Source organism: Pseudomonas sp. NFPP12 (assembly GCF_900103205.1).
GTDB classification, from domain to species: Bacteria; Pseudomonadota; Gammaproteobacteria; order Pseudomonadales; family Pseudomonadaceae; genus Aquipseudomonas; species Aquipseudomonas protegens.
Map to the genome: position 1 here is coordinate 563,975 of NZ_FMWW01000002.1, position 56,954 is coordinate 620,928.

Annotated in this window: 52 protein-coding genes, 1 tRNA gene and 1 pseudogene (2 of these 54 running past the window's edge); 17 read left to right on the plus strand and 37 right to left on the minus strand. The window is 62.1% G+C overall.

Annotated elements, in window-relative coordinates:
- Together BLS75_RS10255 and arcD (BLS75_RS10260) are read right to left on the minus strand one after the other, a co-directional pair.
- A protein-coding gene (locus tag BLS75_RS10255) for a DNA-3-methyladenine glycosylase family protein (protein ID WP_072450797.1) crosses the window boundary here: on the minus strand, positions 1-809 show its 5' portion. The gene continues 67 nt to the left of window position 1, outside the view; only the first 809 of its 876 coding nucleotides appear in the window; the start codon lies at positions 807-809; the stop codon falls past the left edge of the window.
- A complete protein-coding gene (gene arcD / locus BLS75_RS10260) occupies positions 806-2,233 on the minus strand; it encodes an arginine-ornithine antiporter (protein WP_072450798.1) in 1,428 nt (475 codons plus the stop codon). Before arcD (BLS75_RS10260) ends, BLS75_RS10255 begins: the two co-directional genes overlap by 4 nt.
- Before the next feature lie 453 nt (positions 2,234-2,686).
- Here arcD (BLS75_RS10260) and arcD (BLS75_RS10265) point away from each other — a divergent pair, with 453 nt between their 5' ends.
- From arcD (BLS75_RS10265) to BLS75_RS10320, 12 genes are all read left to right on the plus strand, one after another.
- Positions 2,687-4,114, plus strand: a complete 1,428-nt coding sequence (gene arcD, locus BLS75_RS10265) for an arginine-ornithine antiporter (protein WP_011062888.1) — start codon at positions 2,687-2,689, stop codon at positions 4,112-4,114.
- Between the two features lie 45 nt (positions 4,115-4,159).
- Entirely contained in the window at positions 4,160-5,416 is a 1,257-nt protein-coding gene (gene arcA / locus BLS75_RS10270) for an arginine deiminase (protein ID WP_011062889.1), read from the plus strand.
- Between the two features lie 83 nt (positions 5,417-5,499).
- On the plus strand, positions 5,500-6,510 hold the full coding sequence (locus tag BLS75_RS10275) for an ornithine carbamoyltransferase (protein ID WP_015636749.1): 1,011 nt from the start codon (positions 5,500-5,502) through the stop codon (positions 6,508-6,510).
- A 62-nt stretch (positions 6,511-6,572) separates the two neighbouring features.
- Entirely contained in the window at positions 6,573-7,502 is a 930-nt protein-coding gene (arcC, locus tag BLS75_RS10280) for a carbamate kinase (RefSeq protein ID WP_072450799.1), read from the plus strand.
- A gap of 72 nt (positions 7,503-7,574) precedes the next feature.
- Positions 7,575-7,934, plus strand: a complete 360-nt coding sequence (locus BLS75_RS10285) for a DUF5064 family protein (RefSeq protein WP_011062892.1) — start codon at positions 7,575-7,577, stop codon at positions 7,932-7,934.
- A 174-nt stretch (positions 7,935-8,108) separates the two neighbouring features.
- Positions 8,109-9,617 (plus strand): sigma-54-dependent transcriptional regulator, encoded by a 1,509-nt coding sequence (locus BLS75_RS10290; protein WP_011062893.1) that lies wholly within the window; start codon positions 8,109-8,111, stop codon positions 9,615-9,617.
- Between the two features lie 312 nt (positions 9,618-9,929).
- Complete coding sequence (gene gcvH, locus BLS75_RS10295; RefSeq protein WP_011062894.1) at positions 9,930-10,313, plus strand: glycine cleavage system protein GcvH; 384 nt, start codon at positions 9,930-9,932, stop codon at positions 10,311-10,313.
- 9 nt (positions 10,314-10,322) lie between these two features.
- On the plus strand, positions 10,323-13,178 hold the full coding sequence (gcvP, locus tag BLS75_RS10300) for an aminomethyl-transferring glycine dehydrogenase (protein ID WP_072450800.1): 2,856 nt from the start codon (positions 10,323-10,325) through the stop codon (positions 13,176-13,178).
- 178 nt (positions 13,179-13,356) lie between these two features.
- Entirely contained in the window at positions 13,357-14,733 is a 1,377-nt protein-coding gene (locus BLS75_RS10305) for an L-serine ammonia-lyase (RefSeq protein ID WP_065365373.1), read from the plus strand.
- A gap of 40 nt (positions 14,734-14,773) precedes the next feature.
- A complete protein-coding gene (gcvT, locus tag BLS75_RS10310) occupies positions 14,774-15,898 on the plus strand; it encodes a glycine cleavage system aminomethyltransferase GcvT (protein ID WP_072450801.1) in 1,125 nt (374 codons plus the stop codon).
- A 392-nt stretch (positions 15,899-16,290) separates the two neighbouring features.
- Complete coding sequence (locus BLS75_RS10315; RefSeq protein WP_007977299.1) at positions 16,291-16,503, plus strand: cold-shock protein; 213 nt, start codon at positions 16,291-16,293, stop codon at positions 16,501-16,503.
- 96 nt (positions 16,504-16,599) lie between these two features.
- Positions 16,600-17,088 carry an RDD family protein gene (locus BLS75_RS10320; protein ID WP_011062898.1) on the plus strand — a complete coding sequence of 163 codons (489 nt, stop codon included), beginning with the start codon at positions 16,600-16,602 and terminating at the stop codon, positions 17,086-17,088.
- Between the two features lie 64 nt (positions 17,089-17,152).
- Here BLS75_RS10320 and nadA read toward each other — a convergent pair whose 3' ends face one another.
- The 29 genes and pseudogenes from nadA to BLS75_RS10465 all read right to left on the minus strand — a co-directional run bounded on the left by nadA (position 17,153) and on the right by BLS75_RS10465 (position 46,121).
- A complete protein-coding gene (gene nadA, locus BLS75_RS10325) occupies positions 17,153-18,211 on the minus strand; it encodes a quinolinate synthase NadA (RefSeq protein ID WP_015636755.1) in 1,059 nt (352 codons plus the stop codon).
- Between the two features lie 173 nt (positions 18,212-18,384).
- Complete coding sequence (locus tag BLS75_RS32785) at positions 18,385-18,534, minus strand: ATP-binding protein (RefSeq protein ID WP_345769796.1); 150 nt, start codon at positions 18,532-18,534, stop codon at positions 18,385-18,387.
- Between the two features lie 334 nt (positions 18,535-18,868).
- Positions 18,869-19,407 (minus strand): annotated as a pseudogene (locus BLS75_RS10335) (hypothetical protein).
- A gap of 99 nt (positions 19,408-19,506) precedes the next feature.
- Entirely contained in the window at positions 19,507-20,142 is a 636-nt protein-coding gene (locus BLS75_RS10340) for a thioesterase domain-containing protein (RefSeq protein WP_072450802.1), read from the minus strand.
- On the minus strand, positions 20,139-23,204 hold the full coding sequence (locus BLS75_RS10345; protein WP_072450803.1) for a non-ribosomal peptide synthetase: 3,066 nt from the start codon (positions 23,202-23,204) through the stop codon (positions 20,139-20,141). The genes BLS75_RS10340 and BLS75_RS10345 overlap by 4 nt, the downstream gene beginning before the upstream one ends.
- 4 nt (positions 23,205-23,208) lie before the next feature.
- A complete protein-coding gene (locus tag BLS75_RS10350) occupies positions 23,209-24,219 on the minus strand; it encodes a zinc-dependent alcohol dehydrogenase (protein ID WP_072450804.1) in 1,011 nt (336 codons plus the stop codon).
- On the minus strand, positions 24,219-25,562 hold the full coding sequence (locus BLS75_RS10355; RefSeq protein WP_015636761.1) for a 3-phosphoshikimate 1-carboxyvinyltransferase: 1,344 nt from the start codon (positions 25,560-25,562) through the stop codon (positions 24,219-24,221). Before BLS75_RS10355 ends, BLS75_RS10350 begins: the two co-directional genes overlap by 1 nt.
- On the minus strand, positions 25,559-26,767 hold the full coding sequence (locus BLS75_RS10360; RefSeq protein ID WP_239690658.1) for a Coenzyme F420 hydrogenase/dehydrogenase, beta subunit C-terminal domain: 1,209 nt from the start codon (positions 26,765-26,767) through the stop codon (positions 25,559-25,561). Before BLS75_RS10360 ends, BLS75_RS10355 begins: the two co-directional genes overlap by 4 nt.
- Positions 26,768-26,880: 113 nt before the next feature.
- Complete coding sequence (locus BLS75_RS10365) at positions 26,881-27,348, minus strand: GNAT family N-acetyltransferase (RefSeq protein WP_019094547.1); 468 nt, start codon at positions 27,346-27,348, stop codon at positions 26,881-26,883.
- Positions 27,349-28,284, minus strand: coding sequence for a DMT family transporter (locus BLS75_RS10370; RefSeq protein WP_072450805.1), 936 nt, complete (start codon positions 28,282-28,284; stop codon positions 27,349-27,351).
- 10 nt (positions 28,285-28,294) lie between these two features.
- Entirely contained in the window at positions 28,295-31,168 is a 2,874-nt protein-coding gene (locus BLS75_RS10375; RefSeq protein WP_072450806.1) for an AMP-binding protein, read from the minus strand.
- A 21-nt stretch (positions 31,169-31,189) separates the two neighbouring features.
- The gene (locus BLS75_RS10380) at positions 31,190-32,428 is read right to left on the minus strand and encodes an aspartate aminotransferase family protein (protein WP_011062908.1); all 1,239 of its coding nucleotides are present in this window, start codon (positions 32,426-32,428) and stop codon (positions 31,190-31,192) included.
- 449 nt (positions 32,429-32,877) lie between these two features.
- Positions 32,878-32,953 (minus strand) — tRNA-Lys (locus tag BLS75_RS10385).
- Positions 32,954-33,016: 63 nt separating this feature from the next.
- Complete coding sequence (gene queC / locus BLS75_RS10390) at positions 33,017-33,706, minus strand: 7-cyano-7-deazaguanine synthase QueC (RefSeq protein ID WP_072450807.1); 690 nt, start codon at positions 33,704-33,706, stop codon at positions 33,017-33,019.
- Between the two features lies 1 nt (position 33,707).
- Positions 33,708-34,355: a 7-carboxy-7-deazaguanine synthase QueE gene (gene queE / locus BLS75_RS10395; RefSeq protein WP_011063011.1), complete on the minus strand. Its 648-nt coding sequence runs from the start codon at positions 34,353-34,355 to the stop codon at positions 33,708-33,710.
- Between the two features lie 166 nt (positions 34,356-34,521).
- Positions 34,522-35,334: a tol-pal system protein YbgF gene (gene ybgF, locus BLS75_RS10400; protein ID WP_011063012.1), complete on the minus strand. Its 813-nt coding sequence runs from the start codon at positions 35,332-35,334 to the stop codon at positions 34,522-34,524.
- 6 nt (positions 35,335-35,340) lie between these two features.
- A complete protein-coding gene (gene pal, locus BLS75_RS10405) occupies positions 35,341-35,838 on the minus strand; it encodes a peptidoglycan-associated lipoprotein Pal (protein WP_003227510.1) in 498 nt (165 codons plus the stop codon).
- A gap of 53 nt (positions 35,839-35,891) precedes the next feature.
- Entirely contained in the window at positions 35,892-37,172 is a 1,281-nt protein-coding gene (gene tolB / locus BLS75_RS10410) for a Tol-Pal system beta propeller repeat protein TolB (protein ID WP_015636767.1), read from the minus strand.
- Between the two features lie 17 nt (positions 37,173-37,189).
- Positions 37,190-38,251, minus strand: a complete 1,062-nt coding sequence (tolA, locus tag BLS75_RS10415) for a cell envelope integrity protein TolA (RefSeq protein ID WP_011063014.1) — start codon at positions 38,249-38,251, stop codon at positions 37,190-37,192.
- Positions 38,251-38,703, minus strand: a complete 453-nt coding sequence (tolR, locus tag BLS75_RS10420) for a protein TolR (RefSeq protein ID WP_011063015.1) — start codon at positions 38,701-38,703, stop codon at positions 38,251-38,253. The genes tolA and tolR overlap by 1 nt, the downstream gene beginning before the upstream one ends.
- Positions 38,704-38,716: 13 nt before the next feature.
- Complete coding sequence (gene tolQ, locus BLS75_RS10425; protein ID WP_011063016.1) at positions 38,717-39,412, minus strand: protein TolQ; 696 nt, start codon at positions 39,410-39,412, stop codon at positions 38,717-38,719.
- Complete coding sequence (ybgC, locus tag BLS75_RS10430) at positions 39,402-39,869, minus strand: tol-pal system-associated acyl-CoA thioesterase (RefSeq protein ID WP_011063017.1); 468 nt, start codon at positions 39,867-39,869, stop codon at positions 39,402-39,404. The genes tolQ and ybgC overlap by 11 nt, the downstream gene beginning before the upstream one ends.
- A gap of 138 nt (positions 39,870-40,007) precedes the next feature.
- Positions 40,008-41,066: a Holliday junction branch migration DNA helicase RuvB gene (gene ruvB / locus BLS75_RS10435; protein WP_011063018.1), complete on the minus strand. Its 1,059-nt coding sequence runs from the start codon at positions 41,064-41,066 to the stop codon at positions 40,008-40,010.
- A complete protein-coding gene (ruvA, locus tag BLS75_RS10440) occupies positions 41,067-41,675 on the minus strand; it encodes a Holliday junction branch migration protein RuvA (RefSeq protein WP_011063019.1) in 609 nt (202 codons plus the stop codon).
- A 114-nt stretch (positions 41,676-41,789) separates the two neighbouring features.
- A complete protein-coding gene (gene ruvC / locus BLS75_RS10445) occupies positions 41,790-42,314 on the minus strand; it encodes a crossover junction endodeoxyribonuclease RuvC (RefSeq protein ID WP_011063020.1) in 525 nt (174 codons plus the stop codon).
- Positions 42,315-42,443: 129 nt separating this feature from the next.
- Positions 42,444-43,190 (minus strand): YebC/PmpR family DNA-binding transcriptional regulator, encoded by a 747-nt coding sequence (locus tag BLS75_RS10450; protein ID WP_011063021.1) that lies wholly within the window; start codon positions 43,188-43,190, stop codon positions 42,444-42,446.
- Between the two features lie 112 nt (positions 43,191-43,302).
- Positions 43,303-45,078, minus strand: coding sequence for an aspartate--tRNA ligase (aspS, locus tag BLS75_RS10455; RefSeq protein ID WP_011063022.1), 1,776 nt, complete (start codon positions 45,076-45,078; stop codon positions 43,303-43,305).
- Between the two features lie 95 nt (positions 45,079-45,173).
- A complete protein-coding gene (locus tag BLS75_RS10460; RefSeq protein WP_010457489.1) occupies positions 45,174-45,395 on the minus strand; it encodes an FmdB family zinc ribbon protein in 222 nt (73 codons plus the stop codon).
- 252 nt (positions 45,396-45,647) lie between these two features.
- On the minus strand, positions 45,648-46,121 hold the full coding sequence (locus tag BLS75_RS10465; RefSeq protein ID WP_011063023.1) for a Dps family protein: 474 nt from the start codon (positions 46,119-46,121) through the stop codon (positions 45,648-45,650).
- Positions 46,122-46,585: 464 nt separating this feature from the next.
- Here BLS75_RS10465 and BLS75_RS32730 point away from each other — a divergent pair, with 464 nt between their 5' ends.
- A complete protein-coding gene (locus tag BLS75_RS32730; protein WP_072450808.1) occupies positions 46,586-47,191 on the plus strand; it encodes a cold-shock protein in 606 nt (201 codons plus the stop codon).
- A gap of 59 nt (positions 47,192-47,250) precedes the next feature.
- On the opposite strand, the gene BLS75_RS10475 is transcribed toward BLS75_RS32730, so the two are convergent.
- Both BLS75_RS10475 and BLS75_RS10480 read right to left on the minus strand, forming a co-directional pair.
- Positions 47,251-47,457 carry a SlyX family protein gene (locus BLS75_RS10475; RefSeq protein ID WP_011063025.1) on the minus strand — a complete coding sequence of 69 codons (207 nt, stop codon included), beginning with the start codon at positions 47,455-47,457 and terminating at the stop codon, positions 47,251-47,253.
- 3 nt (positions 47,458-47,460) lie between these two features.
- Complete coding sequence (locus tag BLS75_RS10480; RefSeq protein WP_011063026.1) at positions 47,461-47,886, minus strand: HIT domain-containing protein; 426 nt, start codon at positions 47,884-47,886, stop codon at positions 47,461-47,463.
- A gap of 930 nt (positions 47,887-48,816) precedes the next feature.
- Between BLS75_RS10480 and BLS75_RS10485 the strand changes: the two genes are divergently transcribed.
- Positions 48,817-50,157: an OprD family porin gene (locus tag BLS75_RS10485; protein WP_015636771.1), complete on the plus strand. Its 1,341-nt coding sequence runs from the start codon at positions 48,817-48,819 to the stop codon at positions 50,155-50,157.
- A gap of 275 nt (positions 50,158-50,432) precedes the next feature.
- Here BLS75_RS10485 and BLS75_RS10490 read toward each other — a convergent pair whose 3' ends face one another.
- A complete protein-coding gene (locus BLS75_RS10490) occupies positions 50,433-51,275 on the minus strand; it encodes a mechanosensitive ion channel family protein (protein WP_011063028.1) in 843 nt (280 codons plus the stop codon).
- A gap of 136 nt (positions 51,276-51,411) precedes the next feature.
- On the minus strand, positions 51,412-51,897 hold the full coding sequence (locus tag BLS75_RS10495; RefSeq protein ID WP_011063029.1) for a YajQ family cyclic di-GMP-binding protein: 486 nt from the start codon (positions 51,895-51,897) through the stop codon (positions 51,412-51,414).
- A 143-nt stretch (positions 51,898-52,040) separates the two neighbouring features.
- Between BLS75_RS10495 and BLS75_RS10500 the strand changes: the two genes are divergently transcribed.
- Genes BLS75_RS10500 through BLS75_RS10510 form a run of 3 tightly spaced genes read left to right on the plus strand, consistent with a single transcriptional unit; the run spans position 52,041 to position 55,618 of the window.
- On the plus strand, positions 52,041-52,958 hold the full coding sequence (locus BLS75_RS10500) for a putative 2-dehydropantoate 2-reductase (protein ID WP_072450809.1): 918 nt from the start codon (positions 52,041-52,043) through the stop codon (positions 52,956-52,958).
- A 45-nt stretch (positions 52,959-53,003) separates the two neighbouring features.
- Positions 53,004-55,040, plus strand: a complete 2,037-nt coding sequence (locus tag BLS75_RS10505) for a sensor histidine kinase (RefSeq protein WP_011063031.1) — start codon at positions 53,004-53,006, stop codon at positions 55,038-55,040.
- Between the two features lie 2 nt (positions 55,041-55,042).
- A complete protein-coding gene (locus tag BLS75_RS10510) occupies positions 55,043-55,618 on the plus strand; it encodes a cob(I)yrinic acid a,c-diamide adenosyltransferase (protein WP_072450810.1) in 576 nt (191 codons plus the stop codon).
- 101 nt (positions 55,619-55,719) lie between these two features.
- On the opposite strand, the gene BLS75_RS10515 is transcribed toward BLS75_RS10510, so the two are convergent.
- Both BLS75_RS10515 and argJ read right to left on the minus strand, forming a co-directional pair.
- Positions 55,720-56,664 (minus strand): Nudix family hydrolase, encoded by a 945-nt coding sequence (locus BLS75_RS10515; RefSeq protein WP_072450811.1) that lies wholly within the window; start codon positions 56,662-56,664, stop codon positions 55,720-55,722.
- A 115-nt stretch (positions 56,665-56,779) separates the two neighbouring features.
- Positions 56,780-56,954, minus strand: the end of a protein-coding gene (gene argJ, locus BLS75_RS10520) for a bifunctional glutamate N-acetyltransferase/amino-acid acetyltransferase ArgJ (RefSeq protein ID WP_015636776.1). The gene runs 1,043 nt beyond the window's last position; the window shows 175 of its 1,218 coding nt (coding positions 1,044-1,218); its start codon lies beyond the right edge, outside the window; its stop codon occupies positions 56,780-56,782.

The following is a 56,954-nucleotide window of genomic DNA, read 5'->3' on the forward strand; positions in this document are numbered from 1 at the left end:
GCCAGCAGTTGGCGGGCATTGGGCCGCAGCCCCTGCAGACGTGCCACAGCGTTGAACAGGCCTACGTCCGCCGCCGGAAAGGCATCGCTCTCGCGCAACTGGCGCAGGGCGATGTATTGCGCGGTCCAATCGCCGACTCCCGGCAATTGCAACAGGCGCTCCACCCCCTGTTGCAGGCTGGCCCTGGGTTCGAACAGGAGTGGATCGTCGAGCAAGGCCTGGGCCACGGCAGACAGCGTGCGTGCCCGGCTGCGGGGCATTCCCAGGTCGGCCAGGTTGGCAGTGGACAGCACCTGGGGAGTGGGAAACAGGTGGGTCAAACCAGGCCACTGCGGGTCGGGACTGGCCAGCAACCGGCCATGCACCGCCACCAGCTTGCCCGCCAGGCGGATCGCGCCCTGCACGGTGATCTGCTGGCCCAGCACGGCGCGAATGGCCAGCTCGAAACCGTCCCAGGCCCCAGGTACTCGCAGGCCCGGGCGTGCCGCCAGCAACGGTGCGAGCAGCGGATCACGGGCCAGATGGCGGTTGATCAGGAGCAGGTCCGCGTCCAGATCGAATTGCCGGCGCAAGCGCGCCAGCACCTGGGGCAGCAGGGCCTGCTCGGCCCTCTGCAACTGCACCTGCACCTGCAAATGGCCTGCAGGCCCCGGGCAGACACTCAAGATGCCTTGCCCACCCGCCAGCGCGAAGGTGCGGGCATAAGTATCGCCCTGCACCACCTCCAGGCCTTCGATGGCGCGAGCCCTGAGAAAGCCCAGCATCGCCGGCCAGTCGTAGGCGCCCTGGTAGGGCAGGTGATGAATCACAGCGCCAGCAGACCGCTGTACAAGCCATAGGCCGCCAATGAGGCGCCGATGACCACGGCCGCGAAGATCAGTTTTTCCAGCGGGGTGAACAACGGCCCGCCCTGCTCATGCTTGGCCTTGGCGAACAGGATCACCCCCGGCGCATACAACAAGGCCGACAGCAGCAGGTACTTCAAGCCGCCGGCGTACAGTAGCCAGATGGCGTAGCTCAGGGCCACGGTGGCGATGAACAGGTCCTTCTTGCGTTCCCGGGAGGCCTGCTCGTAGGTTTCCCCGCGACCGCTGAGCAGCACCGCATAGGCCGCCGACCACAGGTAGGGCACCAGGATCATCGACGACGCCAGGTAGATCAGGCTGGTGTAGGTGCCGGCGGAGAACAGGGTGATCAGCAGAAAGATCTGGATCATCACGTTGGTCAGCCACAAGGCATTGACCGGCACATGGTTGGCGTTTTCCTTCTTCAGGAAAGCCGGCATGGTCCGGTCCCGGGCGGTGGCGTAGAGGATCTCGGCGCACAGCAAGGCCCAGGACAGCAAGGCCCCCAGCAGGGAAACCGCCAGGCCGATGCTGATCAGCAAGGCGCCCCAGGGGCCGACGATATGCTCCAGCACTGCCGCCAGGGAAGGGTTCTGCAATTGCGCCAGCTCCGGCTGGCTCATGATCCCCAACGACAGCACGTTGACCAGTACCAGCAGCGCCAGCACCCCGAGAAAACCGATCACCGTGGCCCGCCCGACATCGGCGCGCTTCTGCGCCCGGGCCGAATACACGCTGGCGCCCTCGATACCGATGAACACGAACACCGTGACCAGCATCATGTTGCGCACCTGGTCCATCACCCCGCCGAAGTTCGGGTTGCTGCGGCCCCAGATATCCCGGGTGAAGATATCCGCCTTGAATGCCACGGCAGCGATGACGATGAACATCACCAGCGGCACGATCTTCGCCACCGTGGTCAGTTGGTTGATGAACGCCGCCTCCTTGATCCCCCGCAGCACCAGGAAATGCACAGCCCACAGCAGGACCGAGGCACAGCCGATGGCCACCGGGGTATTGCCCTGGCCGAACACCGGAAAGAAATAGCCCAGGGTGCTGAACAGCAGGACGAAGTAGCCGACGTTGCCCAGCCAGGCGCTGATCCAGTAACCCCAGGCGGAAGAGAAGCCCATGTAGTCGCCGAACCCGGCCTTGGCATAGGCGTAGACCCCGGAATCGAGCTCCGGCTTGCGGTTGGCCAGAGTCTGGAAGACGAAGGCCAGGGTCAGCATCCCCACCGCGGTGATGGCCCAGCCGATCAGCACCGCTCCGGCATCGGCCCGGGCCGCCATATTCTGCGGCAGCGAGAAGATCCCGCCGCCAATCATGGAACCCACCACCAGGGCGATCAATGCACCGAGTTGCAGCTTCTGCGCCGGTTGTGACATCCCTACCTCTGCTTCAGTGAGTCGATCTGGCGATTAAAGCTACACGCTATTAAATAACTTCTACAAATTTGCGTCTAACAGTAACAGTCAATTATTTATCCTTTAAGCAACGGGCCTCTGTACACCCCGTAGAAGGCCCTGAATAACCGACTGTTTTGTTATGTATATGCACTAAGTGCCATCACTACCAAGTGATTAATCAATGCCGCTGAAAGATTTGCACATTCCCCAAAAGGGTCTAGTTTCAAACGTCGTCGGCAATGAGAACCGCTACTGATAAGGAGATCGAAACCTGTCTGGAATGGCCCTCTCCGGGCAGCATTCTACCCCCCGCAACAAATCTTAAGTCATTCATTCACAACGGAATGCAGTAATGAACTGATCTGAGTCAGCTGTTCGGATTGCAAGCAGATTTACTCTGACGTCTCTCTTCTCCTGCATTGGAGTCATGCAATGTCTGAATCCCCCGGTAAACTAAGACTGGGCGCCTTAGTCGCCCTGGTAGTGGGTTCCATGATTGGTGGCGGGATCTTCTCCTTACCGCAAAACATGGCCGCCAGCGCCGATGTTGGTGCTGTTCTTATTGGTTGGGCAATTACCGCTGTCGGCATGTTGACCCTGGCCTTCGTCTTCCAAACTCTAGCCAATCGCAAACCTGACCTGGATGGCGGCGTCTACGCCTACGCCAAGGCCGGGTTCGGTGACTACATGGGCTTTTCATCGGCCTGGGGTTACTGGATCAGCGCCTGGCTGGGCAACGTCGGCTACTTCGTCCTGCTGTTCAGCACCCTGGGCTATTTCTTCCCGATCTTCGGCGAGGGCAACACCCCCGCGGCCGTGATCGGCGCCTCTGTTTTGCTCTGGGCCGTGCACTTCCTGGTGCTGCGCGGCATCAAGGAAGCGGCCTTCATCAACCTGGTGACCACGGTTGCCAAGGTGGTGCCGCTGCTGCTGTTCGTGCTGATCGCCCTGTTCGCCTTCAAGCTGGATATCTTCACCGCCGACATCTGGGGCGTGAAGAATCCGGACCTGGGCAGCGTGATGAACCAGGTGCGCAACATGATGCTGGTCACCGTGTGGGTGTTCATCGGCATCGAGGGCGCGAGCATCTTCTCGTCCCGGGCGGAGAAACGCTCGGATGTGGGCAAGGCCACCGTCATCGGCTTCATCACCGTGCTGCTGTTCCTGGTGCTGGTGAACGTGCTGTCCCTGGGGATCATGACCCAGCCGGAACTGGCCAAGCTGCAGAACCCGTCCATGGCGGCAGTGCTGGAGCATGTGGTGGGCCACTGGGGCGCGGTACTGATCAGCGTCGGCCTGATCATCTCGCTGCTGGGGGCGCTGCTGTCCTGGGTGCTGCTGTGCGCGGAAATCATGTTCGCCGCCGCCAAGGACCACACCATGCCGGAGTTCCTGCGCCGCGAGAACGCCAACCACGTACCGGCCAACGCCCTGTGGCTGACCAATGCCATGGTGCAGATCTTCCTGGTCATCACCCTGTTCTCGGCCAGTACCTACCTGTCGCTGATCTACCTCGCCACCTCGATGATCCTGGTGCCCTACCTGTGGTCGGCGGCCTACGCAGTACTGCTGGCGGTGCGCGGCGAAAGCTATGAACAGGCCCTGGCCGAACGCAAGAAGGACCTGATCATCGGCAGCATCGCCCTGCTCTACGCGATCTGGCTGCTGTATGCCGGCGGGGTCAAGTACCTGCTGCTCTCGGCCCTGCTCTACGCCCCCGGCGTGGTGCTGTTCGCCAAGGCCAAGATGGAACTGCACAAACCGATTTTCACCAACGTCGAGAAGCTGATTTTTGCCGCAGTGGTCATAGGCGCCCTGGTGGCGGCCTACGGACTCTACGACGGCTTCCTGACCCTATAGCTCTAGCAACACCCCCGATTGTTTTGTCTCTGGAGGATCACAGTAATGACCACGGAAAAAGTTAAGTACGGCGTACATTCCGAAGCCGGCAAACTGCGCAAAGTCATGGTTTGTTCCCCAGGCCTGGCCCATCAGCGGCTGACCCCGAACAACTGCGATGAACTGCTATTCGATGATGTGCTGTGGGTGGCCCAGGCCAAACGCGACCACTTCGACTTCGTCACCAAGATGCGTGAGCGGGATATCGATGTGCTGGAAATGCACAACCTGCTGACCGACATTGTCGCCATGCCCGAAGCCCTGGACTGGATTCTGGAGCGCAAGATCACCGCCAACCAGGTCGGCCTGGGCCTGGTCAACGAAGTCGGTTCGTGGCTGCGCAGCCTGGAGCCGCGCAAGGTCGCCGAGTACCTGATCGGCGGTGTATCGGCCGATGACCTGCCCACCAGCTTCGGTGGCAAGACCATCGAGATGTTCCGCGACTTCCTCGGCCACTCCAGCTTCATCCTGCCGCCGCTGCCCAACACCCAGTTCACCCGCGACACCACCTGCTGGATCTACGGCGGCGTGACCCTGAACCCGATGTACTGGCCGGCGCGACGTCAGGAAACCCTGCTGACCACCGCCATCTACAAGTTCCACCCCGAGTTCACCAACGCCGACTTCCAGATCTGGTACGGCGACCCGGACCAGGAACACGGCAACGCCACCCTGGAAGGCGGCGACGTGATGCCGATCGGCAACGGCGTGGTCCTGATCGGCATGGGCGAGCGCTCCTCGCGTCAGGCCATCGGCCAACTGGCGCTGAACCTGTTCAAGCACAAGGCCGTGGAGCGCGTGATCGTCGCCGGCCTGCCGAAATCCCGCGCGGCGATGCACCTGGACACCGTGTTCAGCTTCTGCGACCGCGACCTGGTCACGGTCTTCCCGGAAGTGGTGAGCCAGATCGTCGCCTTCAGTCTGCGCCCTGACGAAAGCAAGCCCGGCGGCATCGATGTGCGCCGCGAGGAGACCAGCTTCCTCGACACCGTGGCCAAGGCCCTCAACCTCAAGGCCCTGCGCGTGGTGGAAACCGGTGGCAACGCCTTCGCCGCCGAGCGCGAGCAATGGGACGACGGCAACAACGTGGTGGCCGTGGAGCCCGGCGTGGTCATCGGCTACGACCGCAACACCTACACCAACACCCTGCTGCGCAAGGCCGGGGTCGAAGTCATCACCATCAGCGCCGGCGAACTGGGCCGGGGCCGTGGCGGCGGCCACTGCATGACCTGCCCGATCATCCGCGACCCGATCGACTACTAAGCGCCCTATCCGACATAGCAGCTTGCCGTTGCCCCTACAAAGGGCCTCGGCAAGTGGACGACCGAAATCAAAGGAGATCCATCATGGCTTTCAACATCCACAACCGTAACCTGCTGAGCCTGGAACACCACACCCCACGTGAGCTGCGCTACCTGCTGGACCTGTCCCGCGACCTCAAGCGCGCCAAGTACACCGGCACCGAGCAGCAGCACCTCAAGGGCAACAACATCGCCCTGATCTTCGAAAAGACCTCGACCCGTACCCGTTGCGCCTTCGAAGTGGCGGCCTATGACCAGGGCGCCAACGTCACCTACATCGACCCCAACTCCTCGCAGATTGGCCACAAGGAAAGCATGAAGGACACCGCCCGAGTGCTGGGGCGCATGTACGACGCCATCGAGTACCGCGGCTTCAAGCAGGAAATCGTCGAAGAACTGGCGAAATTCGCCGGGGTTCCGGTGTTCAACGGCCTGACCGATGAATACCACCCGACCCAGATGATCGCCGACGTGCTGACCATGCGTGAGCACGCCGACAAGCCGATCCACGAGATCAGCTACGCCTACCTGGGCGATGCGCGCAACAACATGGGCAACTCTCTGCTGCTGGTGGGCGCCAAGCTCGGCATGGACGTGCGCATCTGCGCGCCCAAGGCCCTGTGGCCCCATGACGACCTGGTGCAGCGCTGCAAGCAATACGCAGAGGAAAGCGGTGCCCGCATCACCCTCACCGAGGATCCGAAAGCCGCGGTCAAGGGCGTGGACTTCATTCACACCGACGTCTGGGTCTCCATGGGCGAACCGGTGGAAGCCTGGGCCGAGCGTATCGAGCAACTGCTGCCCTACCAGGTCAACGCCCAGCTGATGAAAGCCACCGGCAACCCACGGACCAAGTTCATGCACTGCCTGCCGGCTTTCCACAACAGCGATACCAAGGTCGGCAAGCAGATCGCCGAGCAGTATCCGCACCTGGCCAACGGCATTGAAGTGACCGACGACGTGTTCGAGTCGCCCGCCTGCATCGCCTTCGAGCAAGCGGAAAACCGCATGCACACCATCAAGGCGATCCTGGTTTCGACCCTGGCCGACCTGTAATCCCCCTCCAGCACCGGCGCCGCCCAGGCGGCGCCGGCACCGGACTCTAGAAGGACTGCATTATGCGTATCGTCGTTGCACTGGGCGGTAACGCCCTGCTCCGCCGTGGTGAACCCATGACCGCGGACAACCAACGCGCCAACATCCGCATCGCCACCGAACAGATCGCCAAGATCCACCCCGGCAACCAACTGGTGATTGCCCACGGCAATGGCCCGCAGGTCGGCCTACTGTCGTTGCAAGCGGCGGCCTACACCCAGGTTTCGCCCTACCCGCTGGACGTGCTCGGCGCCGAGACCGAAGGCATGATCGGCTACATCATCGAACAGGAACTGGGCAACCTGCTGGACTTCGAGGTGCCGTTCGCCACCTTGCTGACCCAGGTGGAAGTGGACGCCAAGGACCCGGCATTCAAGAACCCGACCAAGCCCATCGGCCCGGTCTACAGCAAGGAAGAAGCCGAGAAGCTGGCCAAGGAAAAAGGCTGGGCCATCGCCCCGGATGGCGACAAGTACCGCCGGGTAGTGGCCAGCCCGAAACCCAAGCGCATCTTCGAGATCCGTCCGATCAAGTGGCTGCTGGAAAAAAGCAGCATCGTGATCTGCGCCGGCGGTGGCGGCATCCCCACCATGTACGGCGAGGATGGCAAGCTCAAGGGCATCGAGGCCGTGATCGACAAGGACCTGTGCTCGGCGCTGCTGGCCGAGCAACTGGAAGCCGACCTGCTGGTGATCGCCACCGACGTCAACGCGGCGTTCATCGACTTCGGCAAACCGACCCAGAAGGCCATCGGCCGGGCCCACCCGGACGAAATCGAGAAGCTGGGCTTTGCCGCCGGCTCCATGGGGCCGAAGGTCCAGGCCGCCTGCGAATTTGCCCGGCACACTGGCAAAACCGCAGTGATCGGTTCACTCTCGGACATCGAAGCGATCGTCCAGGGCAAGGCCGGCACCCGCATCAGCACCGCGCAACCTGGCATCAGTTACCTGTAAGACGCTTGCAGTGAAAACTCGGGGCAGGCCCGGCGCCTGCCCTCATTTCAAAGCCCTGGAGGAGAGAAGCCTATGGCCATGTTTGAGCCCGGTCACCTGCATATCGAGCGCCATGCGCTGAACAAGGACGACTTCAGCTACAACCTGTGCATTGACTACGAAGTGGCCCACGACCCCAAGGAGGGCAAGGGCATGCTGTTCACCCTGCACGGCACCATCGAAGACAAGTCCCTGAAGGAGCAGTTCTTCCTGGCCAAGGACCTGGCTTTCGACTTCGCCCGCCACGCCACCCGCCTCGCCCAGCAGCACGGCCTGCCCAAGAGCGCCAGCATTGCCTCGATGCACAAGTACTACGACGAAATGTTCGAGGACGTACGCAAGCAACTGGACGTCAAGCCCGGCGACCCGGTGAAACCCGAGCACCTTGCATAACCCCCGCCCCCCTGCTGGGGTCGACGTGCCGGCGAACTGACCAAGGCCCTGCATCGCTGCCCGGCCCGCCTTCGCCGGCTAGCCGGCTCTTGTGGCATGCGTGACGATTTCGACTAAGCCCCTGCCCCAAGGCATACTGGCCACCCTCCGCTTTGCAGAACCGTCAGTCACCCCATGCGTATCCACGTCAGCTTCATCGACCGCGTCGGCATCACCCAGGAAGTCCTGGCCCTGTTGGGCGGGCGCAACCTCAACCTGGATGCGGTGGAAATGGTGCCGCCCAACGTCTATATCGATGCCCCGACCTTGAGCCCCCAGGTGCTGGAAGAACTGCGCGATGCGCTGTTCAACGTACGTGGCGTGCAGGCGGTGACGGTGGTGGACATCCTTCCCGGGCAACGCCGGCACCTGCAACTGGACGCCCTGCTGGCGGCCATGACCGATCCGGTACTGGCCCTGGACAGTGCCGGCAAAGTGCTGCTGGCCAACCCGGCGCTGATCGCCCTGTATGGTCGCGAACCGGCCGGGGAAAGCGTCGCCGAGCTGTTTGCCGACCCCGCACTGCTGGAGGCCCTGCTGGAAAACGGCTTTCGCCTGCCGCTGCGGGAAATCACCGTCAATGGCCAGACCCTGCTGCTGGACGCCACTCCCATTACCGACGCCGGTGCCCTGCTGACCCTGTACCCGCCCAACCGCATCGGTGAACGGCTCTCGGCCCTGCATCACGACCACGCCGAAGGCTTCGATGCCCTGCTCGGCGAATCACCGGCGATCCGCACCCTCAAGGCCCGGGCGCAGCGGGTCGCAGCGCTGGACGCACCACTATTGATCCAGGGTGAAACCGGCACCGGCAAGGAACTGGTGGCCCGCGCCTGCCACGCCATCAGCGCCCGCCACGGCGCGCCGTTCCTGGCCCTGAACTGCGCGGCACTGCCGGAAAACCTGGCCGAGAGCGAGCTGTTCGGCTATGCCCCCGGCGCCTTCACCGGCGCCCAGCGCGGCGGCAAGCCGGGGCTGATGGAGTTGGCCAACCAGGGCACGGTGTTCCTCGATGAAATCGGCGAGATGTCGCCCTACCTGCAGGCCAAGCTCCTGCGCTTTCTCAATGACGGCAGCTTTCGCCGGGTCGGTGGCGATCGCGAGATCAAGGTCAACGTGCGCATCCTCAGCGCCACCCATCGTGACCTGGAAAAAATGGTCAACGAAGGCACCTTCCGCGAAGACCTGTTCTATCGCCTCAACGTGCTGAACGTGGAAGTGCCACCGCTGCGCGAACGCGGCCAGGACATCCTGCTGCTGGCCCGCTACTTCATGCAGCAGGCCTGCGCGCAGATCCAGCGGCCGGTGTGCCGGCTGACACCGGGGACCTACCCGGCGCTGCTGGGCAACCGCTGGCCGGGCAACGTGCGGCAATTGCAGAACGTGATCTTCCGCGCCGCGGCGATCTGCGAGAGCAACCTGGTGGACATCGGTGACCTGGACATTGCCGGCACCTCGGTAGCCCGCCAGAACGATGCCGAAGTGGCCAGCCTGGAACAGGCCGTGGAAGCCTTCGAGAAGGAGCTGCTGGAAAACCTCTACGTCAGTTACCCCTCGACCCGGCAACTGGCCAACCGCTTGCAGACCTCCCATACCGCGATTGCCCATCGCCTGCGCAAATACGGCATTCCCAGCAAGGCCTGAGCTTGCGCCTGCCGCTCTGAAAGCGACCCCCATCTGTACTGAAAGCGCTACAGTGGAACGATTTCGCTACAAAGCCTTGCAATCGCAGCCGTGCAAGGCTTTGATCCTCAAAGCCTTTTTTCCGCACCCCGTGCTGTAGCGTTTTCGCTACGGCCGTGAAATTCCATTCTCTACAAAAAACACTCAACCCCTTGATTTACAACGGCCAAATAAATATTGGCCGTGTTCTTGCTATGGACATTGCCATTCGGCTCGGCGCTGTCCGAGCATTCAATCGCGTCCACCAGACGAGTCTGGCCCTGAGGAGTTTCCATGAGCGAGTTGCGTTTTACTGAAGATCACGAATGGCTGCGTACCGAAGCGGATGGCAGTGTCACCGTCGGCATTACGGCTTTCGCCCAGAACGCCCTGGGTGATGTGGTGTTTGTGCAATTGCCGGAGCTGCAGGGCTACGACAAGGGCGCCGAAGCCGCCACCGTGGAATCGGTGAAAGCCGCCAGCGGTGTGTACATGCCCCTGGACGGTGAAGTGGTCGCCACCAACCCGGCCCTGGAAGACAGCCCGGAACTGGTCAACGAAGACCCGCTGGGCGAAGGCTGGTTCTTCCGCTTCATCCCTGCCGATGCCGCTGCCGTTGGCCAATTGCTGGACCAGGACGCCTACGACCGCCTGATCAAAGCCAGCGCCGAAGCCTGAGGAGCCGCCATGACCGTCAACCTGAGCACCGCCAACGAATTCATCGCGCGCCACATCGGCCCGCGCCAGGGCGATGAGCAAGCCATGCTCAATAGCCTCGGCTTCGACTCCCTGGAAGCCCTGAGCGCCAGCGTGATTCCCGAGAGCATCAAGGGCACCAGCGTGCTGGAGCTGGGCCAGGGCCTGAGCGAAGCCCAGGCCCTGGCCTCGATCAAGGCCATCGCCGCCAGGAACCAGCTGTTCAAGACCTATATCGGCCAGGGCTACTACAACTGCCATACACCGTCGCCGATCCTGCGCAACCTCCTGGAAAACCCGGCCTGGTACACCGCCTACACCCCGTACCAGCCGGAAATCTCCCAGGGTCGCCTGGAAGCCCTGTTGAATTTCCAGACCCTGATCAGCGACCTGAGCGGCCTGCCGATCGCCAACGCCTCGCTGCTGGACGAAGGCACCGCCGCCGCCGAAGCCATGACCTTCTGCAAGCGCCTGAGCAAGAACAAGGGCAGCCACGCCTTCTTCGCCTCGCAGCATTGCCACCCACAGACCCTCGATGTGCTGCGCACCCGTGCCGAGCCCCTGGGGATCAACGTGGTGGTGGGCGATGAGCGCAAGCTGACCGACGTCAGCCCGTTCTTCGGCGCCCTGCTGCAATACCCGGCAAGCAACGGTGACCTGTTCGACTACCGCGAGCTGACCGAGCGTTTCCACGCTGCCAACGCACTGGTAGCCGTGGCCGCCGACCTGCTGGCCCTGACCCTGCTGACCCCGCCCGGGGAATTCGGCGCCGACGTGGCCATCGGCAGTGCCCAGCGCTTCGGCGTGCCCCTGGGCTTTGGTGGCCCGCATGCGGCCTACTTCGCCACCCGCGATGCCTTCAAGCGCGACATGCCCGGCCGCCTGGTGGGCGTCTCGGTGGACCGTTTCGGCAAGCCGGCCCTGCGCCTGGCCATGCAGACCCGCGAGCAGCATATCCGCCGCGAGAAGGCCACCAGCAACATCTGCACCGCCCAGGTCCTGCTGGCCAACATCGCCAGCATGTATGCCGTGTACCACGGTCCCAAGGGCCTGACCCAGATCGCCCAGCGCATTCACCAGCTGACCGTGATCCTGGCCAAGGGCCTGGTCCAGCTGGGCTTGACCGTGGAGCAGGAAAGCTTCTTCGATACCCTGAGCCTACGCACTGGTGCCAACACCGCCGCGCTGCACGACAAGGCACGCGCCCAGGGCATCAACCTGCGGGTGATAGACCCCGAGCGCCTCGGTCTGTCCCTGGACGAAACCACCACTCAAGCCGACGTTGAAACCCTGTGGAGCCTGCTGGCCGACGGCAAGCCCGCGCCGGACTTCGCGGCACTCGCGGCGGCGGTCACCAGCGCCATCCCCGCTGCCCTGGCACGCCAGTCGGCGATCCTCAGCCACCCGGTATTCAACCGCTATCACTCGGAAACCGAGCTGATGCGCTACCTGCGCAAGCTGGCGGACAAGGACCTGGCCCTGGATCGCACCATGATCCCGCTGGGCTCCTGCACCATGAAGCTCAACGCCGCCAGCGAGATGATCCCCATCACCTGGGCCGAGTTCGGCGCGCTGCACCCTTTCGCTCCCGCCGAGCAAAGCGCCGGCTACCAGCAACTGACCACCGAACTTGAAGCCATGCTGTGCGCTGCCACCGGCTACGACGCGGTGTCGCTGCAGCCTAACGCCGGCTCCCAGGGCGAATACGCCGGCCTGCTGGCCATTCGTGCCTATCACCAGAGCCGTGGCGACGAGCGCCGCGATATCTGCCTGATTCCCTCCTCGGCCCACGGCACCAACCCGGCCACCGCCAACATGGCCGGCATGCGCGTGGTGGTCACCGCCTGCGACGCCCGCGGCAACGTCGACATCGAGGACCTGCGGGCCAAGGCCATCGAGCACCGCGAGCACCTCGCCGCGCTGATGATCACCTACCCGTCCACCCACGGCGTGTTCGAAGAAGGCATCCGCGAAATCTGCGGCATCATTCACGACAACGGCGGCCAGGTGTACATCGACGGCGCCAACATGAACGCCATGGTCGGCCTCTGCGCGCCAGGCAAGTTCGGTGGCGACGTGTCGCACCTGAACCTGCACAAGACCTTCTGCATTCCCCACGGCGGTGGCGGCCCGGGCGTCGGCCCGATCGGCGTCAAGTCGCACCTGGCGCCCTTCCTCCCCGGCCATGCCGCGCTGGAAAACAAGAAAGGCGCGGTCTGTGCCGCTCCGTTCGGCAGCGCCAGCATCCTGCCGATCACCTGGATGTATATCAGCATGATGGGCGGCGCCGGCCTCAAGCGCGCCTCGCAGTTGGCGATCCTCAATGCCAACTACATCTCGCGCCGCCTGGAAGAGCACTACCCGGTGCTCTACACCGGCAGCAACGGCCTGGTGGCCCACGAATGCATCCTCGACCTGCGTCCTTTGAAAGACAGCAGCGGCATCAGCGTCGATGACGTGGCCAAGCGCCTGATCGATTTTGGCTTCCACGCGCCGACCATGTCGTTCCCGGTGGCCGGGACCCTGATGATCGAGCCCACCGAAAGCGAATCCAAGGAAGAACTGGACCGCTTCTGCGACGCCATGATCCGCATCCGCGAAGAAATCCGCGCAGTGGAAAACGGCGCCCTGGACAAGGACGACAACCCGCTGAAGAACGCTCCGCACACCGCGGCCGAACTGGTGGGCGAGTGGTCCCATCCATACAGCCGTGAACAGGCGGTGTACCCAGTGGCATCCCTGGTGGAAGGCAAGTACTGGCCGCCGGTTGGCCGGGTCGACAACGTGTTCGGCGACCGCAATCTGGTGTGCGCCTGCCCGTCGATCGAGAGCTACCAGGACGCGTAAGCCGTCCATCACTGGAGAGCCGTGCCCCTGCAGATACCGCGTATACCTGTAGGAGCCGGCTCGCCGGCGATGAGCGAGCCCCATCAATCGGGTCGAACAGCGCGCCTGGATCGCGGGCAAGCCCGCGCCTACAAGTGCCTGCGTGCCGAGCATCACAATAAGAAACCGGAGAACCAACATGTCCCTGAGCGTGTTCGACCTGTTCAAGATTGGCATCGGCCCCTCCAGCTCCCACACCGTCGGCCCGATGCGCGCCGCCGCGCGCTTTGTCGAAGGCCTGCGCCGTGAAGATCTGCTGAAGGCCACCACCTGCGTCAAGGTCGAGCTGTACGGCTCGCTGGGCGCTACCGGTAAAGGCCACGGCAGCGACAAAGCGGTGCTGCTGGGCCTGGAAGGCGAGCACCCGGATACCGTGAATACCGAAAACATCGCCGCGCGCCTGCAGGAAATACGCAGCAGCGCGCGCCTCAACCTGCTCGGCGAACACAGCATTGCGTTCAACGAGAAAGAACACCTGGCCATGATCCGCAAGCCCCTGGCCTATCACCCCAATGGCATGATCTTTCGTGCCTTCGACAGCGCCGGTTTGCAGATCCGCAGCCGCGAGTACTACTCCGTTGGCGGTGGTTTCGTCGTGGATGAAGATGCCGCCGGGGCCGATCGCATCGTTGAAGACACCACCCGCCTGACCTTCCCTTTCCGCAATGCCAAGGAACTGCTGCAACATTGCGCTACCTATGGCCTGTCCATCAGCCAGGTGATGCTGACCAATGAAAGTGCCTGGCGCCCGGAAGCTGAAACCCGCGCCGGCCTGCTGAAGATCTGGCAGGTGATGCAGGACTGCGTGGATGCCGGCTGCCGCAACGAAGGCATCCTGCCCGGCGGGCTCAAGGTCAAGCGCCGTGCCGCGGCCCTGCACCGCCAGTTGTGCAAGCACCCGGAAGCGGCACTGCGCGATGCCCTGTCGGTGCTGGACTGGGTCAACCTCTATGCCCTGGCGGTGAATGAAGAAAACGCCAACGGCGGACGGGTGGTCACCGCCCCCACCAATGGTGCGGCCGGAATCATTCCGGCGGTACTGCACTACTACATGCGCTTCATTCCCGGGGCCAACGAAGACGGGGTGGTGCGTTTTCTCCTCACCGCCGCAGCCATCGGCATCCTCTACAAGGAAAACGCCTCGATCTCCGGCGCCGAAGTCGGCTGCCAGGGTGAAGTGGGCGTGGCCTGCTCGATGGCGGCCGGGGCCTTGTGCGAGGTCCTCGGCGGCAGCGTGCAGCAAGTGGAGAACGCCGCGGAAATCGGCATGGAACACAACCTCGGGCTGACCTGTGACCCCATTGGCGGGTTGGTGCAGGTGCCCTGCATCGAGCGCAACGCCATGGGCTCGGTCAAGGCCATCAATGCGGTGCGCATGGCCCTGCGTGGCGACGGGCAGCACTTCGTCTCCCTCGACAAGGTCATCCGCACCATGCGCCAGACCGGCGCCGACATGAAAAGCAAATACAAGGAAACCGCCCGTGGCGGTCTGGCCGTGAACATTATCGAGTGCTGATACGCAGCCTGTATCCGCACGTTTTTTTCAGGAGTTGCCCATGTCCACCGAAACACTGTTGAAAACCCCGCTGCACAGCCTGCACCTGGAACTCGGCGCCCGCATGGTGCCGTTCGCCGGCTACGACATGCCGGTGCAGTACCCGCTGGGAGTGATGAAGGAGCACCAGCACACCCGTGAACAGGCCGGGCTGTTCGATGTGTCCCACATGGGGCAGATCCTGCTGCGCGGCGCCAATGCCGCCCAGGCCCTGGAGACCCTGGTGCCGGTGGATATCATCGACTTGCCGGTGGGCATGCAGCGCTACGCCATGTTCACCAACGAACAGGGCGGCATCCTCGATGACCTGATGGTGGCCAACCTGGGGGACGAACAGCTGTTCCTGGTGGTCAACGCCGCCTGCAAGGACCAGGACCTGGCCCACCTGCGCCGCCACCTGGGCGAGCAATGCGACATTCAACCGCTGTTCGAGGAACGGGCCCTGCTGGCCCTGCAAGGCCCGGCTGCGGTCACGGTGCTGGCGCGCCTGGCGCCGGAGGTGGCGCAGATGACCTTCATGCAGTTCAAGCCGGTGACCCTGCTGGGCGCGGACTGCTTTGTCAGCCGTTCGGGCTACACCGGTGAAGACGGTTTCGAAATCTCGGTGCCCGCGGCCCAGGCGGAAAAACTCGCCCGCGCCCTGCTGGCCGAGCCGGAAGTAGCGGCCATCGGCCTCGGCGCCCGCGATTCCCTGCGCCTGGAAGCCGGCCTGTGCCTCTATGGCCATGACATGAACAGCGACACCACGCCGATCCAGGCCAGCCTGCTGTGGGCCATCTCCAAGGCACGTCGTGCCGATGGCACCCGCGCCGGCGGCTTCCCCGGTGCCGAGGTGATCTTTGCCCAACAGCAAGGCGGTGTCAGCCGCAAACGCGTCGGCCTGCTGCCCCAGGAACGCACACCGGTACGTGAAGGTGCAGAGATCGTCGACGCCGAAGGCAAGGTTATCGGCAGCGTGTGCAGCGGCGGTTTTGGCCCGACCCTGGGCGGCCCCTTGGCCATGGGCTACCTCGACATAGAGCACTGCGCACTCGATACACCAGTTGCAGCAATAGTTCGTGGGAAAAAGGTGCCAATGCTTGTAAGCAAAATGCCATTCGTGCCACAACGCTACTACCGCGGCTGAGGGACTGTTTCTATAAGTAACGCGGTTGCGTTAAAAGTGCACTAATCTGTAACGCAACCGCCATAAAACAGTGCATATTTTCGATACTGAACTTCACTTATAACGCCCGAAAACAATTGAACAACTCTATCGAATAAGCCCCGCACGCTAGTTCCGCCAAACCTCGGCAAGCTGAGTAAAACCGGGGCTTCGCGGGGCTTGTTTTTTCTCCCATAGTTGGCGTAGAGTTTCCCCACTGTGTTTGCATGGGTCGCTTGGAATCGTGACCTGGGCAGTAGCTAACAAGTTTGCTACAACCCGTTCGACGTCTCTTACTTTCCTGCAACCCAGCCCAGTACTCTTTCATGAGAAAGAGACTGTCATTAATTTTTTAGCGTCAAAGGAAATAAGAAATGTCCCAACGTCAGAGCGGTACCGTCAAGTGGTTTAACGACGAGAAAGGTTTTGGTTTTATCACTCCAGAAAGCGGTCCGGATCTGTTCGTACACTTCCGCGCCATTCAGGGCAACGGCTTCAAGAGCCTGAAAGAAGGCCAAAAAGTGACCTTCATCGCTGTGCAAGGCCAGAAAGGCATGCAGGCTGACGAAGTACAAGCAGAAGCTTAATCGTCTGTAACGAAAAAGCCCCTGATGCTGACATCAGGGGCTTTTTTGTGCGCGCAATTCCGTAAAATGGCTTCTTTTTTCAGTCGAGAGCCTGTCATGTCGAAACATCTGCTAAGCCCCCAAGGCGAGTTCCCCGCCGCCGGCCTGGGTCGTCGCCTGGCAGCGATGTTCTATGATTTCCTGCTGTGCGTTGCCCTGCTGATTGTCACGGGCGGCGTCTACAAGCTGATCCAGATGCAGATCATCGGCGAGGCGCGGATGCGTACCCTGACCGAATCCGGCGCCCTGGACGGTGACCCGTTGTACTCCACGGTTCTGCTGTTCGTACTGTTCGGTTTCTTCGCCAAGTTCTGGACCCACTCCGGCCAGACCCTGGGCATGCAGGTCTGGGGTATCCGGGTGCAGAACGCCGACGGCAGCCGTATCAGCCTGTGGCAGGCGCTGTTGCGCTTCATGGTGTCGATCGCGTCCTGGCTGTGTGCCGGCCTGGGCTTCTTCTGGGTGCTGGTGGACAAGCAGAAACGCAGTTGGCACGACATCTACTCCAACAGCCAGCTGGTGCGCATTCCCAAGCAGAAGAAGTAAGCCCGCCGCCTACAAAAACGCCCCGACAGATCGGGGCGTTTTTTTAAGCGAGCAGAAGAACCGATCAGGCGTTGCCCGCCAGTTTCATCCGCGCGGCCTGGGTGAAATCCAGCATGCGCTTCAGAGGGCGGAGCGCATTGGGGATCAGCGCCGGGTCGACGCTGATCTCGTTGCTGCCATCCTTCAGGCACTGCAGGGTACGCTCCAGGGTATTCATGGCCATCCACGGGCAATGGGCACAACTGCGGCACGCCGCACCATTGCCGGCCGTCGGCGCCTCGATGAACACCTTGTCCGGGCACAGCTGCTGCATCTTGTAGAAGATGCCGCGGTCGGTGGCGACGATGAAGGTCTTGTTCGGCAGGCGCTGCGCGGCAGCAATCAGCTGACTGGTGGAGCCCACCGCGTCGGCCAGTTCGATCACCGAGCTGGGGGACTCCGGGTGCACCAGAATGGCCGCATCCGGATACAGCGCCTTCATGTCTTCCAGCTGCTTGGACTTGAACTCCTCGTGAACGATGCAGGCACCGTCCCAGAGCAGCATATCGGCACCGGTCTGGCGCTGGATGTAGGTGCCCAGGTGCTTGTCGGGGCCCCAGATGATCTTCTCGCCGTTATCCATCAGGCTTTCGACGATTTCCAGGGCACAACTGGACGTCACCACCCAGTCGGCACGGGCTTTGACCGCCGCCGACGTGTTGGCATAAACCACCACGGTGCGCTCGGGATGCTGGTCGCAGAAGGCCGAGAACTCCTCCACCGGGCAGCCAAGGTCAAGGGAGCAGGTGGCTTCCAGGGTCGGCATCAACACCCGTTTTTCAGGGTTGAGAATCTTCGCCGTCTCACCCATGAAGCGGACCCCGGCAACCAGCACGGTCTTGGCCGGATGGGCATTGCCGAAGCGGGCCATTTCCAGGGAGTCGGACACGCAGCCACCGGTTTCTTCGGCCAGGGCCTGAATCACCGGATCACAGTAGAAGTGTGCAACCAGCACCGCATCCTGAGCCTTGAGCTCGGCAGCGATGGCGGCACGCAGATGGGCCTCTTGCGCAGCGCTCAAGGGTTTGGGCTGCTTGGCGTCGAGGTGGGCTTGAACCAGAAGGCGTTCAGAAATTTGCGTCATGTTCGCAAGACCTGCAGGCGCTTGAGGCGCGAAAGTCGAGTATACCACCGGCTCCGGACCGCTTAAGGCCCCGCCGGGAGAGTGAGTTCATCAGGTACGGACAACATTGGAGCCGCGCAAGGCTACAGAATATCCAGGGTATTCAAAAGCCTATTCTGCCCAACAGCCACGCCCTACCCTGCCAGCGGCGCCTGCGCTCGGGCAAAAGCCACCGTCACGCACAACCCGCGTTTGGCCCGTTGGTCGGAGTAATCCAGCCAGACCCGGCCGGCATGCCGATCGGCAATGGCCTTGACGATGGCGAGCCCCAGCCCGGAGCCCACTTCATCGCTAGCCCGCGATGGAAAGGGTCGAACACGCGCTCGCGCTCAGCCACAGCAATACCCGGCCTCGAGTCGCTGACCTGCAGCATGTCCTGCTTGTCCACCAAGCCGGCCACATCACGGGCAATGGCCTGGAACTCGGCCAGGTCGCCCAGCCTGGAGGCCGTGGCCCCGGTAGCCTGGGCTGAAGCGGCAGTGCCGGGCTTGGGCGCATCGGCAGGCTTGGAACACCCCGCGGCCAGCCCCAGCAGGGCAATCATGGAAAGGGTCGTGGTGTAGCGAATGGCCAGAGCGAATAAAGGCCATGATGAGTCCTTGAGTGAGGGTCGGATAATCAGTGGGAAAGGCGCTGACGGTTGTTGAGGTTGAGCTGCGCGACGGTCACCTCACGCAGAGGAAGATCGCGCTGGTCCAGGTGGCGCCCAGGCCACCGCAGGTCTTGGCTTGTGCCAGCACGTCGCCGAGGGCGGCGCCAAACGGTCGGGTGAGGATGTAGGCGATCCAGAAGGTCAGCACCGCATTGCCCCCCAGGCGCCAGGCCACCAAGGTCACGGTAATCAGTGCGGCAAAGATCAGCGCTCCCAGGGTAAAGCCGAGCCCCAGCGCCTCGGTGGCCAGGTCCCCGGCGGCGGTTCCCAGGGCGAAGGTGCAGAGCACGGTGGCCCAGTAGAACAGCTCGCGTCGCGGGGTAACGATCTGGCGGATCGACAGGGCCATGCCGATGCTGGTCACGCCCTGCCCCAGGCCGGCGTCGACGGCCAGGTAGTCGGCGCAGGTTTCGCCCACGGTGGTGGACATGATCTTGATGATCCAGAAGGACAGCGTCACCTCCGGAACCTTGTTCAGCCAATCGGTCTTGCTCAGCGGCCTCATCGGGTGCCTCTCCATGACGACGCGTGTATTGGCGCGAGGCAGAGGCTACGAGGGAAAACTTAGCTGGAACTGAGGGCACCCCGAACGGGCCGGCTTCGATCACCAAGCAATGCGCTGCAAGGCCCCAGGGTCCAGCAGCCAGGTGAGCACATCGGGGCTATTGATCACCGAGCCATGGTGGCGCTGCTCGTCCCGCCAGTAGCGATTGTCCTGGGCCGGATCGAGCCCCAGGCCCGGGGCCAGCCCCTCGGCACTGCGCCCGGCGGACAACAGCACATCCACCGCGCGCCCCTTCAGCGGTACCGCCTGCCATTGGGACAGCAGCAGGATATTGCCGTGCACGCACTCGCGATTGACCAACTGCGCGTCCACCAGGTCATCGACGTAGGCATACTGCGGATCGGCCGCCAAACGCCGGGCAATGGCGTCAGGGGCCAACCCTCGAAGCTCGGCCAGCAGCGGCGGGTCCACCAACAGCAGCGGCCTGGCGGGCGCCGGGCTGCGGGCCACGCAACAGGCCGCCACATAAGCGCCGAAGGAGTAACCGAGCACCGCGTCCAGGGTCGTCAGCTCATGCTCTTGGGCAATCTGCCGGGCCAGGTCTTCGACACTGGAATAGGGCCAGTAGTCGCTGTAGTTGACCTGCAGCAGCGACACCTGCCCCTTGAGTGCCCGGCCCAGGGCGGAAAAGCAGATCGGATGGCCGACGAAGTCGGGAAAGCAGATCAGTTTCATTGACGTTGCCCCGCCGCGACAAAGGATTCGAGAAATGCCCTGGCCTGCGGCTCGGGCAGATAGCTGTTGAGCAGCACTTCGCAGCCCAGCGCCGACTTGACCACCGTCAGGTCGAGCAGGGTCTTGGGCCACTCGCTAACCGGGTTGGCAATCCGCGTTTGCAACCACCGGGCGTCACTGGCCGGCAGCTCGACGAAATTGCACAGGAACGCCGGAGCAAAGCCGTACAGGCCCAGCGCCGCGAGTATTTCCTCGTAGCCCAAGGCCGCCCGGGCCAGCTTGGCATTCAGGTAATCCATGCAGGCCTGTGGCTCGCAGCCTTCGGCGAAGCGCCCGGGAGCCAAGGGCACGGGCACCGTGTAACTGGAGAATCCGCTGATCACCGAACGCTCAGCCCAGGCGAACAATAGATTGACGATCGGCGCCTCTATCCCCAAACCCTCGGCACAGCCCTGGCGAAACGCCTGCAACAGGTGAAACAGACGCTGCGGCGAGGTCAGCTTCATCGGGTCCATGGCCAGTGCCGCCCGCAACTGCAGCGCCTGGGCTGTGGCCGCCGGCGCCGGGACATCGGCCAGCGGCGCGTACTCCTCGGCCTCTTGCTCCCAGGCCTCGGTGCCGGCATCTGCCAGACGCTCATATTCCTCGGCCTGCATCAGGTTATTGCCGACAAAGGAAAAATCCGCCACCGGCGGCGACTGCACGCCCAGCGCCAACTGTTCCACGCTGCGCAGCAGGCTCAACTGGCCGACATGGTTGCCAAGGATGTGGTGCAGCCACAGCCCCAGGTGCAAGGTGCCGTCGATGCGCACCTTGAACAGGCTGCACAGGTCCTGCTCGAACAGTGACAGCGGCCGCTCAAGGAAATGCTCCACGCAGGCCTGCTGGCTGGGAAACTCCGCCACAGGCTCCAGCCACAGGCGCGCCGGCGGCTCGGGGGCCAGATCAAGACAGTACTCGCCCTCGACCCGCGCCACCCGACAGCCCGCCAGTGGATAGCGCTGCTTCAAGCCCTGGGCCAACGCCTGCAGGTCCAGCCCGGCGGCCGGCAACTGCTCGGGCCGGAACAGGTAGAGCACGTTGTTGGCCCGTAGATCCTTGTTGAACAGTTCGGCATACACCATCGACAACTGGCTCTTGTTCAAGCCGATCCAGCGGCTGTCGCCGGCAGCCGGCAACCGCCCGGAACCGCTGCGCAGCGCCTCCCGGGCGTGGCTGGCCGAGGTGGCGCGGACCACGGCAAAACGCCCCAGGTGAGTATTGATCGAAAACCCTGCATGGGCGGCGGGCAAGGACTCCTGCTCCGACTCGATCACGTAGTACTCCTGCGCACCGTTTTCCAGCAGGGACGCCAGGCCGGGTTGGGCCTGTAGCCAGTCCAGCAACTGGCCCAGGGTGGCCATGCGGTAGAACTGCTCCAGGCCCAGGCCTTCCCAGCCCAGGTGACGGTTCACCGTGCCCACCAGCTTGATCGCCGCCAGCGAGTTGCCGCCGCTGTCGAAGAAGCTGCGCTGCAGGTCATGAGCCGACACGCCGAAACGCGCGAGAAAACGCCCTTCCGGCGAGTCGTCCGCTTCAGTGGCCGGCTGCCCGAGACACAGGCGCTGCTTGAGCTCAGCAATATCCAGCTTGCCGGAAGAGCGCAGGGCAAAGCGCTCAATCTCGACAAATCGCGACGGCACCATGAACGGCGGCAGGCTTTGCCGGCCATATTCGGCCAGCACCCGGGGCTCGACCCCAGGCGCCTTGAGGTACACCAGCAGCAACTGCGCTTCGGTTCCCTGGTCATCCAGCAACACCACACAATCGAGCATTCCCGGGTAACGCTTGAAGGCGGCGGCGACCTCGGTCAGCGACAGGCGCTGGCCACGCAGCTTGATCTGGTCATCGCTGCGGCCATGGAAGTGATAGAGCCCCTGGCCATCCCGGGAAACCAGGTCGCCACTGCGGTAGCAACGCAGCGTCCGGCCCTGCCATGGCAGGTCGATGAAGCGCTCCCGGGTCAGCCCGGCATCCCCCAGATACCCCGGGGACAAGCCGCCCCCGGCGATCAGCAGCTCGCCGGGTTCATCCTCCTCGCACGGCTGCCCGTCAGGGCGCAGCAGCAACAGGGTGGCATCGTCCACGGCCTGGCCGATGGGAATGTCCCGGGTGCTGTCGAAGCTGCGGGGAATGGCATAGACACAGGTACCCATGGTGTTTTCCGTGGGGCCATAACCGTTGTAGAGAACCAGACCATCGGCGGCAGCATAGGCCTGGCGGACATGCCCTGCGGACAGGACCTCGCCGCCGACCATCAGCCGCTTGACGCCCCGCAGCCAGCCGCGGTCGATATCGACGAAGGTGTTGAACAGGGTCGAGGTCAGCCACAGGCTGTCGACCCCGGCCTCGTGGATGTAACGATGCAGGTGTTCCAGGGTCAGGGCGCCGGGAACATGGATATGCAATTCGCCGCCATTGAGCAGCGCGGTCCAGATCTCGAACTGCGAGGCGTCGAAGGTCAGGTTCGAGGCGTACAGCATGCGAAAGCCCGGCTGCAGCGGAAAATGTCGCGGCCGGTAGCAGAACCCCAACACCCCGCGATGGGTACAGGGAATGATCTTCGGCGCGCCGGTGGTGCCGCTGGAAAAGTTCACGTACACCGGCTCGGCGCCGCATAGCGGCGGCCAGCACGCAGCCTCGTCGGTGGGCGCGAGCAACTCATCCAGCGCCAGATACCCCGGGCCACCGGCAACCTCCGGCGTGACCCGCCAGCGCACGCCACTGCGTGCACACACCGACTGGTTCCACTGGGGCGGGTTGTTGCGGTCCAGATAGCAGTACGACAGGCCGGCCCGCACCATGCCCACCAGCAGCACCAGTTGTTCAATCGAGCGCTCCACCTCCAGGCCCAGGGTGCTGCCAGGCGTCAGGCCCAAGCCCAGCAAGCGGGCCGCCACCTGTGCCGAACGCTGTTCCAGCTCCCGGTAGCTGAGCCGTGCGCCGTTGCAGCTCAGCGCGGTATCCGTGGCATGCCGGGCGAAGACGTCGTCCAGGCACGAAGCAATAGATAGATGAGCCATGCCGTCACGCTTCCCTGTGTTTGATCAGGTTGATTCCAGGGGCGAAGAACGCCGCGCCGTTGTAGTGCGCCAACGCCTGCCCCAGGTCCATCTCGACCCGCTGCAAGTGCTCCAGCCAATCCCTGCCGGCCACCAGGTAGTCGAGGCAACGAGCGATGTTGCGCTCCACCGTGGCCTCCCCTGCCGGGCACTGCACGCTCTTGCGCCCGTGATGGTAGGCATCGTCGCGGTAACCGTTACCGCAGCGGGACACGTTGATGATGTCGATGTTGCCCATTTGCGGCGAGAGCTCCAGGGTCAGGCTGACCCGCCCGACATTCACCAGCCGCGAGCGGCCAGCCCCGTTGCCCTGCGGATTGAGCAGGGCCAGCAACCGCGGGAACAAGGCGCTGATATCAGCATCGATGCACAGGAAGATCCGGGTGAACTGCCCGGCCATCGTCCCCGGCTCGGCCAGCAGGTCGAGCACCTGCACCGGCAGGCCCGGGTCGATGGCGGCGGGGTTGAGGTCCGCGACCCAGATCCGCGCACCATGACAGGCCGCTACCAGGCTCAGCATCTTGCCCACCAGGCCCATGCCCACCACCAGGATCTGCTCCCCCGCCTGCAATTGCGCACGGTCCACCGCATGTACCGCAGTGGCACCCAGGGTGGCAAGAATCGCCTGGTCCTGGGTCAGTGGCGGCGGTACCTTGCACACCAGCCGCTGGGGCACCTGGATCCAGTTGGAATGGGTGGCAATCTTCCAGCCCATGGCCACCACCCGGTCCCCCGGCTGCACGCCTTCCACCTCGGGCCCCACGGCGCTAACCACCCCGGCCGCGCAATAGCCCAGCGGCAGTTGCTCGCCCGTCTCGCGTACCTGCTGCAGGTAATGACGTTCGGTGCCCGGGCTGACCATGGAGTAGTCCACCGCCACCTGCACTTCAGTGGCCGCCAGAGCGGCCAGAGGTTCATGCACGGCGATCACGCCGTCGGCGCCACAGGCGGTGAGTGTGTATCGGCTGCTGCTCATCAGGCCTCCCGTCCGGTCAGGCGATCCAGGCACTGGGCAAACCCTGGAAATGAAGTCTGGTAGCAATGCCCTTCGAGGATGGTGGCCTGTAGCCCGTGAGCCAGCAGCAGGACGTGGGCGGTCATCGACAGGCGATGGTCGCCGAAAGTCGGGATCGCTCCCTGCACACTGGGCACCTGCCCGCCTTCCACCCGCACGTCGTAGCCGTCGACCTGGTAGTCCAGGCCCAGGGCATTGAGCATGCTGCGGGTGGCGGCGATCCGGTCCGATTCCTTGAAGGTCAGCTCATAGAGGTCACTGAAGGTCGCGCTGCCGGGCAGCACGCAGCTGATGGCCAGGGCCAGCGGCACTTCGTCGATCATTGCGTGGAACTGGTGCTTGTCGCGCAAGTCGTGAGCCCTGGGCTGGCCACCCCCGCGCAGCAGCAGGCGGCCCACCGGCTCGCCATGACGAATGCTGTCCACCTCCAGGGTCAGGTTGAAACCACAGGCCAGCAGCCAGTTGAAAAAGCCCAGGCGCGTAGGGTTCAGGCACACATTGTCGAAGCTCAGGCGCTGCTGCTCCTGGTGGCGGTTGCACAGCAGGAACAACGCCGCCGGATAGGCAATGGCCGAGGGGTCGCGAGGGATGCTGATCTCCTCGGGAATCGCGCAGTCCCGTGGCTGGTAGTGAATCTGCAACTGCTCGTCCTGCAGTCGGTCGCCAAAACTGTTGATGATGCGCTGGGTGTGATCCCGGGCCACCACCGGGTACCGGATCGACATCGGCTTGCGTGCCGCCACCCCGGCAAACAGCAAGGTGCTGATGGCCTGGGCGCTGCCGATGTGGATCTGCGCCGCGCCGCCGCGAAATGCAGCCTGGTGGATACGGATCGGCAGCGCGCCCGGACGCCCCAGGTACTCCAGGTGGGCGCCCATCTGGTTCAGGGGCTCGACGATCCAGTCGAAGGGGCGGTTGCGCAGGGTTTCGTCGCCATCGACGATGCACGGCACATTGAGCCCCACCAGCATCCCGATCAGTAACCGCGCGGCCGCGCTGGAGGGCCCCAGGTCGACCCGCCGCTCGTGGGTCGCCTGGGCGAACTCACCGCTGATCTCCAGGGTCTGGGGCGTCTGCCCTGGCGTCACCTCAAGGCCCAGTTGCTGCAGGGCATCGAGCAACAGGGTCACCGCCTTGCCGCGGTTCAGGTCCCGCAGGCGCACCGGATGCCGGGCCAGGGCGGCAAACAGGATCATCCGATGGCTGATGGACTTGTCCGATGGCAGGTAGCCGTCGATGTTGGCCCAGACCTGCTGTTGGCGGCCGAGGGTGAAATCGATGGGCCGGTCCGGGTAATCGATCATGGGCTACTCCTGTATTTGGCGGGGTTGATCAGTTCGGCGTCGTCCACCAGCGCTTCGTCCTCGAAGTGGTCGCCCACCCCGGGGCCCGCGGGCAACACCAGCGGCTGGGTTTCATAGAAGCGCCGACGGTTCTTCTTGCGTTCAAGGCCGAGGTTGAAGCCCCCAAGGTCCACTCCCCAGCTTTCCAGCCGGCCATGGGTGATGGCGCTGTCCACCAGGGCCTGGCCCATCTCGGTGCGGATCAGCGCGCGGCCGTGTTTCTGTTCTTCGGAACCGTTGAGGCTGGCTTCGAAGATGTTGGGGTCGCCGTCACACACGCTGACGTCGGCCAGCCCGCTCATCCAGTCACCGCAACTGAGGCAGCGAAAGGTCTTGTTGTCCTTGAGCTTGCCGAGGATCTCCCAGAAATCGATGCCAAAGGTCTGGCTGTCCAGCAAGGTGACTTGCAGCCGGCCGGGGTAATCGCCTTCGCGGTACTTGATATCGCGCACTTGCTGCGGGTCTTGCCCCAGCACCTCGCTGATGATGCTGTGGGTGCCGGCCGGCAGGGTGTTGGAGGAGCAGGCGGTCTCGATCACGCAAATGATCCGGCTGCGGGCCCAGTGGCCGATGGCCGTGTCCCGGCGCTGCAGCTTGCGGATCGCCTGGACGTGGCAGGCCAGCCCCACCACGGCGATGCGCGCGTCCGGCTGCTGTTCGTAGCATTCGCGCAGGGCATTGAGGTAAGGCGCCAGCTGGTAGGTGGACTGGGCATTGTTGATGATCGCCTGTGTGGCGCTGCCCAGTTGCGGCGCGCTGCGCCAGCCCTGCCCCGGATGACGGCCCATGGTCAGGGTCAGGTCCACGTCAAAGTGCTCCCGGGCGGTCAGCAGCAAGGTGGTGGCGGTGCCGCCACTGGCCGAGCGCCGGACTATCTGCGGGTCGGTGGAACGCGCACCGATGGCCTGGCGGCTGATCCCCAGCCAGCGCTCTTCGGCGCGGCGGGTACGGCCGAACAGTTCCAGTTCGGAGCGATCGGTGTCCGGCTGCAGCCCCGGGCACACCGCCAGGCACTCGGTGCAGCTTTCACAACTGTCGCCGATGCCCTCCAGCAGCGGCACCACCCGGTCCGGGTCGAAAACGATCACCTGCTGTGGGCACACCAGGGCGCAGGCGCCGCACCCGGCGCACAGATTCTGATCGAGCACCGTCAATTTCAATAACATCCCTGTCATCTTGGATAAGCCTCGTGTGCCGTTTTCCGGGTGCAGCCGGCCGCGCCCCCGCGAACCGGGGACGGGCAAGACCTGCTGTGCTGAAGTGGCCGCTGACGGTCAGATCAAAGCGGGCGTTCCATCTTGATGATCTCGATGGACACCGGGCTGTTGCCGCGGCTGAAGGTGCCCTCGCCGATCTTCTGGAAGCCGTGGTAGGCATAGAAGCCTTCGGCCGTCAGGGTCGCCTCCAGGTAGGCCGAGCTGGCACCGCTGGCCCGCAGCCGAGCCAGCGCCACCTCCAGCAGACGGCTGCCCAGGCCACGCCTGGCCACATCGCCACGGATGAACAGCTTGCTGACCTCATTGCCGTCGAGTTCGACGAACCCTTCGATCTGCTCGCCCTCGGCCAGCCACAGCGATCCCTTTTCCACGGCTTCGCGGTAGGTTTCCGGGGAGCGCCCATCGAGCCACATGCGGATCTGCTGATCGCTGTATTCAGAGGTGCACAGGCGCTCTACCGAGTTGCGGTGGGCCTCGAAAATACCGATCAGATCGTCCGTGGTGGCCTGGCGTATCCGTACATTGCTCATTCAGCTGAACTCCACTTTCTTGGAGGCGGGGTGGTAGCGAAACTTGAAATTGATCAGGCTGCCCAGCATCACCAGGGCACTGCCGAGCATCAGGTGCAGGCTCAGGGGCGTTTCCCCCAGCCACACCGACAGGTAGCTGGCGCCGATGGGGTACAGCACGCCGACATAGCCGGCGTTCTCGGCGCCCATGCGCTTGATCAGGTCGATGAACAGCACGAACACCAGCGCCGAGCACACCACCCCCAGGTACAGCAGGATGCCCAGATCGGCCAGGGTGCCCGGCAGTTGCAAGCCATGGCCGCCCAGCAACAGGCTGACGGCGTATAGAGCGCAGGCCCAGCCGGCCGCCACCTTGTTGATGTGCAAGGTGCCGAGCTGGCAAGTCTTCTGGATGTGCTCCGAAAGCACCGATCCGATGGCCACCGCCAGGAAGGAAGTCAGCCCCAGGGCCACTCCCGCCAGCGACAGCGGCCGCCCCGGATCGCCAAGCATGAACAGCCCCAGCCCGGCGATGCTCACCAGTGCGCCGAGCAGGTTGTGCAGGGCGACCGGCACATGCAGGAACAGGCGCTTGATGCCGATGATGTAGAAAATCACAAAGGCGCTGAGGCAGGCCATCTGCGCACTGCCCAGGTAAGCGGTGGCCAGGTAGGCCAGGCCGATGCCGGCATAGAAGTACACCGCCCCCACCCCGGCCATCAGCAAGTAGGCCTTGCGGGTTACCGGCTGCTGCGGGCCGGCGAACAGCCGTTGCCACAGCCACAGCACCCCGTAGGCAATGAGGAAACGCAGCATCAGCGAAGAGCCGACGTCGCTGTGTTCCACCTGCAGCGAAATGGCGATCCAGTTGGTGGACCAGATCAGCAGGCAGCCGAGGAAAATCAGCACGGCGACCAGTGAACGGGGTTTCTTGTTGTTATCGGATAAGGCGTTCATGGAGGTTTCTCTAGCTCAAGGCAGCGGTGATCCCGGTCAGCAGCGACTCCAGGCGTTCTTCGCCGAAGACCTGCGGGTCATAGTCGATTTTCAGCAGCAACTGGCCCGCGGCCAGGTAGCCGGTGAACTCCAGGTGATGGCTGGGGCTGCCCTGCATCAGTTGCAGGCTCAAGGGATGCACGCCGACCCGGGCCCCGGGCGGGTTCTCCACGGCGCCCAGGAAGTTGTAGCTGTAGCCGCAATCGAACAGGCCCTTGAGGCGCTCGGCCTCGGGCGTGGCGAAATAACGGTTGCCGAAGCTGTGGGCAATGCCCTGGCTGGCTTGCTGGCCGACCTTGATTTCCCTGGCGATCTGCTCCAGCTCCAGGCTGGCAACTTGCAGCACCAGGGGGTAGATCACCGTCAGCCAGCCGAACACGCTGTTGAGCTCGGCGCCGCTCTTGTCCAGGGCCCGCCCATGGTCGAGCAAATGGACTTTCTGGAACGGGTTGTCATCGCTCTGGCTCATGGCGCGCAGGATGGCCGCCAGCAGCAACTGGCTGGTCTCGGCCACACCCTGGGCCCACTGCGGCAGGTCGCGGACCAGCCCCAGGCACAGTTCGGCTCGCCGAAAGGCCTCGCGCCGGGGAAACTCGGGGCGCTGCCCGGTCAACTGCGCGCAGCGGCCCCAGGGCAGGGCTTCCCAGAACGCTTCATGGGTCGCCGCGGCATGCTCGCGCTGGTAGCTCTGCTGCCACTCCTCGAAGGCCGTCGGCCGCGGCCAGCTTTGCATGCACTCCAGGCCCTGCCCCAGGCATTCGTCCAGCTCGGAAACCAGCAGCATCCAGGAGTAGCGATCGACCTGGAACTGGTGCCCGGCAATGATCAGGTGATGGCCAGCGGCATCCTGTTGCTGGCTGAAGCAGAAGAGTTGCCCCTGGCTCAGAGAGATGGCTGCGCAGGTCCGCTGCACCGCTTGCTGCAGATCCGTCCCGGCGGGCTGCAGCCCCTGATCCTGAACGCCCGCCTCGATAAAGTGATGGCGGAAAATTGCCCGCAGCGCCTGGCTGACTCGCTGTGGCTCCTGGCCGGCGGCTATGTCCAGCACCAGGGCCTGATTCCAGTGATCCAGGTCGCTGATGCCGCGGCTCAGCAGGAAGCGGCGATTGGGCAGGCCCTCGACCTGCGGCCGGGAAACCCCGGGCCGGGCCTTGGCCGCCGCCGCGTGTACCGGCAATTGCCCCAGGGCCTGATCCGACAGCAACTCTTCCAGGTCCAGCACCAGGCCCTTTCTCTTCAGCGTGGCAACCACTTGCAAGGCCCGCAGCGAATCGCCGCCATTGTCGATAAAGCTCTTGGCCCGGTCCGGGCTCTGCCCGCCAAGTACCTGGCCGATGGCTTGCCAGAAAGGCTCCGGTGCGGCCTGTGCCGGCTCCGGCGCCGCCATGGCACGGGCAGCCAGTTGCGCCAACGCCTGCCGGTCGATCTTGTTGTTGCGGTTCAAGGCAAAACGCTCCACCAGCAGGAAGCGCGCCGGCACCCGGTGCGCCGGCAGTGCGGCCCTGGCGGCCTGACGCAGGAGGTCTTCGCCAAGGCTGGCGTCACGGGCAATGACAAAGGCCACCAGGGCCAGGTTGTCCCCGGCCTGATGGGCGATCACACAGGCTTCCCGTACCTGGGCCAGAGCCTTGAGCTCCGATTCCACCTGGACCAGGCTGACCTTCTGCCCGTTGATCTTGACGATGGAATCCTTGCGCCCCAGCAGGCGTATGGCGCCATCGGGCTGGCGGCACGCCAGATCACCGGTGGCGTAGCACTGGCGCTGCGAGTCCAGGAGGCTGGGCTGGGTCAGCTCGACGATCAGCCCGCTGGCCGGGTCCAGGCGCCGGGCCACCAGGGAAGAATAGAGCAGCAGTTCACCCACCCCATCGCCGTAGGGCTGCCCCGGTTCCTTGGCAATGTCCAGGGTGACACCTTCCACCGGCCGGTCCAGGGCCCAGGTCGGGTCCTGCAGCGTCTGCCCCTGGTCGATGCAGGCGTAGAGCGCGGTGGTGCACTCGGTCGGCCCGTAGGCGTTGAACAGTTGCGAACCTGGGGCAAAGGCGTGGTTGAAGCGCTGGATGTCCGAGGGGTGGATGATCTCGCCGCCGATCACCAGTTGCTTGGGCCGGGCATAGATGGCACTCGCATCGCTGTAGAAGGCACGCAGATAGGGCACCGTCATATGCAACACATCGATGTCATGTTCGGCGATCAGCGCCTCGACTGCGGCGAAGTCATGCTCCCGCGGGTTGAGGCTGCACAGGGTGGCGCCAGTCTTCAGGCTGGCGAAGATGTCCATCAGGCCGGCGTCCCACCCCGCGGAAGCCAGTTGCAGCACACGCTGCCCGGGGCCGATTCCAACATAGCCGATGTAGTTGTCGATGTGCCGGCCCAGGGCCTCGATGCGCTGCACTATGGCCTTGGGCTCGCCAGTGGAGCCGCTGGTGAAGATCACGTAGTCCTGGCAACGCAACGGGTATTCCCGGCCAGGGGGCACGGGCCGGGGTTGCAGGTGCTGCAGGTCGAGCACCGGCAAGGAACGGGTCAGTTGTGAACCAGGCCGTGTCGTGCCATTGAGGACCAGGTTCACGCCTAGGTGCTGGAGCACCGGCATCAACTCGTCGAGGTTGCTCGCCGGGTCGATGAACACCACTCGCCGGGCGGCGGACAAGGCCGCGATCAACGCCGCATACATGGCCCGGCCATGGCTGGCATACAGCGCCAGCGCCGGCTCCGGCAGCCCTTGCAGCTCGGCGCTGACCCCCTCGCGCAACTGGTCGAGCGCGGCAACGCCAAGGCTGCCCTGGACATCGATGACACCCGCAACATCGGTACCCGCCATGCGGGTAAAAGCCTGCAACATGATATCCCTGCCTTGTTGTTATTAGAGGGAGCGACAAACGCCCTGCAGCGTCTGCATGAATGCCTGGATTTCCTGCTGGGAGATGCTCAGTGGCGGGGTCAGCTTGACCGTCGCCGGATTGCGCCCGCCGGTGCGCACGATCACCCCGTGCTCCAGCAGCCGGTTGCGCAGCGCCAGTACATCAGCGCCCTGGCCCTGGCCCTCGAAATCGAAGGCGAGCATCATGCCGCGGCCGCGCACATTGACCACTCGCGCGTCCTGGGCCCCCAGGCCTTCCAGGGCCTGGCGCAGGTACGCGCCGTTACTCGCCGCCCACTGCCAGGGCTGTTCCTGGTGGTAGATATCCAGCACCTTGGAAGCCACGGCACAGGCCAGCGGCATCAGGGTGAAGGTGGAGGAATGCTCGGCATAGCCCAGGCAGTCCACCAGTTCCGGGCGTCCCACCACCGCGGAAATCGGCAAGCCATTGCCCAGGGCCTTGCCCAGCACCAACAGGTCCGGCAGCAGTTGCGGGTTGCTGAAAAATGGCGTCCCGGTGCGGCCAAAACCGGTGTAGATCTCATCGAATATGGTGATCACGCCGAAGGTCCTGCCCAGTTCGACAATCGCTTCGAGCAACGCCAGAGGCACCGGATACATGCCCTCCGCTGCCTGGATCGGCTCGATGATCAGCGCCGCGGGCAAGCAATTGGCCTGCTGCGCCTGGCGCAGATCCTCGGCCAGTTGCTCGCGCCACAAGGCGGCCAGGGCCGGGTCCTGGTCGGCGTCATAGTCCAGGGCCAGGGCGGTCAGTTGCAGGCTGTCGCCACCGGCCAGGTGCTTGCGAAAACCGCGGTTGGAGGTCACCGACAAGGCGCCCTGGGTCTTGCCATGGAAGGAATTGTGGAAATACACCACGCCCTGGCGTCCGGTAGCGGCGCGGGCGATTTTCAGCGCCACCTCGATTGCCTCGGCACCGGTGACCGCGCCAAACACCGAAGCCTGCGCATAGGGCACCAGCCCCTCCAGCTTGGCGACCACTTCATGGCGCTGCGGGTTGTCGATGTTCCAACCGGTATGGATCAGCAGTTCGGATTGACGCTTGAGGACTTCGACCAGGTCATCGCGCTGATAACCCAGGTTGGCGGCACCGCTGCCACCGGACATGTCGAGAAAGGATTTGCCCTGCTCATCGTAGAGAAAGCACCCCTTGCCACGAATGACGGAAGGGCTGGAGGGGGCACTGCGCCTAACGGATATTGCAACTGCTTCTGTGAACATCCTGTCACCTTGAGTAAGCCGGGCTTGTGACTCACGCACAGACTCAGGGACAGATTCGTACAGGCAGGGCAAAGCCCTGCTGACTGCGAAGTTACCGACCCTGGTATGTGTTCTCCTTGCCAGGGACGCAACCCCTGTCGGCAATGGCGGCAAGATTTACGCGGGAGGCATTTGCGCTGTCAACGAGCCCCGCACTTATTCTGAATTTAAAGCGATAACCCCTGAAAAAAAGGGGGAATTCAGATAAAGCCCCTGAATTTATCAAGGTTTTTAGAGATGAGCCCGGCTACCGGCAAAAGGCCAGCCTCTGCAGAAGAGTTGATACTCAAGCAGTGAGAAGAAGGCAAGCTGAGCAGTTGAGTGGCGGGATCAAGGTTTTTTCAAGGCAAAAAAAAAACCCGGAAATCCTCACTTTCGTGGGCCTTCCGGATTTTCTAAACCGCCAAATATGGTGGGTCGTGTGGGATTCGAACCTACGACCAATTGGTTAAAAGCCAACTGCTCTACCAACTGAGCTAACGACCCGCTGTGTGGTGGCGCGTATAATACTGATTTCTAACGGGAATTCAACACCCTATATGAAAAAAATCAAAAATAAGGTGTTGGATCACTGATTCCGGCCGCCCTGAAGCCTTCAGCACGCAAACGGCAGCTGTCACATTTGCCGCACGCTTGGCCGCTATCGTCTGCCTGATAGCAGGAAACCGTCAGCCCGTAATCAACCCCCAGGCGCACCCCGGCCTGGATGATCTCGGCCTTGCTGAGGTTCTGCAGCGGCGCCTGGATACGAAAGCCCTGCCCTTCGACACCGGCCTTGGTCGCCAGGTTGGCCATGCGCTCGAAGGCTTCGACGAACTCGGGACGGCAATCCGGGTAACCGGAATAATCCACCGCATTGACACCGATGAAGATATCCCGCGCGTGCAGGACTTCCGCCCAGCCCAGGGCCAGGGACAGGAAGACGGTGTTGCGCGCCGGCACGTAGGTGACAGGAATGCCCTCCCCCGGCGCCTCTGGCACCTCGATGGTGCTATCAGTCAGTGCCGAGCCGCCAATACCGTTGAGGTTCAGGCCGATCACCTTGTGCTCCACCACACCGAGGTCCCGGGCCACGCGCTCGGCGGCGTGCAACTCGGCCCGATGGCGCTGGCCGTAATCGAAGCTCATGGTGTAGCAGCGGTAGCCTTCGGCGCGAGCCATGGCCACCACGGTGGCAGAGTCCAGGCCACCGGACAGCAGGATCACGGCACGCTTTTCACTCGATGCTTGTTCAGTCATGTCAGCGCCCCGGCTCGTCATTCCACAGGTATTTATGCAGCTGCAGTTGCAGACGTACTGGCAGGTTGTCGGCGACGATCCAGTCCGCCAGGTCTCGTGCATTCAAGTCATGGTGGCTGGGCGAAAACAGCACTTCGCCGGCGCGTCGCTCAAGACCGTACTGGATCAGCTTGGACACCGCCCAGTCATAGTCCTCGCGGGAGCAGATGACAAACTTGACCTGGTCGTTGGCGGTCAGCAGCTCGATATTCTCGTAGCGGTTGCGGTGCGCTTCCTTGGAGCCGGGAGTCTTGAGATCAAGGATCCGGCTGACGCGCGGGTCCACCGCAGAGATATCCAGGGCACCGCTGGTTTCCAGCGAGACCTCGTAGCCGGCATCGCACAAGTGCTGGAGCAAGGGAATGGCATTGGGCTGGGCCAGAGGCTCGCCACCAGTGACGCAGACGTAGCGAGGGCGGAAACCGGCAACCTGCTCTAGCAGGCTATCGAGGGTCCGCTGGCTACCGCCGCTGAACGCGTAGGCACTGTCGCAGTATTGGCAACGCAACGGGCAACCGGTCAGGCGCACAAAAACCGTGGGCAGCCCGGCAGTCCGAGTTTCCCCCTGCAACGAGTAGAAAACTTCGGTGATTCTCAATGTGTCTTGCATAGTCGCCACGGGCGTAACAGCTAAACAGGCTGTCCGCCTCCGTCAGGCACTTCAAGGAACCCCGCCATCGCGCAGATCCCAGGAAGCGTGTTTCAGAAAAAGGGCATGGATTCTAACGAAAAAACCCGCGACAAGCGCGGGTTTCTTGTAACGGAGGCCAACGCACTTACATGCGCTGCAGGTCCCGTTGGGCCAACTGAGCGGCGGAGGTGCCCGGATACTGGGCCACCACCTGCTGCAGGATGCCCTTGACCCGGTCGGTGTGACCGAGACGTCGCTCTACGTCAGCCAGCTTGTACAGCGAATCCGGCACCTTGGCGTGCTTGGGATACAGCTGGGAAACCTTGGCAAATGCCTGGCCCGCGCCTTGCAGGTCGCCTTTGGCCAGGTTCACTTCACCCAACCAGTACTGGGCATTGCCGGCGTACTGGCTGTTGGGGTACTTGCGCAGGAATGCCGAGAAGGCCTGGCTGGCCTTGTCGAAATCCTTGGCCTTGATCAGGTCGAAGGCAGCATCGTAGTAGAGCTTTTCCTTGGCCGGATCACCGGGTTCGCTACTGGCGGCTGGCGCCTGAGCAGCGGCACCGGCAGCGCTGTTATCGCCACCGGCAGAAGAATTCTCAGGAGTTGCGGCAGGTGCGACACCGCTTCCTATGCGTCGATCAAGATCCTGGTAACGCTCCAGGCTTTCTTGCTTCATCCGCGCTACATCATTTTGCAGAACTTCGATCACACCCTGTTGGCGTGCAATCTGTTCCTGCATTTGCTGCAGTTGCTGGAACAGCTCGCCCTGTGCCGAGACAGGGGTCGAAACCCCTCCCCCGGCATAGGCGCCGTTCGTGCCATAACCTGCTGGCGGATAACTGCTCCCGCTATTGTTATAGCCGGAGTTGTTATCGACCACAGGAACCGCAGACCACGCCGCAAGCGGCGTGAGACTGAGAGCCAAAATAGTTACAGCACGACGGCACGTTCGCATGACGAATTACTTACGCAGTTCGACGCGACGGTTTTGAGCCCAGGACTGCTCGTCGTGGCCAGTAGCAACTGGACGCTCTTTACCGTAGGAAACCAGCTCCAGCTGTGCAGGGGAAACGCCCTGCAGAACCAGGTAGCGCTGAACGGCTTTAGCACGACGCTCGCCCAGAGCCATGTTGTACTCACGAGTACCACGTTCGTCGGTGTTGCCTTCCAGAACAACGCGAGCGCCGTTTGCTTTCAGGTCTTTGGCGTGAACGTCCAGAGCGCGCATGGCTTCTGGCTTCAGGTCCGAGCTGTCGTATTCGAAGTAGAAGGTGGTGATTGCGCGCAGAGCAGCTTCTTCGCTCAGGGAGCCATCAACAGCACCGGTGTTAGCGCCGTAACCAGCGTTTGGATCAACAGCGCCTTCACCGGCATTGTCGCCGCCTTTGGAGGAGCAACCTACAGCCACAGCCATGGCCAGAGCCAGCGCAGCAAACTTACCAAACTTCAACATTTCCATCGTGAAACTCCTAATGAACCCCAGTGTGTTAAGTGAAACATTGTAGCGCCGCGTCAGTTCAGGTAAGGGGACCAGGACGGTTCTCTGACTTCGCCTTGAGCGGTAGGAAGCGGGAGCCTCACACGTCCATTAATGGACACGAGCATCAAGACTCCCCGGCCCTGCTGGCGGGTGGCGTAGATTACCATGGTGCCGTTGGGCGCAACAGTAGCTGACTCATCAAGGTTAGTGTCTGTAAGGATTTTTACGCTACCGCGCTGCAAATCCTGAGCCGCTACCCGGAAGTTGGTGAAACCATCCTGGCGGTGAATCATTACCAGGGTCTTTTCGTCAGCAGAAAGTTTCGGGTTGGCGTTGTAGTTACCAATAAAGGTCACACGCTCAGCGCCACCGCCATTGATATTGCTTTTATAGACTTGCGGCTTGCCGCCACGGTCGGAGGTGAAATAGATGGTGGAACCATCCTTGCCCCAGAACGGTTCGGTGTTGATGCCCGGGCCACTGGTGACGCGACTGATCTGCCGGGACGCCATGTTCATCACATAGATATCCGGGTTTCCGTCCTTGGACAGCACGAACGCCAGGCGGGTGCCATCTGGCGACCAGGCTGGAGCGCCGTTCAGGCCTTCGAAGTTGGTGATCTGCTCACGACGCCCGGTATCGATGTGCTGGACGAAGATGCGTGGGCGCTTCTGTTCGAACGACACGTACGCAATGCGCTTGCCATCCGGAGCAAAGCGCGGCGACAGGATCGGCTCGCGAGACTGCAACAGGGTTACCGCCCGAGCACCGTCGTAGTCCGAACGCTGCAGGGTGTAACGGGTGTTGTTCACCGAGAAACGCTCAGCCGTCACATACAGCAGGCGCGTAGAGAACGCCCCCTTGATGCCGGTGAGTTTTTCAAAGGACTGGTCGGAAATGTAGTGCGACATGTCCCGCAGTTGATCAACGCTACCCGACACGCTGCCGGTCAGCACTTGCTGCTCGGTCGCGACGTTGAACAGCGCGTACTGCACCTGCAGGCGACCGCCGGCTGGAACAATGCTGCCGACCATCACGTACTGGGCGCCCAGGGCTTTCCAGTCGCGGAAAATGACTTCGCTGGCCTGAGTCGGCAAGCTGATCATGTTCTGCTTTGGAATCGGTGCGTAGTAACCCGAGTTGCGCAGGTCATCACCGATGATCTGTGCCATGTCGTCCGGCAGCACGCTGCCGCCCTGCCAGCCAAACGGCACTACCGCAATCGGCGTCGCCCGATCACTGCCACTGGTGACCAGAATGTTTTTTTCATCCGCTGCCGCTATCCCTGCCATACAGCAAATAACGACAAGCATTCCTCGAAGAAGGTTTCTCACAAGGCTAGATCCTCAGGTGTGAATGTCATCTTGAATGAACGATAGGGCGCGAAATCCTTCGGACTCAAACCCTGCATTTCTGTCAAACGCCCAATGTTCTTGACTGCCGCCACCGCCGAAGCGTCGAACGGACCATCACCACTGGACTTGATCACGCTGACCGTGGTCACCGTGCCATCAGGCAACATGCCGATCCGCAGTTCCACCGTCATGCCCTTGCGCGCCGAAGGAGGACGAGCCCAGCCTTCCGCCGCACGAATGCGAATCAGGTCATCGAAACTGCCTGCGACACTGTCACCCACCTCATCCGACTTGGTGGCTTCACGCTCCGGCTTATCGGACAGCAAGTCCGCCAGGGCCTGGGCCTTTTTCTCTTCGGCAGATTTGCGCGCTGCTTCCTGGGCCTTCTTCTTCGCAGCGTCGGCAGCAGCTTTCTTCTTGGCATCCTCGGCGATCTTTTTCTTCGCCTCGTCTGCTTCAGCTTTTTTCTTCGCGTCTTCCGCGGCTTTCTTCTTCGCGTCTTCGACGATTTTCTTCTTCGCTTCTTCAGCGGCCTTTTTCTTGGCCTCTTCTTCAGCAGCTTTCTTGGCTTCTTCTTCGGATTTCTTCTTGGCTATATCAGCCAATTGTTTCTCTTCAGCCTTTTTCGCTTCTGCGGCCTTCTTGGCGTCATCCGCCTTCTTCGCCTCATCGGCTTTCTTGGCCTCATCGGCCTTTTTCGCTTCCTCGGCTTTTTGAGCAGCCTCTTCTTTCTTTTGTTCCGCGGCCTTGATCTCTTCCTGCTCGACCTTCTTCTGCTCCAACTGTTCGGCTTCGGTCTGGCGCGCGGCGGATTTCTTCGCCTCACCCGCAATCTTGTGATTGGTCTGGGTGGTTGCCGGACTCTTGGATTTGAGCTGGTACAGGGTCGCTTGAACGATCGGCTTGGCCGGGGGCAGTTCCGGGGTCATGGCAAAGCTGACGAACAGCATGCCAAACACCAGCACGTGCAGGGCAATTGCCCAGACACTAGGCCAGAAGTAGCTTTCCGAGGCGGACGGCTCTCGCTGTTGGTGCATCAGGGCGCCTCGGTAATCAGGCCAACGTTACCGACTCCGGCTTTCTGCAGGCCGCCCATGGCACCCATCACGGCGCCGTAGTCGACGGATTTATCACCGCGAATGAACACCTGGGTGTGCTTGCCGCCTTCATTGCCGGCACGGATGATCTTGGTCACCGCGTCGGTCATCTGCGGCAAGGTCATCGCCTTGTCCTGTTGCTTTTCGGTGTCGACTTCGCTGCCAAGGTTCCAGTAGTAGGTCTTGTCAGCCTTGATCGAGATGGTCAGCACCTGGGTGTTGTTGTCCTGGGGCAAGGCTTCGCTGGAAACCTTGGGCAGGTCAACTTTCACGCCCTGGTTGAGCATCGGCGCGGTCACCATGAAGATAACCAGCAGTACCAACATCACGTCGATGTAAGGCACCACGTTCATCTCGGCAACCGGCTTGCGTTTGTGGCGAACTCGGGCCATGGGTTTTACCTGCTCACTCTTCGCTGGTGTGCACTTTACGGTGCAGGATCGCCTGGAACTCGTCGGCGAAGGTGTAGTAACGGCTGATCAGCGTCTCGCCACGAGCGGCGAAGCGGTTGTAGGCGATCACCGCCGGGATGGCCGCGAACAGGCCGATGGCCGTGGCAATCAGTGCTTCGGCGATACCCGGGGCTACGGTAGCCAGGGTCGCTTGCTGGGCCTGAGCCAGGCCGCGGAAGGAGTTCATGATCCCCCAGACGGTACCGAACAGGCCGATGTACGGGCTGACGGAACCGACAGTGGCGAGGAACGGCAGGCTCTGCTCGAGCTTTTCTTCTTCGCGGGAAATCGCTACGCGCATGGCACGGGCCACGCCTTCCATGACCGCTTCAGGATCGACACCCGGTTGCTGGCGCAGGCGGGAGAACTCCTTGAAACCGGCACGGAAGATCTGCTCCACGCCGGAATCCGGATCAGGGTTGCTGCCCGCCTGGCGGTACAGCTTGGACAGGTCGATACCGGACCAGAAGCGCTCTTCGAAGCTCTCCAGGGCACGTCGACCGGCACGCAGCAGGTTGCTGCGCTGAAAGATCATGATCCATGAAGTCACCGATGCGGCAACCAGGGTCAGCATTACCAACTGCACTACAACGCTGGCATTGCTGACCAGGCTCCACATGGAGGAATGGTCGACGACGTTAGCTTCCACGCTTTATCTCCTGCTCTGAGTGTGTACCCGCGCTGCTCTCGTCGGCAAAGGCCGTACGCAGAGCGTCTGGAATGGCGCGGGGTTTGAAATTGTCGGCGCGCACACAGGCCACCAGGAACTGCCCTTCACAGAGCAGTGCATTGTCTTTGGCTCGCCTGACCTGCTGAGTGAAGCGCAGGCTGACCCGGTTCAATTCGGTAACTTGGGCACTGACCAGAAGTTCGTCGTCCAGTCGCGCCGGCGCGTGGTAACGCGCTTCGCTGGAGTGCACGACAAATAACAGGTTCTCCCCCACCAGCTGCGACTGGGCAAAGCCCAGGTGTCGTAGCCGCTCGGTTCGAGCCCGCTCCATAAACTTAAGGTAATTAACGTAATACACGATGCCGCCGGCATCGGTGTCCTCGTAATAAACGCGACAACGATGTGCGAACGGCTCAAGCCCGTTTTGCGCGCGCATACTCTAGTGCTTACTCCTCAGGTTGCCAATCCGGCCAGGCAACTGTTTTTTCATTCTTCTACGACTTTTCGTGATGTTTTAACCATGCCAGTCCCTAGGACAGCACAAACCCCGAATAAATCGACAAAGAGCGGGTTATTAATCGTCCACGGCATCGAGGAATTCGTCTACCACGGGCATGTCCCCCATTCGTGACGGAATGTTAAGACCGAAGTGCAGGTAGGCATGCCGGGTCACCACACGGCCACGGGGGGTGCGCATGATATAGCCCTGCTGGATCAGGTACGGCTCCAGTACATCCTCGATGGTATGGCGCTCTTCACTGATGGCCGCGGCCAGGCTATCGACCCCCACCGGCCCGCCGTCGAACTTCTCGATCATGGTCAGCAATAGACGTCGGTCCTGGTGGTCGAAGCCACGCTCATCGACGTCCAGCAGGTTCAACGCCAGGTCGGCGATCGGTTTGGTGATATGCCCCTTGGCCCGCACCTCGGCGAAATCCCGCACCCGACGCAGCAGACGGTTGGCGATCCGCGGAGTGCCCCGGGCACGGCGCGCGACCTCGAAGGCGCCTTCCGGATCCAGGGGCAAACCAAGAATGCCGGCGGAACGGCTGACAATGGTTGCCAGGTCCGCAGTGCTGTAGAACTCCAGGCGCTGGACGATGCCGAAGCGGTCCCGCAGCGGGTTGGTCAGCATCCCCGCACGCGTGGTTGCCCCCACTAGGGTGAACGGCGGCAGATCGAGCTTGATCGAGCGCGCCGCAGGGCCTTCGCCGATCATGATGTCGAGCTGGAAATCTTCCATGGCCGGGTACAGCACTTCTTCGACAATCGGCGAAAGCCGGTGAATCTCGTCGATGAACAGTACGTCGTGAGGCTCAAGATTGGTCAGCAAGGCCGCCAGATCACCAGGGCGCTCCAGCACCGGGCCGGACGTACTCTTGATCGACACCCCCATTTCCTCGGCGATGATGTTGGCCAGGGTGGTCTTGCCCAGGCCCGGGGGACCGAAGATCAGGGTGTGGTCCAGGGACTCGTTGCGCCCACGGGCGGCCTGGATGAACAGCTCCATCTGCTCGCGCACGCTAGGCTGGCCGATGTAGTCGGCCAGGCTGACCGGACGAATCGCCCGGTCCTGGATTTCCTCGCGCTCACGGGGGCCCGTGGCGGCGATCAGACGGTCGGCTTCAATCACTTAAATCATTCCCTTCAGGGCTCGGCGGATCATGTCTTCACTGCTCAAGCCTTTGTCTTTGATCGCGGATACGGCCTTGCTGGCTTCCTGCGGCTTGTAGCCCAGGGAGATCAGCGCGCTGACCGCGTCCGACTCGGCACTGGCCACTGGCGCCGGCGCATCCGGCTGGTTCGGCACCAGGGCGAACATGCTCGGCACGGCTTCCCAGGCCTTGAAACGGTCCTTGAGTTCCACCAGCAGGCGCTCGGCGGTCTTCTTGCCGACTCCGGGCACCTTGGTCAGGGCCGAGGTATCCTGGGCCTGCACGCAACGCACCAGCTCATCCACCTCAAGGCTGGACATCAACGCCAGGGCCAGTTTCGGGCCCACACCATTGAGACGGATCAACTCGCGGAAAAAGTCTCGCTCGCGCTTGCTGGCAAAACCGTAGAGTAACTGCGCATCCTCGCGGACGACCAAATGGGTGTGCAGGGTCAGGGGCTCGCCGACCGACGGCAGGCGATACAGGGTGGTCATCGGCACTTCGACTTCATATCCCAGCCCGTTTACATCAAGAATCAGGTGCGGCGGCTGTTTCTCAGCCAGGGTGCCGCGCAAGCGTCCAATCACGTTTCAGATCCTTAGGCGATGGCCAGCCCGCAGCTGGCGACTCGTTGGGCGAGCGTCTGCGCCGGCTACCCAGGCGCAAAACGCTCAACCCCTAAAATGACTGCGCTGATGCTATCAGAGACGCAGGCGGCCGCCACGACTGCGTGCTGTCCCCAGACCATGGGGCAGCAGGCTGGAACGGGTATGAGCGTGACAGATGGCAATGGCCAGGGCGTCCGAGGCATCGATCTGCGGCTTGGTGGTCAGCTTGAGCAGGTGCATGACCATCATCTGCACCTGTTCCTTGTTGGCCCCGCCAGTGCCGGCCACGGCCTGCTTGACCTGGGTGGCGGTGTACTCGGCAATCTCCAGCCCCTCTTCGGCACCGGCAACGATCGCTGCCCCCCGCGCCTGGCCGAGCTTGAGCGCCGAGTCGGCGTTGCGCGCCATGAACACCTTCTCGATCCCCATGGTCACCGGACCGTAGGTCTGGATCACTTCACGCACCCCCCGATAGACGATCTGCAGCCGGTCGGGCAGCTCGCCAGCCCCGGTACGGATACAGCCAGAGGCCACGTACACACAGCCGCGCCCCGTGTCTCGAACCACGCCATAACCGGTAATGCGCGAACCGGGGTCGATGCCAAGAATAAGAGTCATAACGCCTGCTGCTTGAATAAAGAGGCTTGCCGGCCAGGACCGGAACAGCGAAAAGGCAGAAGCCGGAAGCGCCCTGCCGCGCAATGATCACGGCTTCGCACCTCCGGCCTCAAGGTTAGTGCAGTTGAATCAGCCGAGTTGCTCGGCGACCGACTCGGGAATATCCGCGTTGGAATAGACGTTCTGCACATCATCCAGGTCTTCCAGCATGTCGATCAGCTTGAGGACCTTCTCGGCGCCTTCCAGGTCCAGTTCGGCACTGGTGGTCGGCAGCATGACGATTTCCGCGTCCGCAGCAGTAAAACCCGCCGCTTCCAAGGCATTGCGCACGCCATAGAAACCGGCGAACGAGGTGAACACGTCGATCGAACCGTCTTCGTTGCTGACCACATCGTCGGCATCGGCTTCCATCGCCGCTTCCATCAAGGCGTCTTCATCGACACCTTCGGCGAAGGTGATCTGCCCCTTGCGCTCGAACAGGTAGGCCACCGAACCGTCGGTACCCAGGTTGCCGCCACACTTGCTGAAGGCATGACGAACAGCTGCCGCGGTGCGGTTGCGGTTGTCGGTCATGCACTCGACCATCACCGCCACGCCGTTGGGGCCGTAGCCTTCATAGGTCAGCTCGACCACATCGTCGCTGCCGGCAGCGCCGGTGCCACGGGCGATGGCCCGGTCGATGATGTCACGGCTCATGTTGGCCCCCAGGGCCTTGTCCAGGGCCAGGCGCAGGCGTGGGTTGGAGTTGGGATCGCCGCCGCCCTGACGGGCCGCGACAGTCAGCTCACGAATCCACTTGGTGAAGATCTTGCCTCTCTTGGCATCCTGACGCTCTTTGCGGTGCTTGATGTTCGCCCACTTGGAATGACCTGCCATAACTTGCTCCAAATTCTCTTTGAAACATTGCCCACGCCGCATGGCGGGTGCGGGCAACAAAAACTCGACCCATAGAAAAAGCGCACCCGAAGGTGCGCCTTAACGGGCCGGCTTATTCAGCCTTGGGCTGTTCGCGCAGGCGGATGTGCAGCTCGCGCAGAGCCTTGGCATCCACCAGACCCGGTGCCTGAGTCATGACGCAGGCCGCGCTCTGGGTTTTCGGGAAGGCGATCACTTCGCGGATCGACTGGGCGCCGGTCATCAGCATCACCAGGCGGTCCAGGCCGAAGGCCAGGCCACCGTGCGGCGGCGCGCCGTACTTGAGGGCGTCCAGCAGGAAGCCGAACTTCTCTTCCTGTTCCGCTTCGCTGATGCCCAGCAGGCGGAATACCGCTTGCTGCATTTCCTTGCGGTGGATACGGATCGAACCGCCACCCAATTCGGTGCCGTTCAAAACCATGTCGTAGGCGCGCGACAGAGCGGTAGCCGGGTTGGCTTCCAGTTCTTCCGGCGAGCACTTCGGCGCGGTGAACGGGTGATGCAGGGCGGTGAAGCTGCCGTCGTCGTTCTCTTCGAACATCGGGAAGTCGACAACCCACATCGGCGCCCATTCGCACGTCAGCAGGTTCAGGTCGTGACCGAGCTTGATACGCAGCGCGCCCAAGGCTTCGCTGACGATCTTGGCCTTGTCGGCCCCGAAGAACACGATGTCGCCGTCGACCGCGCCCACGCGATCGAGGATCACGTTCAGGTTGGCTTCCGGAATGTTCTTGACGATCGGCGATTGCAGGCCTTCAACGCCTTTGGCGCGCTCGTTGACCTTGATGTAGGCCAGGCCCTTGGCGCCGTAGATGCCGACAAACTTGGTGTAGTCGTCGATCTGCTTGCGCGGCATGCTCGCCCCGCCTGGAACGCGCAAGGCGGCGATGCGGCATTTCGGATCGTTGGCCGGGCCGCTGAACACCTTGAACTCCACTTCCTTGAGCTGGTCGGCAACGTCCACCAGTTCCAGCGGGTTGCGCAGGTCCGGCTTGTCGGAACCGTAGCGACGCATGGCCTCTTCAAAGGTCATGTGCGGGAATTCGCCGAATTCCAGACCCAGCACTTCCTTGAACAGGTTGCGGATCATGCCTTCGGTCAGGCCCATGATGTCTTTTTCGTCGAGGAAGCTGGTCTCGATGTCGATCTGAGTGAACTCAGGCTGACGGTCGGCACGCAGGTCTTCGTCGCGGAAGCACTTGGCGATCTGGTAGTAGCGGTCGAAGCCGGCCACCATCAGCAGTTGCTTGAACAGCTGTGGCGATTGCGGCAGGGCGAAGAAGCTGCCGGCGTGGGTGCGGCTCGGCACCAGGTAGTCGCGGGCGCCCTCTGGGGTGGCGCGGGTCAGGATCGGGGTTTCCACGTCGAGGAAACCGTTCTCGTCCAGGTAGCGACGGATGCTGGTGGTCATGCGCGAACGCAGGCGCAGCTTCTCGGCCATTTCCGGACGGCGCAGGTCGATGAAGCGATAGCGCAGACGAGTTTCTTCACCCACGTCCGAGTATTCGTTGAGCGGGAACGGCGGGGTTTCCGCTTCGTTCAGCACTTCCAGCTCGTAGCCCAGGACTTCGATCATGCCCGAAGCCATGTTGGCGTTGCCGGCACCGGCCGGACGCAAGCGTACCTTGCCGGTGATCTTGACCACGTATTCGCTGCGCACGCGGTCGGCGGCGGCGAAGGTTTCAGCGCGGTCCGGGTCGAACACCACCTGGGCCAGACCTTCACGATCACGGATATCGAGGAAGATCACCCCGCCGTGGTCACGACGACGGTGGACCCATCCGCAAAGGGTTACTTCCTGACCTTCCAGGCTTTCGTTCAGTTGGCCGCAATAATGGCTGCGCATCATGGTAGTGGTTTCACTTCTCGTAATTCGAAATTCGATGGAGGCCTTGCGCACCTCAAGGTGCCGGATAGTGCAAGAACTCGCGCGTGTCGTTCAACTTAGTCAGCTTTGTCGCCACCGGCCAGGTTCTTCTTGGAGCCGGTCTTGAAGTCGGTTTCGTACCAGCCGGTGCCGCTCAGGCGGAAACCAGGCATGGACAGCATCTTTTTCAGCTCGGGCGCCTGGCAGGCAGGGCAGTCGACCAACGGCGCGGCGCTGATCTTTTGAATGGCTTCCAGCTGATGACCACAGGAAGCGCATTGATAGTCGTACATGGGCATGGGGGGCGTCTCGGCAATCCAGATTACTGCTTGAACTACAGCCAGAGCCCACGCCAAAGCCCGGGCTACGTAGCAAAGAGCGGGATTATATCCATTAAATCGGCCCTGTGCAGCCGTATGAACCCCATCGCGGGCGTCACCGACCGTCAGGCATCTATCCGGGCTGCAACCCCGGAAGGCCTGGAGAACGCAGGTGCTGCCTGCTGGTCGAGGGTGCGAACGGCGTACGGGACGCCATTCGCAAGAGCGGGCTTAACGGTTTTCCAGCAGAGAACGCAGCATCCACGCGGTTTTTTCATGCACCTGCATGCGCTGGGTCAGCAGATCCGCCGTGGGCTCGTCGCTGACCTTGTCCAGCAACGGAAAGATGCCCCGGGCGGTACGGGTCACTGCTTCCTGGCCGGCGACCAGTTGCTTGATCATTTCCTCGGCGGCGGGCACCCCTTCCTCTTCCTTGATCGAAGACAGCCGGGCATAGATGGAATAGGCCCCCGGAGCCGGGAAGCCCAGGGCGCGAATGCGTTCGGCGATCAGGTCCACTGCAAGGGCCAGTTCGTTGTACTGCTCTTCGAACATCAAGTGCAGGGTACGGAATTGCGGGCCGGTGACGTTCCAATGGAAATTATGGGTTTTCAGGTACAACACGTAGGTATCCGAAAGCAGACGGGAAAGACCGTCGACGATGGATTTACGATCTTCTTCGCTGATACCGATATCAATTGCCATGTTTCTCTCCGTTATCGGGATGGATTCACCCATTCATCTGCCGGACCACTCTAGCAAGAGTACCGCCCCTGCGCCGCCCAGGATCGTCAATCGGCCTGCGGTGGATTGTCCCGTGGCCCGGCCCGGGATAAACCTCACTGAGTTCGAGTCAGGTCAGACAGCAGCAGAAATCCGACGTTCCTTGGAAAAATCACCGCCATCTGTCTAGAACAGGCTTTTGCCCGATTCTCCGAGCTCGGCCTGCAGAAGCGCTCATTTGTACGCCCGGGCCAAGCCCCGCTGCTGATTTGAGAAGGCCTGGGCTTTGCTGTTAAATAGAGCCCGTGTCGCTGCTGCCTATTTCTTCGGCCAGCGCGCATAGGCTGACACCGCGTACGTAACCACCGCCTCACCTATTTGTTCAGAAGCGAACCGTGCGTGATCAGCTCCTCCTTGTGCTTCCTTCTTAACGTGAGTTAATCAAAATGTTGAAAATCGTCCACCTGCTGACAGGCATTGCAGCTTTGCTGCTGTCCTTGATTCCGAGTCTGAGATCTGACGCGGTTCCCTACCTGCAACAACCCGATGCTCTTTACCTGGCCCTTTTCGGCCTGCTCAACCTGATCCTGGCTCCAGTTATTCCCTACTGGAACAAAGGCTCTCGTCATCACCTGCAAAATCTGGTCAGCGCCCTGCTGGTACTGGTCGTTGTACTGCAAACCCTCACCCTGCTGGCCCCCATGCCAGTCATTGGTGGCCAACCGGCGGTTCTGGTCAGCTTGCTGACTGCACTGATCGCCGTAGTCCTGCACCTGGCCATCAGCTTCTACAAGCCATCACCTTCCGCTTCCGCCACGCCAAGCTACGATATGAGCAATCGTGATACCGGTACCGTGAAGTGGTTCAACACCTCCAAGGGCTTCGGTTTTATCTCCCGGGATTCCGGCGATGATATTTTCGTGCACTTTCGCGCCATTCGCGGAGAAGGCCATCGCGTCCTGGTGGAAGGCCAGCGCGTGGAGTTCTCGGTAATGAACCGTGACAAGGGCCTGCAAGCCGAAGACGTGATTGCCGCGCTGCCGCGCCGCTGATCGGCCGCCCATAAAAAAACCGCGCCCAGGCGCGGTTTTTTTATGGCCAACGACCCCCCTCAATAATGAGGCGGTGGCGCTTCCTCTTCGAACGACTCGAACTGCCCGACCATTTCTTCCTGGCGCTTGAGCAATGCCGCCATCTGCAACTGCAGGCGCTCCACTGCCCTCTGCTGCGCCACCAGCACATCGTTCAAGGCCTGAATGGTGTCATCCTGAAACGCCAGGCGGCTCTCCAGGTCGGTTACACGCTCTTGCAGACTCATGCCTCACCCCTCCAGAAACTGAAAATCATCGGTCAGCACCAACCGCAGGCGTTCACGGATCGCCGCCACTTGCTCGGTGCTGTAAGGCTTGGCCGGATGCTTGCCCCATACCGGTGCAGGCCATGCCGCATCATCACGCCTGCGCACGATCACGTGCATATGCAGTTGGCTCACCACATTGCCCAACGTCGCCACATTCAACTTGTCGGCATCGAACGAGTCCTTGAGCAACTCGGCCAGCGCGGTGGTTTCCTGCCATAGCTGTTGCTGGTCAGTGACATCCAGTTGAAACAACTCGCTGATATCCTCGCGACGCGGCACCAGGATGAACCAGGGATAGTTGGCGTCATTGGACAGCAGCAACCGGCAGAGGGGGAAATCCCCGAGGGTCAATGTGTCTTGTTGCAGCCGTGAATCTAAAGTGAACACCGCGTTTACTCCCGCTCAGCTTGTTTCAGCCCGGCGTCCAGTAGACGGACTCCTGCCAGGCGACAGACGCGCAGCATACCTGCGAATGCCCTGCGCTTCATGACCAATGAGCCAGAGACCGGACAGCACACACTCACGCACGGCAAGGAGCCGATCGCGATGCAAAGGCCACGCCCCACAGCAGGACATTTTTTCGTGCCTCGCACCATTTGCGCCCACAACCCGCAGACCATTCGGAAAATGACCCGAGCCAACCCTTGCGCCCCTTATTTTGCCTGGGCCTGACTGTATGAATCGTGCACAGCGTTGCAAAAGTTTTGCACCAGAATCACACAGGCGGTCTACGCTAAATTCCTCAAGCATCCGCCGTTTACTCACTTTGCAGTGTGCAGCGGTAACGTTTCGCCGCACTGTGCAACTTAATGCACAGCCCTGCACCAGGAAAACCACAGAGTCAAGCCAAACAAACCGCCCCTTGAAACAGCGGTTTTATGCGGTTTTTACAGGCCCGAACGGCTCTTTGAAGAAAAATGGGTGGCTAGATTCAGTTTGTGCACGCTTGTTGCATTCAACCCCGCATCGTCTGCAACGGTCTAACGGAAGTCAGGCCTTACAGACTCATAATAATAGTGGCAGGGCTGCCCCGCGGTGCTTTTTAGAGTGTGTGCATGGGGACTTTTTTCCTTCATTCTCGGCTTCGAAAAACACTGCTGAAAGTTGTCGGCCTGGATACAGACTGACTGCAGAATTACGACGCCTATCGAGCAAATTGCGACAGGGCCGTAAAGAAGCTGAAAGGATAGATAGGCAAGTATCGCCAACATTGTCAGCGTGATATAAGTTTGCGCCGACACAAAAAGAAAGAGCCGCCCAGATAAAAAAACAGGTGGGACGGCAGTACTCTTCTAAAAACCAAAGGAGCAAATCACGATGCGCGTGATGAAGTGGAGCATGATCGCCCTGGCTGTATCAGCAGGCACCTCGCAGTTTGCAATTGCATCCTCCCAGGACGATGCAAAAGGCTTTATCGAAGACAGCACCCTGACCGCGAAAACTCGCGCAATGTACATGAACCGTGACTATAAGGACGGCGTTGGTAACGTGCGTCGTGGTAACGGTACTTACACCACAGGCACTGACGACAAAACCAGCGGCTACCGTCAAGACACCGGTATCAGCGAACTGCTCACCTATCAGTCCGGCTTCACTCAAGGCACCGTCGGCTTCGGCGTCGATGCCATGGCCATGGGCAGCGTGAAACTCGACGGCGGTTCGGGTCGTGCGGGTAACGGCCTGTTCGCCACCAATGGTTCCGGCGAGCCTGAAAACACCCAGTCGAAACTGGGCGGCGCTGCGAAGTTCCGCATCTCCGATACTGTACTGAAATACGGCAACCAGTTCGTATCCAGCCCAGTATTCACTACAGACGACGGCCGTCTGTTGCCTGAAGTTGCCACCGGCACCCTGATCACCAGCAACGAAATCAAGGGCCTGGAACTGATCGGTGGTCGCTTCACCGCATTGAGCGCCCAGACCGGCATGGGCCGTGACAGCATCAACGGTCGCAGCCGCGTTACTGGCAAACAGAACCCGGGCCTGAGCTCTGCAAATATCGTAGGTGCTACCTACTCGGGTCTTGAGAACTTCATTTTCGCCGTGCACGCTTCCGATGTTGAAGACTACTGGAAGAAGCAGTACTTCAACGTCAACTACACCCTGCCGCTGAGCGAAAAACAATCTCTGAACTTCGACTTCAACGGCTATCGCAGCAAGGATGATGGTAAGAAGCTGGCTGGCGACCTGGACAACCGCGTCTGGAGCCTGGCAGCTGCCTATAGCATCGAAGCCCACAAGTTCACCGTGGCTTACCAGCAGTCCAGCGGCAAGACCGGCTACAACTACGGCGTTGATGGTGGTGGCACCGTTTACGTAGCCAACTCTGTGCAGATCTCCGACTTCGTGGGCGAAGACGAAAGATCCTGGCAGGCTCGCTACGACCTGAACATGGCCTCCTTCGGCGTGCCAGGCCTGAGCTTCATGACTCGCTACATTCGCGGCAGCAACGTTACCGTTGCTGACTCCAGTGACGGCAAAGAGCATGAATGGGACGTAGAAGCCAAGTACGTGCTTCAGGAAGGCCCGGCCAAAGACCTGTCCTTCCGTCTGCGTAACGCGATCTATCGTGGTACCAATAGCGATTACCGCGCGACCAACTACGACAACCTGAACGACCTGCGTCTGATCGTAGAGTACCCACTGAGCATCTTGTAATTCACGGCTCAGCGGATTGCTTTAACACGCAGTACTAATAAGAACCGCCAACCTGAGCCAGGTTGGCGGTTTTTTTTGCCTTGCAAAAGTACCCTATTGAACCCGCCGATCAAGATAGCAAGCTAACTAATAAAGTAGGCTTCAATAGCTACTTCAGACCTTGCCGATTCGAACTTACATAGTTGCCAAGTCCGAACTTGAAAACAAACAAGGGGCTGATAGCCCCTTGTCTTGAACAACATTAGCTGACCGAACGGCCAGGTCATGAAACTGACTTATTGCGCTGCTGCTTCCTGAACCACTCGAATCACCCGTTGTGGAAAAGGAATATCAATGCCCGCTGCCTTCAAGCGATCACGGGACAACTCATTGAACTGGAACAGCACGTCCCAATAGTCCGAAGTCTTGACCCATACCCGCAGCGACAGGGTAATGGCGCTATCGCCCAGGGTAGAAACCACAGCTACCGGGGCCGGATCGGCCAGTACCCGCTCATCCTTGGCCAGTTCCAGCAACACCTCGCGGGCCTTCTGCAGGTCCGCGTCATAGTCCACACCCACGTCGAACACCACCTTGCGGGTCGGCTGACGGTTGTAGTTGGTGATGATGCCGTTGGACAGGTTGCCGTTGGGCACGATTACTGTCTTGTTGTCACCGGTACGCAGCACGGTGTGGAAGATCTGGATGCTGTCGACGGTACCGCTGATGCCCTGGGCTTCGATCCAGTCACCGATACGAAACGGGCGGAACAGCAGGATCAATACCCCACCGGCGAAGTTCGCCAGGCTACCTTGCAGCGCCAGGCCGATGGCCAGGCCGGCAGCACCGATCGCGGCCACGAAGGAGGTGGTTTCGACACCGATCATCGAAGCCACACTGACGATCAGCAGGACCTTGAGAATGATGTTGGCCAGGCTGCTGATAAAACCTTGCAGCGCCAGATCGGCATTGCGCAGGGCCAGCAACTTGCCCACTTTGTGAGTCAATTTGTTGATCAACCACCAGCCGATGGCCAGGGTGATGACAGCCAGCAGCACCCGGCTGCCGTATTCCATGATCATTGGAATCCAGGCCTGGGAGGCCCGGACCAGATTGTCTACTTCAGCGTTCAAATCCATCTATTTCTCCAGATTCCCGGGGTTGCGGCGCACATGACTGACAGGCAGAACGACCAGCCCCGCGGGAGCTCAATCGTTTCTGCCATTCCTCCGGCCTCGGACGCCAATAAGCTCTAGAGGTTCCCGGAGAAGCCGATCAATCGCGGAAGTTGTTGAATTGCAGCGGCATGCCGAACTCTTTGGCACGTAGGGCGGCGATGGCCTCTTGCAGGTCGTCACGCTTTTTGCCGGTCACCCGTACCTGCTCGCCCTGAATGGCGGCTTGCACTTTCAACTTGGCGTCCTTGATATGGGCGACGATTTTCTTCGCCAGTTCTTTATCGATACCTTCCTTGAGGACCGCTTCCTGCTTCATCACCTTGCCAGAGGCATAAGCGTCCTTGACCTCCAGGCACTGCACGTCGATCTTGCGCTTGACCAGGGCCAGCTTGAGAATCTCGATCATCGCTTCAAGCTGGAACTCGGCCTCGGCGGTCAGGTTGACGGTCAGTTCCTTGTCCTTGAACTCGAAGCTGCCCTTGCCCTTGAGGTCGTAGCGGCGATCCAGTTCCTTGACGGCGTTTTCCACCGCGTTGGTGACTTCGTGCTTGTCCAGTTCGGATACCACGTCAAACGACGGCATGTAATCTCTCCAAATAAAAAGGGGCGCTGTTCAAAACATCGAACACGCCCGGCTTGCGGTTAAAATCCGCGCTCATTATAACGGGTCTTTCCCCTCCTTCACCCCGCGCCCTCCCCCGGGCGGCCAAACAGAGCGAAAACCTGATGTCCACCACCTGGCATGTTCTCGGCGCCGGCAGCCTCGGCACCCTGTGGGCCACCCGCCTGGCCCGCGCCGGCTTGCCGGTACGCCTGATTCTGCGTGACGCCGCCCGCTTGCGGGCCTATCAGGCGGCCGGCGGCCTGACCCTGGTAGAGCAGGGGCAGAGCAGCCTGCTGGCAATTCCCGGAGAAACCAGTACCAGCAGCGCCCCCATCCAGCGCCTGTTGCTGGCCTGCAAGGCCTACGACGCCGAGGCGGCAGTGGCCAGCATCGCCCCGCGCCTGGAGCCGGGAGCCGAACTGATCCTGCTGCAGAACGGCCTGGGCAGCCAGGATGCCGTGGCCGCCCGAGCGCCCCAGGCACGTTGCATTGCCGCCTCCAGCACCGAGGGCGCCTTCCGCGATGGCGACTGGCGCGTGGTCTTTGCCGGCCACGGCTACACCTGGCTGGGGGACTCGGGGCACCCCACGCCGCCGATCTGGCTCGACGAATTGGCGGCCAGCGGCATTCCCCATGAATGGAGCACCCAGATCCTCACCCGGCTCTGGCGCAAGCTGGCACTCAACTGCGCGATCAACCCACTGACGGTACTGCACGACTGCCGTAACGGTGGCTTGCAGCAGCATCAGTGTGAAGTGGCCACCCTGTGCGCCGAGCTGAGCGAGCTGCTGCAATGCTGCGGGCAACCCGCTGCCGCGCAAAACCTGCAACAGGAAGTGGAACGGGTGATCCTGGCCACCGCCGCCAACTATTCCTCCATGCACCAGGATGTCAGTAACGGGCGACGCACCGAAATCAGCTACCTGCTGGGTTACGCCTGTGAAGCCGCTGCCCGGCATCGCCTGCAACTGCCCCATCTGCAGCAGTTGCAACAGCGCCTGGTGAACCAGCTGCAGCAACGCGGATTGCCCAGCGCCTGAGCAGCGGCTACGCTCCCCACTTGCTCATTTCCAGCGATATAGCCGATGCCATTGCGCCAGCGCCTCGAAAACCTGCCAGTGGGCCAAAAACTCCTGGCCGCCCTGCTTGTCCTGCTGACCACCGTTCTGCTGGTCGCCAACCTGACCTTTATCAGCGCGGCCTACTGGATCTCCCAGGAAAGCATGGCGCCCCAGGCGCTGCAGACCATTGGCCGCCTGGTGTCCAATCCGACCCTGGCGATCCAGGCGCTGAACTCCCCCGAAGATGCCGAGAAGCTGCTCAACGAACTCGACAGCTATACCCCGCTGCGGGCTGCCGCACTCTATGACGGCAAGGGCCAGCGCCTGGCCCAGTTGCAGCACGGCGAACGCCTCAAGCTGCCCGAACGCTACCGGCACATCGAAGCCTGGCAAATGACCGAGTTTCGCAGCAACCAGGTCATCACCCTGCCCCGCCCGGGCCAAGCCCCCGGCCACCTGCTGCTGGTGGCCACCAGCGAACTGCCGATGGCCTTCTACACCGGCACCCTGACCGCCAGCCTGGGAATCCTGATCTTCAGTGTGCTGCTGTGGCTGGTCATCGCCCGGCAGATCAAGCGCCTGATCACCCAGCCGATCCATCAGCTCGAGGAACTGTCGCGCCAGGTCACCCGCGAGGAGAACTACGCCCTGCGCGCAGCCCGGGGCAACCACGATGAAATCGGCAGCCTGGCAGAAGCCTTCAACACCATGCTGTCGCGTATCGAAGCTCGCGAGCAGCAGCTCAAGCGCGCCCGGGACGACTCCCAGGCCGCCTACGACCAGGCCCAGGGGCTGGCGGAGGAAACCCGCCATACCAACCGCAAGCTGGAACTGGAAGTCCAGGTGCGCAGCAAGATCGAGAAGAAGCTCACCGGCTTTCAGAACTACCTCAACAGCATCATCGACTCCATGCCCTCGGCGCTGATCGCGCTGGATGAACAGCTCTACGTCACCCAGTGGAACCAGGAAGCCAGCGCCCTGTCCGGCACCCGGCTCGACGAAGCCCTGAACCAGCCGATCTTCCTCGCCTTCGAACCGCTCAAGCCGTTCCTGCCGCAACTCAAGGAAACAGTCGAGCAGCACACGGTGACCAAGGTCGAGCGGGTCACCTGGTTCAAGGACGAAGAACCCAAGCACTACGCCCTGACCTTCTACCCCCTGATGGGGGGCGCCGGACGCGGGGTGGTGATCCGTATCGACGACATCACCCAGCGCCTGTCCCTGGAAGAGATGATGGTGCAATCGGAGAAAATGCTTTCGGTGGGCGGCCTCGCGGCCGGCATGGCCCATGAGATCAACAACCCGCTGGGAGCGATCCTGCACAACGTACAGAACATTCGCCGACGGCTGTCTGCCGATCTGCCAAAGAACCTTGAGCACGCGCAGCAGATCGGTGTTGAACTGCAGACCGTCAATCGCTACCTGGAAAGCCGCGAAGTGCCGCAACTGCTCGATGGCATTCAGCAGGCCGGAGCCCGGGCGGCGAAGATCGTCACCCACATGCTCAGCTTCAGCCGGCGCAGCAACCGCCAGATGGCCCCCTGCGACCTGCCGGCGCTGATCGACCAGGCGGTGGAGATCGCCAGCAACGACTTCGACCTGGCCATTGGCTTCGACTTCAAGGGCCAGGCGATCATTCGCCAGTTCGACCCGAACCTGGGCCCGGTTGCCGGCACTGCCAACGAACTGGAACAGGTGCTGCTCAACCTGCTGAAAAACGCCGCCCAGGCCATCCATCAGCGCGAAGATGACAGCGAACCCGGACGTATCATCCTGCGTACCCGTTTGAATCCGCCCTGGGCAGAGATCCAGGTGGAGGACAACGGAATCGGCATGAGCGAAAACGTGCGCAAGCGTACCTTCGAGCCCTTCTTCACCACCAAGGAAATCGGCCAGGGCACCGGGCTCGGCCTGTCGGTGTCGTACTTCATCATCACCAATAACCACAAAGGGCAGATGGAGGTGCAGTCCACCCGCGGCCAGGGCACTTGCTTCACCTTGCGCCTGCCCCTGGCCAGCAGCCAGCCGCTGGTCCAAGAACCGTTACCACTGGAGAACTGAACATGGGCTTTCGCTTGTCGAAGATCTACACCCGCACTGGCGACAAAGGCGAAACCGGACTGGGGGATGGCCGTCGGGTGCCCAAGGATCACCCTCGGGTCGAAGCCATTGGCGAGGTTGATACCCTGAACAGCCAATTGGGCCTGCTACTGGCAGGCCTCGGTGAGCAGAGCGGTGACTGCCCCGGGCTCGAGGAAGTGCTCACAGTGCTGGCTCCCTGTCAGCATCGGTTGTTCGACCTGGGTGGCGAGTTGGCGATGCCGGTCTATCAGGCCCTCAACGAGGCCGAAGTACAGCGCCTGGAGGCGGCCATCGATCTGTGGAACGAGGAGTTGGGCCCGCTGGAGAACTTCATCCTGCCCGGCGGCTCGGCGCTGATCGCCCAGGCCCATGTCTGTCGCAGCCTGGCCCGCAGCGCCGAGCGTCGCTGTCAGCACCTGAATGCCGTTGAGCCTTTGCAAGGGGTTGGGCTGGCCTACATCAATCGCCTGTCGGACCTGCTGTTTGTCGCCGCGCGACTGATCGCCAAGCGCCAGGGCATTGCCGAAATTCTCTGGCAGGCCGCCGCCAAGCCCTGACCACGCGGCTTGCGGGCGAAGGGGCCTGCAAGCGCCCGACGATGCCTCTCAGGCAAGCCTGCTCCCGCAGACCTGGGCCCAGGCTGCCATTGAGGATGTCTTCAATCCTGCGGCCAGAAGGCGCGGATACCCGCTACACCTTGAGCACCCGCTGCCCAGGCCTGCTGGCATTCGGCGGGCCCCACGCCACCCAGCAGATACACCGGCTTGTTGAAACCGCTGATCAGTTGCTCGGCCTGTTGCCAGCCCAATGGCTGTGCATCCGGATGGGTCTGGGTGGGCTGTACCGGAGACAAGGTCACGAAGTCCACGTCCATCTGCTGGGCCAGGGACAGCTCCTCGGCGTTATGGCAAGAAGCCGCCAACCAGCGATCCTTGCCGAACGGCCGCCCGGCGCTGGCGTACTTGCGCAGTTGCGCCGCAGTAATGTGCCAGCCCGCCGAGGGGAAATCCCCCAGCCATTCGAAGGGCCCCTTGAGCATCAGTTGCGCCTTGCCGGCGCACAGGCCCACCGCATCCACCGCCAGGTCGCGGTATTGCGGGTCGTAGCCGCCGGGAGCCCGCAGTTGAATCAGCTTGCAGCCCTGGGCCACGGCTTTTTGCATGCCTCGCAGCAGGGTCGGGGTTTCCAGGCCTTCCGGGGTGATCAGGTATTGGGCTGGCAGACGCGCGGCAGCGACAATCGGCTGATTGGCCGCGGGGAACTCATAGTCGGCCAGCTCACGAGCAGCGGCCCAGGCCAGAGGTTGCCCTTCGGCGCCGTGAGGCTCACCGCTGAACGCCGAGACTTCCCAGACATCCAGCAGTACCTGCTTGTCCGGATAATCGTGCTGCACCTTGATCAGCGGGCGCGCTGCGGTGACGGCGATGCCCAGTTCTTCCTGTAGCTCGCGGGCCAGTGCGGCTTCGACCGCCTCCCCGGGCTCGACCTTGCCGCCGGGGAACTCCCACAGGCCTCCTTGATGTTGAGTATCGGCACGCCGGGCAATCAGGATCTTGCCGCTGGCATCCCGGATAACGGCCGCAGCCACATGTACTCGTTTCACCGCACTACTTCCTCTGCTCAGGCATGTTGGCCAGGCCCTTGCGGGCCGGGCGTTGGATCTGCGCTTCGCCGGCAAGCCGGCTCCTACAGCAGGAGCGGCAACGCCGGCGAGGTTCTTAGGTGCGATATTCCGCGTTGATCTTCACGTATTCGTGAGACAGGTCGGTGGTCCAGATGGTTTCGCTGCACGCGCCACGGCCCAGTTCGATGCGGATGGTGATTTCTTCCTGCTGCATCACCGCCGCGCCCTGGGCTTCGGTGTAGCTGGCAGCACGGGCGCCACGGCTGGCA

Excerpts from the sequence above, each read along its gene's own strand:
- BLS75_RS10495 (WP_011063029.1), bottom strand. The coding sequence starts at position 51,897 with ATGCCGTCGTTTGACGTGGTATCCGAACTGGACAAGCACGAAGTCACC.
- queE (WP_011063011.1), bottom strand. The coding sequence starts at position 34,355 with ATGCAAGACACATTGAGAATCACCGAAGTTTTCTACTCGTTGCAGGGG.
- tolR (WP_011063015.1), bottom strand. The coding sequence starts at position 38,703 with ATGGCCCGAGTTCGCCACAAACGCAAGCCGGTTGCCGAGATGAACGTG.
- BLS75_RS10360 (WP_239690658.1), bottom strand. The coding sequence starts at position 26,767 with ATGTTATTGAAATTGACGGTGCTCGATCAGAATCTGTGCGCCGGGTGC.
- nadA (WP_015636755.1), bottom strand. The coding sequence starts at position 18,211 with ATGACGCAAATTTCTGAACGCCTTCTGGTTCAAGCCCACCTCGACGCC.
- BLS75_RS10485 (WP_015636771.1), top strand. The coding sequence starts at position 48,817 with ATGCGCGTGATGAAGTGGAGCATGATCGCCCTGGCTGTATCAGCAGGC.
- BLS75_RS10315 (WP_007977299.1), top strand. The coding sequence starts at position 16,291 with ATGTCCCAACGTCAGAGCGGTACCGTCAAGTGGTTTAACGACGAGAAA.
- arcA (WP_011062889.1), top strand. The coding sequence starts at position 4,160 with ATGACCACGGAAAAAGTTAAGTACGGCGTACATTCCGAAGCCGGCAAA.
- tolA (WP_011063014.1), bottom strand. The coding sequence starts at position 38,251 with ATGCACCAACAGCGAGAGCCGTCCGCCTCGGAAAGCTACTTCTGGCCT.
- BLS75_RS10320 (WP_011062898.1), top strand. The coding sequence starts at position 16,600 with ATGTCGAAACATCTGCTAAGCCCCCAAGGCGAGTTCCCCGCCGCCGGC.
- queC (WP_072450807.1), bottom strand. The coding sequence starts at position 33,706 with ATGACTGAACAAGCATCGAGTGAAAAGCGTGCCGTGATCCTGCTGTCC.
- BLS75_RS10510 (WP_072450810.1), top strand. The coding sequence starts at position 55,043 with ATGGGCTTTCGCTTGTCGAAGATCTACACCCGCACTGGCGACAAAGGC.
- BLS75_RS10305 (WP_065365373.1), top strand. The coding sequence starts at position 13,357 with ATGTCCCTGAGCGTGTTCGACCTGTTCAAGATTGGCATCGGCCCCTCC.
- BLS75_RS10450 (WP_011063021.1), bottom strand. The coding sequence starts at position 43,190 with ATGGCAGGTCATTCCAAGTGGGCGAACATCAAGCACCGCAAAGAGCGT.
- gcvP (WP_072450800.1), top strand. The coding sequence starts at position 10,323 with ATGACCGTCAACCTGAGCACCGCCAACGAATTCATCGCGCGCCACATC.
- arcD (WP_072450798.1), bottom strand. The coding sequence starts at position 2,233 with ATGTCACAACCGGCGCAGAAGCTGCAACTCGGTGCATTGATCGCCCTG.
- BLS75_RS10500 (WP_072450809.1), top strand. The coding sequence starts at position 52,041 with ATGTCCACCACCTGGCATGTTCTCGGCGCCGGCAGCCTCGGCACCCTG.
- ybgF (WP_011063012.1), bottom strand. The coding sequence starts at position 35,334 with ATGCGAACGTGCCGTCGTGCTGTAACTATTTTGGCTCTCAGTCTCACG.
- BLS75_RS10350 (WP_072450804.1), bottom strand. The coding sequence starts at position 24,219 with ATGAGCAGCAGCCGATACACACTCACCGCCTGTGGCGCCGACGGCGTG.
- BLS75_RS10375 (WP_072450806.1), bottom strand. The coding sequence starts at position 31,168 with ATGTTGCAGGCTTTTACCCGCATGGCGGGTACCGATGTTGCGGGTGTC.
- BLS75_RS32730 (WP_072450808.1), top strand. The coding sequence starts at position 46,586 with ATGTTGAAAATCGTCCACCTGCTGACAGGCATTGCAGCTTTGCTGCTG.
- BLS75_RS10490 (WP_011063028.1), bottom strand. The coding sequence starts at position 51,275 with ATGGATTTGAACGCTGAAGTAGACAATCTGGTCCGGGCCTCCCAGGCC.
- tolB (WP_015636767.1), bottom strand. The coding sequence starts at position 37,172 with ATGCTTGTCGTTATTTGCTGTATGGCAGGGATAGCGGCAGCGGATGAA.
- aspS (WP_011063022.1), bottom strand. The coding sequence starts at position 45,078 with ATGATGCGCAGCCATTATTGCGGCCAACTGAACGAAAGCCTGGAAGGT.
- arcC (WP_072450799.1), top strand. The coding sequence starts at position 6,573 with ATGCGTATCGTCGTTGCACTGGGCGGTAACGCCCTGCTCCGCCGTGGT.
- pal (WP_003227510.1), bottom strand. The coding sequence starts at position 35,838 with ATGGAAATGTTGAAGTTTGGTAAGTTTGCTGCGCTGGCTCTGGCCATG.
- BLS75_RS10465 (WP_011063023.1), bottom strand. The coding sequence starts at position 46,121 with ATGGCAATTGATATCGGTATCAGCGAAGAAGATCGTAAATCCATCGTC.
- BLS75_RS10340 (WP_072450802.1), bottom strand. The coding sequence starts at position 20,142 with ATGAAACTGATCTGCTTTCCCGACTTCGTCGGCCATCCGATCTGCTTT.
- BLS75_RS10345 (WP_072450803.1), bottom strand. The coding sequence starts at position 23,204 with ATGGCTCATCTATCTATTGCTTCGTGCCTGGACGACGTCTTCGCCCGG.
- ybgC (WP_011063017.1), bottom strand. The coding sequence starts at position 39,869 with ATGCGCGCGCAAAACGGGCTTGAGCCGTTCGCACATCGTTGTCGCGTT.
- gcvH (WP_011062894.1), top strand. The coding sequence starts at position 9,930 with ATGAGCGAGTTGCGTTTTACTGAAGATCACGAATGGCTGCGTACCGAA.
- arcD (WP_011062888.1), top strand. The coding sequence starts at position 2,687 with ATGTCTGAATCCCCCGGTAAACTAAGACTGGGCGCCTTAGTCGCCCTG.
- BLS75_RS10275 (WP_015636749.1), top strand. The coding sequence starts at position 5,500 with ATGGCTTTCAACATCCACAACCGTAACCTGCTGAGCCTGGAACACCAC.
- BLS75_RS10505 (WP_011063031.1), top strand. The coding sequence starts at position 53,004 with ATGCCATTGCGCCAGCGCCTCGAAAACCTGCCAGTGGGCCAAAAACTC.
- BLS75_RS10380 (WP_011062908.1), bottom strand. The coding sequence starts at position 32,428 with ATGTTCACAGAAGCAGTTGCAATATCCGTTAGGCGCAGTGCCCCCTCC.
- BLS75_RS10365 (WP_019094547.1), bottom strand. The coding sequence starts at position 27,348 with ATGAGCAATGTACGGATACGCCAGGCCACCACGGACGATCTGATCGGT.
- BLS75_RS10355 (WP_015636761.1), bottom strand. The coding sequence starts at position 25,562 with ATGATCGATTACCCGGACCGGCCCATCGATTTCACCCTCGGCCGCCAA.
- BLS75_RS10285 (WP_011062892.1), top strand. The coding sequence starts at position 7,575 with ATGGCCATGTTTGAGCCCGGTCACCTGCATATCGAGCGCCATGCGCTG.
- BLS75_RS10460 (WP_010457489.1), bottom strand. The coding sequence starts at position 45,395 with ATGCCCATGTACGACTATCAATGCGCTTCCTGTGGTCATCAGCTGGAA.
- BLS75_RS10290 (WP_011062893.1), top strand. The coding sequence starts at position 8,109 with ATGCGTATCCACGTCAGCTTCATCGACCGCGTCGGCATCACCCAGGAA.
- BLS75_RS10475 (WP_011063025.1), bottom strand. The coding sequence starts at position 47,457 with ATGAGTCTGCAAGAGCGTGTAACCGACCTGGAGAGCCGCCTGGCGTTT.
- BLS75_RS10370 (WP_072450805.1), bottom strand. The coding sequence starts at position 28,284 with ATGAACGCCTTATCCGATAACAACAAGAAACCCCGTTCACTGGTCGCC.
- ruvC (WP_011063020.1), bottom strand. The coding sequence starts at position 42,314 with ATGACTCTTATTCTTGGCATCGACCCCGGTTCGCGCATTACCGGTTAT.
- gcvT (WP_072450801.1), top strand. The coding sequence starts at position 14,774 with ATGTCCACCGAAACACTGTTGAAAACCCCGCTGCACAGCCTGCACCTG.